The sequence below is a fragment of the Delftia sp. UME58 genome (genome assembly GCF_014170385.1).
Taxonomy (GTDB): Bacteria; Pseudomonadota; Gammaproteobacteria; order Burkholderiales; family Burkholderiaceae_C; genus Comamonas; species Comamonas acidovorans.
Genome location: NZ_LZZV01000020.1, coordinates 2,501 through 58,292, shown reverse-complemented (window position 1 = coordinate 58,292; position 55,792 = coordinate 2,501). Strand labels below are relative to the sequence as shown.

The following is a 55,792-nucleotide window of genomic DNA, read 5'->3' as shown; positions in this document are numbered from 1 at the left end:
GGATCGCCCAGCGTCGATCCCGCCCGGGCCGGCCTCACAGATCAATGCGAAGCACGGCATCCAGGGAGCGCGAGCAGCAGGGCGTGAAGCATCGCTCGCGCATGGCCTCATCCAGGCATTGGTCCCTGTGATCAGGCCGCCCTTCGAGCACATCGGTGATGCAGGTCCCGCACACCCCCTGCTCGCAGGACGCAGGCAAGTCCACGCCGGCCTCATGGACCACGCTCATCACGCTGCGGTCGGCGGGGACATCCAGCGTCAGCCCGCTGCGCACCAGAACCAGCTTGAAGGCCCGGGCGCCGGCCACCTCCAAGGGCTGCGCCGAGAACCGCTCGCTGTGCAGGCGCTCCTCACCCCAGCCCATGGCCCGGGCCGTCGACAGCGCCGTGTCGATAAGGCCCGCAGGTCCGCACACATAAAGATGCGCGCCCGCGCGCGGTGCACCCAGCAGACGGTCCAGGTCGAGTTGCCGCGCCGGTTCCGCATCGTCGAAGTACAGCCGGCTGCATGCGGCGAGCGGACCCACCGTCAGTTCCTCGCGAAAGGCGCAGCGGGCAGGCTTGCGATTGGCATAGTGAAGTTCCCAGGACCGGCCCAGGTGCTGCAGGCGGCGCGCCATGGCCAGCATGGGCGTGATTCCGATGCCGCCGGCAACCAGCACGGAGTGCGGCGCTGCCTCATCGAGCGCAAATAGATTGGTCGGCCCACGGGCCTGCAACAGATCCCCCTGGTGAATGTTTTCATGGACCGCACGCGAGCCGCCGCGGGACATCGGATCCAGATGGACGGCCAGTTGGTACCGGTGGCGCTCCTCGGGGTCGTTGCACAGCGAATAGGCCCGCGACAGGCCTCCCGGCAGATCCAGTTGGAGGTGCGCGCCCGCCGTGAAGGCAGGCAGCAGGCCTGCGCCCGCAGCCTGCAATTCCAGCAAGACGATGGATTCGGCGATCAGCCGCTTGTCGACGACACAAAGTTTCAGATCGGGTTCCATGGAGTGAGGTAAATTTGTCTACAACAGAATACAGTATACTATTAATGCACAAACAACGCCGCCTCCAACCATGAACACTTCCTCCGAGTCCCTTCTCTCCCATATCGTGCAGGCGGACCGCGTGCACCGCGACGCCTACACCAGTGAAGCTTTGTTCGAACAGGAGCAGCGCCGCTTCTTCGCAGCGACCTGGAACTTCGTCGCGCATGCAAGCCAGCTCCCCGAAAGCGGCGACTACGTCACCCTGGATCTCGCGGGAAGGCCGCTGCTCGTGGTGCGCCAGGCAGATGCAGGCATCGGCGTCTTCTACAACCGCTGCGCGCACAAGGGCACCAAGCTCTACACCAATGAGCGCGGCCATGCAGGCAGGGTACTGCAATGCGGCTACCACGCCTGGAGCTATCGCCTGGACGGCAGCACCATGGGCATACCGCTTCGGCAGGAGTACGCGCAATCGTCCCTGTCTCAGTGCCAGGCAGGCCGCGGCCTGTCGCGCGTGGGAGCGGTCGCCGTCCATCGGGATTTCATCTTCGTGCGCCTCGATGAACAGGGCATGGGCTTCGAGGAATACTTCGGCGCGTCGCTGCAATGGCTGGACAACATGGCCGACCGCTCCCCCACCGGGAAGCTGACCGTGGCGGGTGGCATCGTCCGCAGCACCATCCGGTGCAACTGGAAGATGTACCTGGAGAACATCAACGACACCATCCACCCGGTATCCACCCACGAATCCGCGGGCAAGGCCGCCAAGATCATCTGGAGCCATCAGCCCGAAGGCCAGGAGATGCCCCTCTCCATGGAGCAGATGCTGCCCTTCGCCTCGGGCTACGACTTCTTCAGCCGCATGGACGCCGAGCTCTATCCCCACGGCCACAGCGCCCTGGCAGTGAACTTCAGCACCCACACCGGCTATGCCTATCCCCAGCCCTACCTGGATGCGCTGGCCCAGGCCCATGGCTTTGGGCATGCCGAGCAGGTGCTGGCCAGGGCTCCGCAAAACTCCGTCCTCTATCCCAGCATCGCGGTCAAGGGGGCCCCGCTGGTGATGCGCGTCATCCGGCCCCTCGCGGTGGACCGCACGCTGGTCGAAGCCTGGAGCTTGCGCGCCGAGGGCGCGCCGGATCTGTTGCACGAGCGTGCCATGACCTACAACCGACTGGTCTTCTCACCCATGTCCATCGTCGCCCACGACGATATCCACCTGTTCGAGAGCGTTCAGCAAGGCCTGAAGGCCCAGGGCAACGAATGGGTGAGCCTGCACCGGGGCTCAGCTCCCGGCCACGAGGAAGTGACGGAGCCGACACCCTGCAAGGGCACCAGCGAGCAGCTGATGCGCAACCAGTTCCAGGCCTGGGCCCGCTTCATGGGCTCGGCGCAGGAGATCTGAAATGACGACGCCTCACACCGACATCGACCCCGTCCGATTCGTGCTGGACGAAGCCCGCCTTCTCAATGACGCGCGCTATGACGACTGGCTGGCCCTGTTCGCACCGGACGGCCACTACTGGGTGCCCCTGGCCGGCGATCGCCAGCCCGATCCTTTTGCCCATGCCTCCATCGCCTATGAAGACCGGCTGCTGCTGGCCACGCGCATCCGGCGCCTGCAGGGCCCGCGCGCGCATTCGCTCGAGCCCGGCGTGCGCGGCCTGCATGTGCTGCAGCAGCCTCGCGTGGAAACCGCCAGCGGCAATACCGATGGGAACGGCGATGGGAATGGTGATGAAGATACCGGATGGCAGGTCTACACGCCCTTTCTCTATATCGAGGTCTGCGGCGCGCATCGGTCCACGCTGGCCGGCACATGGCGCCACCGGCTGCGCAACACATCGTCAGGACTGCAAATCGTGCTCAAGCGCACCGACCTTGTGAACGCCTCTTTCGCCCACGAGGCGATCCAGCTGTTTCCATGAGGGCATCCCGATGACAAGCACTTGCCTGCAACTGCACCAGCGGCTGCTTTTCGATCTGGCAGCCGGGCAGGTGCTGGATGGTCCGCGGCGCTATGTGCTCATGCGGGCAGATGTGCTGATGGGAGCCTTCGACCATTTGCCACAGCCGGCGCGCGAGCAGGCCCTGCAGGCCCTGGGCACCTCCGTCACCCGGTTCGGCGCGGACAGCGTGCGCGCCTACCTCGCGCAGGTCGGGCCGGATGCGCTGCTGCAGGCCATGGTGCAAGGGTCCGCATCCCTGGGCTGGGGCATCTGGACATTCAGGCGCGACGGCACCGGACTTTGGCTGGAGGTGCGCAACAGCCCCTTCGCTGCGGGCAGCCGGCACCGCGATGGCGACCCCGTCTGCCATGCCATTGCAGGCATGCTGGAGGCGGTCGCGCAGACGCTGGAACAGGCCCCGATGCGGGTGCGCGAGGTCCGCTGCGCGGCTTGCGAAGAGCCTGGCGGGCCTGCGATCTGCCTGTTCCATGCCAGGCCCGCCTCGCCGGAGCCTGCACGCTAGCCTTGGCGCGAGCGCCTGCGCGGCGCCGCCGGCTCCTGCGCGGGCGCCGTGCCCTTTTGATCCAGCTCGGACTGCAGCTTGGCATAGTAGGAGGCGGCCGATGCCCGCAGATTGTGGGCCACCTTGTCTTTCACGTCCTCCGGATCCTGTTTCAGGAATGCCTCCAGGATTTCCTTGGTGCGTGCCAGGGAGAGGGCCCGGTATTCCTTGTCCTTGAGCGTGGCCAATCGAACCACCTGCGCATGGTCGCGCAGGCGGTTGATCACCTGCACCAGGCGATCGTTGGGCACCATCTCCACCCAGGCCGTCCAGAACGCCCAATTGGCACTGATGTATCCCAGTACATCGGCCTTCTGGTGGGCGCGGTCCGCCTGGTCGACGGCCGCCTTCATCCGACCCAGGCCCTCCACCGTGGCATGGCTGCACGAGGCTGCGGCCGCCGTGGGCTCCAGCAACAGCCTGATCTCGAACATGTTGGCAATATCTTCCGGGGTGAACTGCGGCAGCACGAAGCCGCGCGAGGTCCCCTCCAGATATCCCTCGTTCTTGAGCTGCAGCAGCGCCTCACGCACCGGCATGCGTGAGACCTTGAGCTGGGCGGCGAGCTCGTTGTCGATCAACCGATCATTGAAGGTGATCTCGCCGCGGTACATCCTGTCCCTCAGGACTGCGTATACCTGGTCACGAATATTCTGTTTCGGCAACTCGCCCGCATTGAGCACGGGCACCTTGAACGAGGCGGCAAGCATAGATTCCCTGTTTCCTTTGCTAGCGCTTCATTGTGCCAGCAGCGTCAGCATGTGAGAACTCCAAACATAAAGTATACTGAATTCCAATTATTTCAGCCTGCTGACAACAGGCAATACAGGAGCAATCGATATGGCCGACATGGATGGCAACCCCGCAACCGGGGCGCCGAAGGGAACGGAACTCCTGCTGATCGGGGGATCTGGAGGCATAGGCTCGGCCCTGGCGCAGCGGCTCGCCCGCGAGGGGTTTCGCTCCATCGTGCTGGCATCCCGGCAACCCGCCCCCGTGGACGCCGCCATGGCGGCCATCGCGCATGAAACCGTCGACGTGAGCGACCTTGCCAGCGTGCAAAGCCTGGCCGCGCGCCTGCAAGGCAGGGACCTGCGGGCCGTCATCAACTGCGCAGGCGTCAATGGGAACCAGTCCCTGTTCACCGACGGCGATACCGGGACCGCACGGCGGGAGATGGAGGTCAATTACTTCGGAATGATGCACGTGGGCCTGGTATTCGGCCCACTGCTCGCGGCACGCGGAGGCGGTACCCTGATGACGGTGCTGAGCCTGCTGAGCCACGCCAGCCTGCCGCAGATGGCCACCTACTGCGCCAGCAAGGCGGCCGCGCACTCGCTGAACCAGTCCTTGCGCGCTCAATTGCGTACGCAGGGCGTGCGCGTCTGCGGCGTCTACCCCAGCGCGATCGACACGCGCATGAGCCGCGACCTGCAGGTCCAGAAGATGTCTCCCGGCGAGCTTGCCGATGCCATGGCCGACTTCCTGCAAGGCGGCGATGAAGACCTTTTCCCGGGCGAAGCCGCCAAGGCCCACGAGGCCTGGCGCCAGGACCCCGTGGGCTTTCAGCAGGCCATGGCCGCGGCACCCTGATCCTCAGCGCGCTCCCCCACGCTTGCTCGCTACCCAAGGCCCGCTGGGCCTTGGTCTGCGTCAATCCTCAGAACCGATGCCGCAGGCCCACGCGCAACGCCGACTGCCGGCTCGTACTGGACCCGGGCAAGGTGAACAGCACCGCCGATGTGCCGTCTCCCGAGGCCTTCTCCCAATGGGCCGACACATAGAGGTCCGTGCGCTTGGAGAGCAGGTAATCGGCGATCAGGCTGGTATTGCGCCAGCGCGATTGCGCCATGCGGCTTTGGGAGAACGCCGCCTGCAGCTGCCACTGGTCGGTCAACCTGTAGGCCAGGGGAATGGCGAAGCTCGACAGTGCCTGCGTGCGTCCCGCTTCGCTTTCATACCTCGTATGCGTGGCCAGCGCGCTGAGAGTCGCCCGGCCCATGGTGTACCCAGCCCCTGCGCCCGCCGTTCGGTAGTTGGACAGTTTGACGGGCGTCGACTTGCCGATCGGCGCCCCCATGAACTGAGACACACCCAAGGCCGCTCCCGGCGTGATCGTGGAGCCCCTGATCTCGGTCATGGCCGCACCCGCGTTGAAGCCATCCCTGGCGTAGGTCACACCGATGCTGTAGGCCCTGCCCGCATTGGTGGTGCTGGTCCCATCCTCCGAAAAGCTGTACTGGCCCGTGAACCGGAAATTGGCGATGACCGGGCTCCTGTAGGTCACCATGTTGTTCAGCCAGTTGCCGCCGACGCGGTCCGCGTCGCCCACCGTGGCTGAATAGATCCCCGCCCCCAAAACCGGGCTGAAGCGGATCAGCGTGGTGTTCATCTGGTCGAATTGGCGACCCATCGAGAACTCTCCCCATGATTTGTGCGACAGGCCGACGAGGGAAGCGCGGCCAAAGCCCAGCCCCCCTTGCCGCAGCGCACCGGTATCTCCGGCAAAACCCATCTCCAGCGTGAAGAAGGCGGACAGACCGCCGCCGAGTTCCTCCAGGCCGCGGAAGCCCAGACGATTGCCTTGAAGAATGCTGTCATCCATGCGCGTGACCGATGAGCCGGCAATGTTGCTCACCTGGGTCAGGCCCAGGTCGTAGATCCCATAGATCGTCACCGACGATGCACTGGCAGCACTGCAGCTGCCCATCGCCACCCATCCCACTGCTGCAGCCATCAACGCACCGGCTGGCAGGCGCGCGCCAGCCGGCAGGCACTTTCGCGCAAAACCGCGTGCCACAGACCAATGCCCCCCCGTAGGGAGCGGTAGCGGCAACGGGGTGCGCGCCGATGCCTGTGTGGCAGAACCAGGAACCAGAAAGGAAGTCGTGGGCATGGAATGTCTCCTTCAAAATAATTCTGTATATTGTATATTTTTACAAAGACATTTCGATGCCCCCTATGGAAAGCCATGAGTGTTCTTGTCGAAAGCGCGGGGGGAGGGGGGGGGGAATGCTGCAAGCGGAACCAGAGGCCTGCGCTCGCGCGGAGCTTGGCCACCACCTCTCCGTTTTCAGCCATCCGTACTGCGACGGCCACAGAGGCATCGCTCGATTCTTGATGACCACGCTGCTGGCATCGGGCGGCTATCCTTGGCCCGTGATCCAGATCAGCCGGCCGGATGCCTACATGCAGGCGCTGGAGAGCGCCAGCGCCAAAGGCCGAACCGCGCCTCCAGCCGAGTTCATTGCACAGGAAGTGCAGGACTGGTCTCCAAAGCGCGAAACGGCGGCAAGGCCTGGTCGTTGCTCCCCAGGTTCACTCCAATAGACATCAAGCCGTGGCCAACCGATCCTTGGCCAGCCTCGTGCCTTCTGCCAGCGCCTTCAGCTTGCGCCACGCCACGTCCCGGCCCATGGGCGCCAGGCCGCAGTTCGTGCAGGGGAACAGCCGCTCCTTCGGCACGAACTCCAGTGCCCGGCCGATGGTGTCCGCCACTTCCTCGGGTGTCTCCACCACGTCGCTGGCCACGTCGATCACGCCGACCATCACGTCCTTGCCAGCCAGCAGCCTCATCAGGTCGGGCGGCACGTGGGAGTGGATGCATTCCAGGCTCACCTGGTCGATGCGGCTCCTGGCCAGCGCGGGAAACACCGTCTCGTACTGGCGCCATTCCTCGCCCAGCGTGCTCTTCCAGTCCGTATTGGCCTTGATCCCGTAGCCGTAGCAGATATGCACGGCCGTCGTGCAGGTCAGGCCCTGCGCTGCGCGCTCCAGCGCCTGCACGCCCCAGTCGGCGGCGTCCTTCATGTAGACATTGAAGGCGGGCTCGTCGAACTGGATGATGTCCACGCCGTCGGCCTGCAGCGCCAGGGCCTCCTGGTTGAGCATCTCGGCAAAGGCGAAGGCCATCTTGACCTTGTCGCCATAGAAGCGGTCCGCCACGGTATCGACGATGGTCATCGGGCCGGGCAGCGTGAACTTCAGCTTCTTCCTGGTGTGCGCACGCGCCAGCTGCGCCTCGAAGGCATGCACGCGGCCCTTCAGGCGCAGGGCGGCAACCACCTGCGGCACCATCGCGTCGTAGCGGTTGTCGCGGATGCCCATCTTCACCTTGTTGTCGAAGTCGATGCCCTCCACCTGCTCCAGAAAGCCATGCACGAAATGCTGGCGCGACTGCTCGCCGTCGCACACGATGTCCAGGCCTGCATCTTCCTGGGCCTTGATCCACAGCAGGGTTGCATCGGCCTTGGCCTGGCGAAGCGCATCGCCCTCGGCCCGCCACTGGGGCCAGAGCTTGTTGGTTTCGGCCAGCCAGGCTGGCTTGGGCAGGCTGCCGGCGATAGAGGTTTCAAACATCGGAGAAGTCCTTCAAGGCAAAGGGGGGTGGGGCCAGCGTACTTCAGGACCGTTGTCCCGAGCCGCTGTGCAATGAATGAAAAATGGTCTGTCTGTCTTTCTGCCTGGCCGGTCAGAGCGCGCAATCGGCAGCCCATTGCTCAAGAACATTCCTGTACGGCTCGATGAAATGCTCCTGCGCAAACCTGCCCTGCTTGACGGCCAGCTGGCTGCGCTCTTCACGGTCATAGACAATCTGCGTCAACGAGTAATCATGGTTCTGCAGGCTCGGCTGATAGATTTTTCCTGCCGCGCAATTGGCGTTGTAGATTTCGGGGCGGTAAATCTTCTGGAAGGTTTCCATGGTGCTGATGGTGCCGATCAACTCGAGATTCGTGTAGTCGGCCAGCAGGTCGCCCTGGAAATAGAAAGCCAGGGGTGCAACGCTATTGGGTGGCATGAAGAATCGAACCTGCATTCCCATCTTCCCGAAATACCGGTCCGTCGATGACAACTCATTTTGCTGATACTCGGCACCCAGTACGGGATGCTGGTTTCCGGTGCGCTGATAGGTCTTGCTGGTAGAGGCGCTGATGCAGATGACGGGAGGCTTGTTGAAGTGCTCCCTGTACGTGCTCGAACGGGCGAATTGCTTGAACAGCTTGCCATGCAGATCGCCAAAATCGTCCGGCGTGCTGAACTCCTGGCGGTTGATGTTGTATTCCGGCAGCAGAACACTGAAGTCATAGTCACGCACGTAGGATGAAAAATTATTCCCTGCGATACCGGCTATGCGCTTGTTCGATTTTCTGTCGAGAATGCTGGTCTTCAATATCTCGATCAACGGAAATACGCCACTTCCCATCTCCGCACCCATGCCCATGTCCACGGAGATGATGTCCAGCTCGACTGAATAACGGTCTCCCGTCGGATTGTCCCAATGCGCCAGGTCATTGAAGCGGTTGTCAATCATCCTCAGCGTGTGGCGCAGGTTCTGTTGCCGGCTCGTTCCCCGGGCCAGATTGGCAAAGTTGGTGGTAATGCGCGTGCTGTCCGATGGGTGATAGTTCTCATCGAAACGGATGCTCTTGAGGCTGAAGTGCAGTTCTGCGTTCATGGTGATCCAATGACCTGATCTGTAAATAAAAAACGTTGGTTGATTCAGGCCGCAGCCATTTCCTCGGCCAGGCAGGGCCTGGCGCGGTGCATCAGCTCGACCAGCGGCAATGCCCGTTGCACCGCCAGTGCGGCCCGCTGTACCAGTGCCTCGTCGTGCAGGCGGTAGTCCACGAAATCCTTGTCGGTCGCGTAGACGCCCAGCGGCAGGGTGCGCGCCTGGAAGAAGCTGAACAGCGGCCGCAGCTGGTGGTCGATCACCAGGGCATGGCGCTCGCTGCCACCGGTGGCCGCCAGCAGCACGGGCTTGTCGATCAAGGCGTCCTGGTGGACGAAGTCGAAGAAGTGCTTGAACAGGCCGGTGTAGGCGCCACGAAAGACCGGTGTGGCCACCACCAGCACATCCGCCTGCTCCACCGCCGCAAGCTCACGCTCCACCGTCCCGGGCAACTGCGAGCGCCACACCGCGCCGGCAAGCTGCGGCGCAAGCTGGCCCAGTTCCACCAGGCGTTGTTCGCACGGAATTTCGTCGGCGATCAGATCAGACAGATGCTCTGCCAGGGCGGCAGATTTGGAGGGGCGTTGCAGTCCACCGGAAACGGCGACCAGACGGAGCGGACGTGACATGGCTGCTTTCACGCGAGATGGCCAAGTTCAGCACAGGAGCCGGCTCTGGCATCCATGCGATCCGCGGGTGTGGTGATGACCATGACTGCTTCCCAAAATGCAAACGAACAATGGGAGCGAATGGTATGGATGCGAATCGATGAAGTAAAATGGTTTTATTTCACAGATGCATGATCTGCATTCATGTGAAAGTGTGATCCCATCCTTCTTCGCACTGCGCTATGCGGCAGCCATGCCAGGGCCTGCGCGCAACGGGTTTGCAACGCAGTGAATCCAAGGCCAGTTCAGCCGCCCGCCCCCTGCACCTGCACCAGGCACTCCCGCAACGCCTGCGCCACGGGCCCGAGCACGCGGTCGCGCCGTTGCAGCAGGCCCAGGGTGCGCCACACATCGGGCGCGGTCAGGGGCACGCCGCAGACCTGGGCGTGGTCCTGGCGCAGGGCCAGCTGGGGCACGGCGGCCAGGCCCAGGCCCGCTTCCACCAGGGCCAGGGCGCCTGTGACGTGGTTGCATTCATGCCAGGCCACGGGCTGCTCCGGCAGGCCGGCCATCACCTGGTCCAGCAGCAGACGGTTGCCGCTCTTGTGGGAGACGGAGACCAGCCGCTTGCCCGCCAGCTCGGCCCACTCCACCTGGCCGCGCCCGGCCCATGCATGGCTGCGCGGCATGGCCAGCACGTAGCGCTCGCGCGTGAGCGCCTCAAAGCGCAGCAAAGGCTCCTGGCTGCCCGTGAAGCTCAGGCCGAAGTCCGCATCCCCGCGCAGCACGGCCTCCACCACCTGCTGCGCGCTCTCGTCGATGACGTGCACCTGCACATCGGGCTGCTCCACGGCAAAGGACTTCAGCACGGGCGGCAGCAGATTGGTGGCCGCCGACGGCACGCAGGCAACCGTCACCCGGCCACGGCGCAGCTTCAACTGGTCATCCACGCGCTGCACGGCCTCGTCCAGGCCGGCCAGTGCCCGGCGCGCCTCCTGCAGGAATTCATGGCCCACCTCGGTCAGCTCCACACGCCGCGTGGTGCGCTCCAGCAGCCGCGCGCCCAGCACGGACTCCAGCCGCTCCACCCGCCGGCTCAAGGCAGGCGGTGAAAGGAAAAGCGCTTCTGCGGCCAGGCGAAAGCTGGCCTTCTCGGCCGTGGTCACGAAGGCGATCAGCTCCCCCATGTCGAATTTGATGCGCTGCATGCAACAGTCCTTCCAAAAGTTGCAATTCACAGAATAACACCCGCTGCATAGGATGGCGCCCTTGACAACGCTGGCCCCCTGCCAGCATGCAACGGAGACAAAAAATGCAGCAACGCAGACTCATCGTGGGCGGCGCCCTGGCCGCCCTCGTTTCCCTGGCCGTGGGCACCGCCCAGGCCCAGGACTTCCCCCCCAGGAAACCCGTGGTCATGGTGGTCGGCTTCGCCGCAGGCGGCTCGGCCGACATTGCCGCGCGCATCATCGCCAAGAAGCTGGGCGAGAACATCGGCCAGAGCGTGGTCGTGGAAAACAAGCCCGGCGCAGGCGGCAACCTGGCCCACACGCAGGTGGCCAATGGCCCGTCCGACGGCTCGGTGCTGCTCTTCGGCTCCATCGGCCCGCTGGCCATCGCGCCGCACTTCATGAAGATCGGCTACGACCCGCTCAAGGACCTGGCCCCCATCACCATGGGCGTGAACTTTCCCAACGTGCTCGTCGTGCCTGCCGCCACCGGCATCAAGACCCTGGGCGAATACGTGGCCAAGGCCAAGCGCGAGCCCGGCAAGCTGGACTTCGCCTCCACCGGCCCTGGCTCCGCATCGCACCTGGCCGGCGAACTGCTCAACGATGTCGCCAAGATCGACACCCTGCACGTGCCCTACAAGGGCGGCGCGCCCGCCCTGCAGGACGTGCTGGGCAACCGCGTGACCTCCTTCTACGCGGCCCCGCCCACGGCCCTGCCCCACATCGAATCGGGCAAGCTGATCCCGCTGGCCACCACGGGCCTCACGCGCCCGGCCTACCTGCCCAACGTGCCCACCGTGGCCGAAAGCTTCCCCGGTTTCAACGCCACCAACTGGTACGCCTTCGTGGCATCCGCCAAGACGCCCAAGCCCTTGCTGGACCGCTGGAACACCGAGCTGATCAAGGTGCTGAACACCCCCGAAGTGCGCGACAACCTGCTCAAGCACGGCCAGACCGCCGCCCCGGGCACCCGCGAGGAACTGGGCCAGTTCATCGCCGCCGAGCACGCCAAGTGGGGCCGCATCATCCGCGAGCGAAAAATCACCGCCGATTGATCCCCCCGGCAGCCTCGGCAGCCTCGGCCGCATCCCCCAACCATAAAAAACCAGGAGACAAACCATGACCGCCATCCATTCCACCCCCCTGCCGCCCTCTGTGCAGTCCTCTCTGCAGTCCTCCGTGCCATCCACCCTGCGCCGCCGCACCCTGGGCGCGCTGCTGGGCGCCGCCCTCAGCCTGGGCCTGGCCCTGGGCGCTGCCACGCCCTCCACGGCCAGCGCAGATGAAATCCGCGTGGTCACCTCGGGCGGCTTCTCTGCCGCCTATGACCAGTTGATACCCCTGTACGAGCAGGCCACGGGCCACAAGGTCGTCACCTCGCGCGGTGCCTCCATGGGCAATGCGCAGGACTCCATTCCCAGCCGCCTGGCACGGGGCGAGCAGTTCGATATCGTCATCCTTGCGGATGGAGCCTTGGACAATCTGGCCGCCCAAGGCAAGGTGGAAGCGGGCAGCCGCGTGGACCTGGCGCGCTCCATGATCGGCATGAGCGTGCGCAAGGGCACGCCCAAGCCCGACATCAGCACCGTGGACGCGCTCAAGCAAACCCTGCTGGATGCCAAGACCATTGCCTACTCGGCCAGCGCCAGCGGCACCTATCTGGCCAACGAACTGTTCCCGCGCCTGGGCGTGGCCGAGCAGATGAAGGGCAAGGCCACCCGCATCCTCAGCGAGCGCGTGGGCGCCGTGGTGCTGCGTGGCGATGCGGACATCGGCTTCCAGCAGGTGAGCGAACTGCTGCCGTTCAAGGAACTGGAATTCGTCGGCCCCCTGCCCGATGAAGTGCAGCAGCGCGTCTTCTTCTCCGCAGGCGTGGCCACCGGCGCCAAGAGCCCTGAGACCGCGCGCCACCTCATCCGCTTCCTGGCAGCCCCCGCCGCCGCGCCCATCGTGCGCAGCACCGGCATGGAGCCGGCGGCCAAGCCCTGACGGCAGGGCCCCGAGCCCTCAAGGCCCTCGACACAGAGGGGGCCTTCACCCCTCCCCCGGTTCGACCTCCATTCAGCGGCGCTGCAACGGCACTGCTGCGGCATGCCGCTGCCCAGCCCTATCACCCTCGCCACATCCATGAACACCAAAACCCTGGTGCTGATCACCCTCGCCGCCGCACCGCTGTCGGCCCTTGCGCAATCCAGCATCACGCTCTACGGCATTGCCGATACCGGCGTGCGCTACACCAGCGGCCTCACCGCTGCCAACGCGGCCAGCAACACCTCGGGCGCCGCCCTGTCCAGCGGCGTCAACACCACCAGCCGCTTCGGGTTTCGCGGGCGCGAAGACCTGGGCGGCGGCATGTACGCCCTGTTCAACCTGGAGACCGGCCTGAACCTGGACACCGGCACCACCGCCAACTCCAGCAAATTCTTCGACCGCGCGGCCATCGTGGGCCTGGGCGGCAGCTGGGGCCAGGTCACGGCCGGCCGCCAGACCAACCTGCTGGCAGATGCCATCAGCCCCGTGGACCCCGTGGGCATGCGCTTTGCGTCCTTCAACCCCAACATCGCCACAGCGGCCCTGAGCAGCCACGGCCTGGGCGTGGAATACGGCAGCGCAGGCGCCACCACGGGCTCCTACCGGCTGGACAACTCGGTCAAGTACACCGGCCGCTTCGGCGGCCTCACCGCCCGCGCCATGTACAGCTTTGGCGAGACGGCGCAAGGCGGCTCCGCCCGCTCGTCGGCCGGCGCGGGCCTGGCCTATGGCACGCAGACATGGACGGTCTCCGGCGCCTACCAGCGCTTCAAGACCGCAGACCAATGGGAGCTGAAAGCCGCCACCCTGGGCGCCTCCTACAAATGGGACAAGCTGCGCCTTGCGCTGAACACCGCGCGCAGCGACGGCCAGACCAACGCCACCACCGCCCGCACCGTGCAGCGCGTGCACTCGCTGGGCGCCACCTGGTCGGCCCGCAGCACGCTGGATCTGACCGCCGCCCTGTACCGCGTGGAACGCGAACGCAGCGGCCGCGCCGCAGACGGCTACACCCGCGCCCTGCTGTTTGCGGAATACAAGCTCTCGCGCCGCAGCAAGCTGTATGCGGAGCTGGACCGTACGCATTGGAGTGGAGGGTTTCAGGGCGGGCAGAACAAGGATGTGGCTACGGGGGTGACTGCGGGGTTGATGCATAGCTTCTGAGGGGCGTTGCGAGCACTTGCCCCATTGCCAACTCAGCCGTTCAGCTTTTTGAACGGCGTGTCGGAAGTGATCCAGCCCTTGCCTTGGGGGCAGATCACTTCCCTGTAACGCAGCTCTTTTTCAAAGCTCCACTGCTGGCCGAGTGCGCAAATGTCCCCTGCGTTGAGGACAAATGCCACCGTCTGTGGATCGCCTTTTTTCAGCAGAACATCGACGCTTTGCGTCGCTTCCCACCGCCCACTCGGCGACTGGCTGCATCCCGAAGTTGCCAGCAACGCCATGATCGCGCCCATCCGCAGTACGTTTTGCATCAACTGCCTTTCTTGTAGTTGTCGCGCAAAGCCTTACGAGCGACGGCTCTAGGCTGAACTGCGACATTCACGGCGCAGGGCCTGAGTGGCCGTAAAGGGTCGCAAGCTCTCGTTCGCACGACGGGACAGCGGACATCTGGCAGCCTATCCGCCTGTACTCGACGGTCGCAGAACGGCCAAATCCGGCCAGTCGATACCGACAGACTGGATGCAGACGGGATCAAGACGCGCTGCTCAAACATCTAGTCGAGCGGGTTTGCCGGGTGCATGCAGGCGATAGCGCAAAAAACGAGTCCCCTCAATATCCAATGCGCCATCTGGCCGAAATCCCAGCTTGAGAATCCCTTTTATTCTGGTTCTTGAAGGTGGCAGCAAAATTGTGATGGAGTTCAGCCCCAAGCCAGTGAATGCACGTTTCACTATCTCTTGATAGATGGCTTTGCCACTTCCCCAGAATTTGGGGTGAAGCACCAAAGCGAGGTCGGCATCACCTGCCTCGTACTGCAAACCACCCCAGCCAGCAAATTGCTGATCAATTTCAAACGCCCATGGCCCATAGCCATATTGCTGCCACTGGGCATCTTTTTGCCGAGCCCATTCATTTGCTTTCGCCAGGTCGAAATTCGCGCTTCCAAGCGGCATTTGTCGTAGCACATCTGGATTGTTGTTCAGCGAAACAATATGATCCGGCTCAACTTCAGTGAGCCGCTTAAATTCCAAAATCATGCCTGTATCTGGTTGCCTATCCATCAAACTCAGAGCGTACCAAAACGGTAGTTGCTGACGGTGTATCTGAGCGGTCAACCAAGGGTCGGCAGCAGTCCACCGTGCGGGGTTGCTGCTGATGCAAAGCAGGCCCCATACGAGCAGCACCCTTGCCTCGCCAAGCCGCAGCGGCCTGCTTCCAGCTAGCCCAGGTATCGCAGGTATCGCAGGTGAATAAGAGGATAAGGGCGTCCCTGCGAATCCACCTCCGAACGTCCAGTTTCAACGAACCCCATCCGTTGATAGAAGCCAACCGCTTGGGAGTTGTGCATGTTGACGTCTGTGCTCAATGCCCCGTGCAGCGCCAATCCATGCTGCAACAACTTGCGGCCGATGCCGGTGCCACGGACATCCGGATCGATGAACAGCGCCTCCATGTGCGTGCCATCGATCAGCATGAAGCCATGGGGCTGGTCATGTTCATCGACAGCAACAGTCACCGGCGCATGCGGTAGAAACTCGACCACTTCGGCATCGATTGCCTTTCGATCATCGGGACTGAGAAAGTGATGGGTGGCGTCTACGGAACGCCGCCAAAGGTCAACCAGAGCAGCACCATCTTCAGGACGTGATGTGCGGAGTGTGTACATGGCAACTTTGCAAATGATTCAGCGTTGCGTGAAGTATGACGGTACACACCTGCGAAGTCGCCTCGGCCCCAGTTGTACACACTGAACGGCGGCGTTGTTTCGGCAGCGCCTATGCGTGGGCCGCAATAGGAAACCTTGCGGAGCCCCTGTGTCCCGCCGGCAACTCATCTGAAACCCGTCGCTGGGACGGCTTTGCCTTGGTGACAGCTTGGCTTCACTTTCTGACCAGCGGTGCGCAACCACCGCTCAACGCTCGGCGACGCACCGCCACCAGACCCGCCGCCAGCAGCGAAAGCAACGCCAGCGCCCAGGGGCCGAGTGCGGGGATGGCCTGCGGGGCCAGCAGCACGGGCATGCCGGGGTCGGTGATCTGGTTGGGCACGGAATCGCTGTCACCCACGCCGCCATCGGCCAGGGTGAAGGTCACGCTCAGGCCGTCGGGCGCAAACTGCGCGCCGGGCAGCGCATACCAGTGCGGCTGCGCGCAGGCAGCGCCGGTGCAGCCCAGCCCGTCGGGGCTGGGGCCGTATTTGTAATAAACGGCCCTCTGCGGCACTGGTGTGGTGAAGTGCACGGTCACCTGCGCATCTGCATTGCCGGCGACACGCCCTAGCACCAGCCCCAGCGGCGCGTGCACCGCACGCACATGAGACGGCAAGGGCGCGGGCAAGGTGGAGGCAAAGGCGGCGCTGCTGATCTCCCAGCCGTTCGCGCTGTCCACCTCCACCGCCCCCAGATTGCCGTTGCCGCCCGCACCCTGCCACGGTGCGCTGCACAGCTGCGCTGCGCCGCCATATTCACCGCTGCACTGCCATTTGTATTGGCCGCTAGCGGATAGCACGGCCCCTGGCGTGCCCGTGGCGCACAGATTCGCGCTGGGCTTGAAGGCCACAGCACCGATGGTCGCTGAGCCGCAGGTGGCATCGACCGGGTCGTGGGTGAAAGTGGCCGAAACGCTGCGCGGGCTGATCACGTTGGTGAGCTGGCATGCACCCGTGCCCGCGCAGTCGCCTGACCAACTGGTGAAGTGATAGCCCGTGTCGGGCATGGCGGTGCAGCTTGCGGCCTGCCCATGGCTAACGGGGTTGGGTGCGCAGGTGACCGTGCCGTTGGTTGTGGCGGGGGTGATGCTGATGGGGTAGGTGTTCAGCGCGAAGGTGGCGCTCACGCTGCGCGGGCTGGTCACGTTGGTTAGCTGGCATGCACCCGTGCCCGCGCAGTCGCCTGACCAACTGGTGAAGTGATAGCCCGTATCGGGCATGGCGGTGCAGCTTGCGCCCTGCCCATGGTTAACGGGGTTCGGTGCGCAGGTGACCGTGCCGTTGGTTGTGGTGGGGGTGGCGATGGAGTGGGTGTTGGGCGTGAAGGTGGCCGAGACGGTGCGCGACGCGGTCACGCTGGTGAACTGGCATGCACCCGTGCCCGTGCAATCGCCCGACCAACTGGTGAAGTGGTAACCCGCATCGGGCGTGGCGGTGCAGCTTGCATCCTGGCCGTGGGTGACGGGGTTGGGCGTGCAGGTGACTGTGCCGTTGACCGGGGCGGGGACGATGCCGATGGAATAGGTGTTGAGCACAAATGTGGCACTCACGCTGCGCGGGCTGGTCACGTTGTAGAGAATGCACGCGCTGGCAGTGCCCGAGCAATCGCCCGACCAATGGGTGAAGTGGTAGCCCATAGCGGGCGAGGCGACGCAGATAGTGTCTTGCCCATGGGGCACGGGGTTGGACGTGCAGTTCACGCTGCCGCCGGTGACGGCGGGGGTGGCGATGGCGTAGGTAATGGGCGCGAAGGTGGCTCCCACGCTGTGCGCGCTGGTCACGTTGGTGAACTGGCATGCACCCGAGCCCGCGCAATCGCCCGTCCAGCCGGTGAACTGAAAGCCCGTTTGCGGCGTGGCAGTGCAGCTAGCGCTCTGGCCGTGGGGCACGGGGTTGGGCGTGCACGACATGCTCCCGCCCGTGGTGGCAGTGGTGGTGATGGCGTAGGTGATGAGCGTCGTGTTGGCAGAGACGGTGGTAGTCCCGAGAACCAGGGGCTGGCAAGCCCCCGTGCCGCTGCATGCGCCGCCCCAGCCGCTGAAGGGGCGGGCGACAGGGTCGTGCACCGTGGCCGTGCAGGTGGCACTGGAGCCATGGGTCACGGGGTTCGGGGTGCACTGTGCGCTGGCGATGCCCGCATCCGTGTTGACGGTCACCATGTATTGGCGCGGTGCCAGGCAAGTGGCCGTGGTGCCGCCGCTGATGCCCGCGCAATCCCAGCGGAAGGCATCGGCCGCGGCAGACTGGTTGGTGGCCGAACCGGCGCTGCACAAGAGGGTTGGCAAGGTGAGCGAAGGCGCAGTGCTGCCACACGCGCCGTTGGTGGGCGGCGGGGCGAAGGTGGCGCTGATGGTGCAATTGCCGGTAATGGTCGCAGTGGTGTAGGTGTTGCCTGCAAGCGATCCGCCGCAGCCGCTGACCTGCACCGTGTAGCCCGGCGGCGTGGTGAGCGTGAAGCTGGCCTGCTGCCCCGCCGCTACATCGCGCCCCGCCTCGATGCTGCCTCCGCCCGTGGCCTGGGAGGCAACGAGGTAGGTGCGAGGCACGGAGCATTGCGGCGAAGGGTTGCCGCCGTAGCTGCTCTGGCACACCCAGGTGAAGGAGTAGGTATCACCCATCACGCCGCTGGTCGTGCCCACGCTGCACAGCAAGGAGTCTGGCGGATAGCGGCGAGGCGTGTTGCTGCTGGCGCTGCCGCACACGCCATCGAGCTGCACGGAACCGGCCTCGACCGTCATGCCGATGGAAGTCTGCGGCTCGGCCACCCAGGCTGGGTTGTGGCTCGCGCCCGAGTACCAGGTCAGCCCGTCATTGGTGGCCGTGGTGATCTGGCGGCGGATCATGGTCTGGCCGATGCTGCGCACCACCACCCAGGCAAAGTCGCCCGCCGCCACGATGCGGTCGCCTGTGAACACGCGCATGCCTGGCACGGCCGCGTCGGCGGTGAAGGGAGCGCAGGCCGTCATGTCCACGAACGGCGTGGTGGCGCTGGCATCGGTTGCGCACACTTGCAGCTCGAACTGGTCGATCTGGGTGAGATTCATCTTCACCTGCGTGATGCGCAGCGACTGGCTGCCAATCGGGATGCGGTTGGCCACCCACAGGTTGGTGTGGTAGCTGGAGTTGTGCTGGATGAGCCACGGGTCATTGGCGGCTGCCAGGTTGTCGAATACCGTGACTGCACCAGCAGACACTGAAGCTGCTGTCGTCAGCAGCAGCGCGGCAATTCGAAGGGCAAGGGTTTTCATGCGATGTGGTGGGTGGGTGGAGCTGTGTTCCACCCAGCCGCGATCGGCCATGAAAAATGCTTTCAGCGCTTGTGCATCAAGCGCTGAAAGCCGTATTCATGGAAGCATGTGGCACGGGTGGATGCGCACTGCCGGCCATCTTGCGGGCGCGCAGCCCTGGCGGCTTGACTGTGCGTTCGTGCCGCGCTTGACTGGATGTTCAGACGTGCAGGCTGGGCAGCCAGTCGGCGTACTCGGCCGACGCGGGTGTGGAGGGCGTGGGCGGAGCCATGCCGGTGGCACGCGCTTCAGCTCTCGCCATGGTCACAAATGGTGTTGGCGTCGGTGGGAATATATCTGTCAGGATCGAGCGACTATGCCGCTGCTGAGTCGGCGGTACGAGAGTCCTGTGGGAGGCTGGTTGCGGTCAATCAGCCCAGCAGGCGCGACGTCTGCTTTCGCTGCAAAGCCGACACCCTCAAGCAACAGATGAGCGCCACCAAATGGGTCGATATCAGACCAGAAGCTGGACTACTGGCCAAGCCGGTGTTCACGGAACTGCGCACACTGGCAGATCCTCGGTTCACGGTCGCGGAAACTTCCGGCGCAACTCCAGCATGGTTCCGATCACGGAAAGCTCGTAGTTGTCACTGCGCATAACGGGATGGTCCTGGTTGAGCGGCATCAGCTCAAAGACCTCCTCGCCGCTGTCATCGTGGCCGAGCAGCCGGTACTTGCGAAACAGGGTTTCATTCTTTCCGGACTCGGCGGCCACATAGTCGCCGGGCTGCGGCGTGACGGCAGGATCGATCAGCACACGGTCACCTTCGCGGAACTCGGGGAACATGGAGTCGCCATCGAGTTGAAGGAAGAAAGCACCCTGCGAGGGACTGTCGTCTCCGAACTCCACGAGGCGAATCCTGCGGCGGCGGGACGGACCCGTAAAGCTCGGGGGAAAGGCGCGCCCCACCGCCGAGGCTGCACCATCTGCGGACACATCAACGTCCAAAAGCAGGTCTACGCTCAGGATCTTTCCGGCCACGGGAAGCCACATCTTGTCCATGCGGCCTGTCTTGAACCAATCATTGTCGGCCCGAGCCGGGAGACTCGCTCATGCCATTCACCAACCACCGCCATGGGATGCACCAGGGGCGTTGCACCCAGCCGCTCAACGCAAACGGCAAAGACCGGTGCGGCCGCGGGTAGTCCCGATCTTTTACCGGGCCTGGAGCCGCCTGCGGTGCTCGACGCCGGTGCCGCGCAGTTGGAGCACCTGCTCGTCGCTGCGCAGTGTGGGATGGTCTTCGTTGAGTGGCACCAGTTCAAAGATTTCCGCGCCGGCCTTGTCTATTCCACGCACCCGGTACTTGCGCAAGATGGCCCGCTGCCGGGAGTCGGTGGCCAGTACGCAGTCCCCCGGCCGGGGCGGCAGGGAGGGGTCGATGAGCACGCGGTCCCCTTCGCGGATTTCCGGGGCCATGGAGTTGTCGTCCAATTGCACGAAAAACCCATGAGGCGATGCGCTGTCGCTGGCGACTTCGATGAACAGGACCTCGCCATCATCGGAGTCGCCCATCGCGTCCTGTGTGCTGCCAGCGCCGACCTGCTGCATGCCGAGCAACGGATAGCGGCGCATGCCCTTGGGCAGCTGGAGCTGCAGCGCTGCGGCGTCGGCCGACATGGGGCCCTTGCCGCACTCAAGCCACAGCGCCGAGACACCACACAGCGAAGCGAGCGTGGCTGTCTTGGACGTGCCGCTTCCGCTTCTCTCAAGGTCGGCAATGGTCGATTGCCCCATGCCCGCCAGACGGCCCAGCTGCATTTGGGTGAGGCCCGCGAGATTGCGAGCGCTTTTGAGACGTTGGCCGAAATCGGTTGACATGCTCCGTAGCTTACGGAAAACCGATACTTCAAATTCGATTGAATAAAAATCGACTTTTCGATAGCATGACGCTATGGAATGGAAAGACTACCTCGCCAAAATTGCAGCGCAGGGTGTCAGTCAAAGCCAGATCGCCCGCGAAGTGGGCTGCGGTCAAGCAACGATTTCTGACCTCGCATTAGGCAAAACCAAGGAGCCGCGCACCTCGCTGGGCCTCGCGCTCATGCGCATCGGCAAACGCTGCGGCATCAAGACTCCGTGCGGCATAAGGCCCACAGCCCAGCCCGACAAGGCTGCACATGGCTGAGACCGCTCACCTCACCCACCGCTTCGCCCCGGGGCTTCGCTTTGACGGACTGTGGAACTACGCGGCGCGCACGCCGTCTGGCCGAACCTATTGGGCAAGGCTGCCGGCAACCCGGGCAGGCGGCGTGGCTGCAGCAGATCCACAGCGGGCCTGGTGGTGCGTGCGCCAGTGCGTTGCAGTGCTCAATCGCAGGCCCTGGCATTCCGCGCATCTGCCCTCGGGCTTGCCTGCGCAGCCGGAATGTGGCGATGTGGCACTGGCCCTGGGCGCAATGCTTGAGGACTGGAACGTGAAGGTGCTCCATGAGCCCTCGACACAGGCGCCCCTGCTGCGCAGCACCGACGCGCTGCTTGCCGGTGGCTGCTCTTTGCTGCAACTTCAGGCCGAAGATTCGAGCGATGGCGCGCAAGCGGTTTTCTGGGCCTGGGTGATCGGCGTGGAAATGCACGAGAGACTCCAGCGTGCAAAGCGCATTTCAGCCTTTGAAATGCCCGGGCGCCCTCGCGCCCTGCTGGTCTGGCCGTTCGGCTCGCCCCTGGCATGGAACCACGCCTTGAGGGTGACGGTGGATGACAAAGGGCTGTGCGATGCGCAAGGCATTGATGCGCGCGGGAGCCGATACCGGTGCACTGCGACCATCACGCTGGAGCCACTGAGCAACGACCTTGCCAACAACGACCGCTTTTCCTGACCGGCTTTTCCTGACCCGAAAAAATGCAGAAGTCCAATCTCGCGCCAGAGCAGTACGAGCGGGAAATTCCGCTGGAGCCAGCAAGTCCCGGTCAACGCCTCATGGGCGGCCTGCGCTTTGACGGTCACTGGCAATACAGGAGGTGTACGCAAGCCGGCAAGACCAGTTGGACACAACTGCCGATGGCCTTCGACCTTGTTGGCCCGGCCGACCCATATGGCGCCTGGTGGTGCGTTCGCCGGTGTGCCGTGGTTCTGGAGCAGCACCACTGGTTGTTCCTGCAACTGCCCGCTCAGCTGCCCCCTCTTCCCGGCGTACAGGAGCTGGCGCAGATCCTTGATGTGCTGCTGCCCGATTGGGACGTGCAGGCACATTTTCAATGCGCCCAGACGCCCTTGCTATGCGCCCAGGCGGTCGAGCAGGAAGGAAGTGCCTTGCTGATGCTGGAGTCACCGGAATGCGACGGCCCCAAGCCCGGCATTTTCTGGGCCTGGGTGGTGGGGTACGAGCCGGAGTCGCCGTTGTCGTGCACCGACGATTGCGTTGCATCCGAGGCCTTGCCATCAGCGGGAGTACAGGCCATGGCCGCTCCCAAGGCTTTGCTTGCACTGCCCTTCGGCTCGACCCTCCCCTGGTCCAGCGGATACGCCACCCGGATCCAGGTGCATGCCGACGGGTCCTGCCACCTGCATGGTGCGGACGGCCCCTGGCTCCCCTGCCAGTGGCTTGGCACGGTCACGCTCGCTGCCAGGCCTCCACCGGCCTGACGCTGGTGGATCTGCAGCCGCAATGCGCATGCCCAGGTCTCCCATTCATACCTTCATGCCCGGCCTGCGCTTTGATACGCAATGGCGCTACGAGGTGGATACACCGACGCGCAAGACGCGCTGGGCCACACTGCCCACGGTTCCCGATGCCCAGTGCCTGCCCGATCCGCAGGGCGCCTGGTGGTGCGCAAGACGATGCGCTGCCGTGCTGCGGCAACGGGCTTGGCTGCAGGTGCAATTGCCGCTGCAGTTGACGCCACAGCCCGGCCCGCAAGAGCTGGCGCAGGTTCTGGCGTTGCTGCTGCCCGGCTGGAGAGCGCAGCTTGAGAATTTCCCCGCCCTCGCTCCGCTGCGTTGTGCGCAAGCCATGCAGCGGGGCGGCAGCGCCATGCTGCTGTTGGAAATGCCAGGTCACAGATTTCGCTGCCCGGCGCTCTTCTGGACCTGGGTGATCGGCATGGAGCGATCTCCGCTGCGCCTGCGCTCTGCAAAAAATCTCACGCGCCTTGAACCCTATCCACCAGCGCAGCCGCTGCCCGAAGCCTTGCTGGCCATGCCCGCCCGCCGGTCAAGGCCCGGGGCCGACCGCCACGTCACCCGCATCCAGATGGATGCCACCGGACGCTGCATCTCGGATGACGCCGCCTGGCCATCGGATGGATGCAGGTGGCTGGCCTGCATCACGCTGGAGCAGTTGGGCGTGGGTTCAGCCTGAGTGGGGCCTGAGTGGGGCCTGAGTTGGGCCGTGGTGGCAATGCGCGCACGGCCCGTGCCCTCAGTCCGCCGCGCACGCCTGCCTCTCAGATGCGCGGCGTGTAATGAGCGTGAACATGACGTTGCGCGAGTCACCGAAGTCGTTGCTGCCGTTTTGTTCGACAAAGCCGGGGATCCAGTAGCGCTTGTCGAAGACGTTGTTGAGGTTCATGGCTAGAGCTGACTGCATGTGGTGACGGCGGCGCAGCGGGATGTGTTGTGGCCGGTAGTCCGTATCTACGGGCAACGATGACCTATTTTGCCATTTGCTCAAGAGTTAATCTTGGGCAATCTTGGCACTCCCTTGGAATATTTTCAAATATCACATCATTTCCCACCATGATGTTATTCATTGGCGGTTCAAGATACCAATATATTGAGCCATTCAGCCAAAGATCCACCACAGCGCTTTCAGAAATAAGTCTGCCTGTTTTTACTTCATACAGACGCACAGTCATGGGCATTTTCATCTGGTGATAAATCAGTTTCTGGGCCAATGGCACGTAATAGTACTCAACCCTGTAAACGCCGCGCGGGCTGATGCTCTCACCTTGTTTCCTTGGTGTCATGAAAAGCAAAAGCAATACCGCAACCGCCACTCCCAGGATGATAAATATCCATTTTTTACTATATTTGACTTTCACAAAATCATCTCCTGAGCATCCCTTATATAAAACCCCGGTTAGATCACCCAATTTCCAGGATTTATCGGACTTTGCGAGAGTTGCTGGACCGCTCTCCCGGCGAGCGCTGTCTGGGCCTGATCGCCGCCGCCGATGCGCTCAAGCTGGGCCATGTCAGCGGTGTGCCGCCCCATGTGCAAGAGGGTGGGATGCGAGCTTTGCGCATGTGACTGATGCAATCCCGCAGGCCGCGCCCGTTCCGGCAGATCGAAAGCTTTCTCCCAAGGAATTGCAGGCCACGTGCAGGTATGCATTCGACCGGATTTTCAGATAGGGCAAGCAGTGCAATAGTGCTCGCCCCGATCCGCATGGGTTCTTGATGCGCCCTGTGCAGCACGCCTCAGGTCGGCGTATCCACGTCATCCCAGTCATTGCCCTCGAATCGCACCAGCCAGTTCAGCGCATGGTGGCGCTCCATGAGCACGTCGGCGCTCAGCCCGGCTGGCGCGGGCTGCTGTTGCACCTGGGCCTGCCGCACGATCCAGTGCAGGCGGTAGTGCTGGTCCAGGGCGTCGAGGATTTCGCTGTCGGGCCGCATGCGTGCGGCATGCAGGGCGCCCGCCTGCAGCAGGGTGCGCGAGGTGAGCGGCACGTCGCAGATGGCGTCGGGGAACGGCAGCGTATCGACCAGGCCCAGCGCCCATTCCAGCAAATACGCGGCTTCGTAGCGCCAGCCGAACTTGGCGATGGCCTCTTCGGAGGGCCGGGCAGTGGCCATGAACTCGCGCTCGTTGGGGGTGAGCGCGGCCTGGGCGGCCGGCAGGCGCTGGAACAGCTGCTCGGGCGTGAGTGGTTCACCACCGTTCAGTGATTCGGCGCGCACGGCCACGGTGAGCAGGGCGAAGGCGCGGGCAGCGATCTCGTCGGGTGCGCGCATGCGCAGTTCGGGCTCGGAGATCAGCGGCGGCAGGCTGGCCGCTGGCGTGAAGCCGCGCTGCGCCAGCGCCTGCTCGCTGCGCTGCTTGCGCTGCCAGGCCTGCTGCGGATAGGGCAGCGCAGCCTGGTCATCAGGCTCGGCGCCGTTGGCATCCAGCAGGATGCGGCCTTGCGGGTCGCGGATGCTGCCGTCATTCAGAAAGGCGATGGCGTTGGCGCGCTGTGCCCAGCCGGCAAAGGCATCGAGCTGGGCCGGCGCAATGCCCAGGCTCAGGTGCTGCTGCACGCGCTGGATGTGGCGCATGGCGTGGTAGCGGTTGCGCGTCATCTGCCCATCGCCGCGCCCCAGCACATAGCCGACAAAGCCGGAAAGATGGGGCGCCAGCTCAGGGTCCGAAAGATCACGGCGCCCGGCCAGCGTGTGCGGAAAGTCAAGCGCGGGAAAGTCCCAGACGGTGCAGTAGGCGTTGATGAGTACTTCGTCTTCTGCGGCATCCGACTGGGGTTCGTGCTGCTGGTGCTGGGTTTGCTGGTGTTCCTGTTGGCGAGCGGGCTCGGGGGCGGGCTTGCTGAATGCGGTCCTGAGGCGGGCGAGGAGGTGTTTCATGTTCACGGGCTTGGTTCCGGGATTGCTTGCGGGATTGAGAACAGCAGGAATCGCCCTGCCTCTTGGCCACGGTACGGCCTGCAGATGGCGGGTGACTCAGCCTCCCAGCTCCAGCACCGCCATCCGGTCATACAGCGTGGCCCGCGAGATGCCCAGCTGGCGCGCCGTGGCCAGTTTGTTGCCGCTGTTGGCGGCCAGGGTGGCGGTGATGGCCTTGCGTTCCAGCTCGGCCACCTGCTGGGCCAGGGGGCGCAGCAGGTCGGTGTCGGCGGGGCTGTTGTGGGCAGGGGACGGGGCGAGCGCAGTCTCGGGGCCGGGCGCGGGGGCGGCGGGCTCCACGCCGGATGAGCGCAGCACTTCGCGCAGTTGTTCTGCGTTGATGGCGGTGTCTTCGCTGCGCATGGCGGCCTGCTCCAGCACGTTGCGCAGCTCGCGGATGTTGCCGCGCCAGGTCTGGCCAGCCAGCAGGGCCAGGGCGTCGGGCAGCAGTTCTGGCGGGGGCATGTCGTTGCGCAGGGCCAGTTCTTCGGAGAGGACTTCGACCAGGGCCGGGATGTCGCGCCTGCGTTCGCGCAGCGGCGGCACGCGGATGGGCAGCACGTGCAGGCGGTAGAAGAGGTCTTCCCTGAAGCGGCCGTCACGCACCATCTGCGGCAGGTCGCGCGAGGTGGCGGCCACCACGCGCACGTCAAAGCGCACGAGCTGGTTGGAGCCCAGCGGCTCGATCTCGCCCTCCTGCAGCGCGCGCAGCAGCTTGGCCTGCAGGTTCAGGGGCATGTCGCCGATTTCGTCGAGGAACAGCGTGCCGCCGTCGGCCAGCCTGAATTTGCCGTCGCGCGGCTTGCGGTCTGCGCCGGTGTAGGCGCCGGGGGCAACGCCGAAGAATTCGGCCTCCAGCAAGGCATCCGGCACGGCGGCGATGTTGACGGTGACGAAGGGGCCGCCGGTGCGGGCCGATGCCGCGTGGATGGCATGGGCCAGCAGTTCCTTGCCGGTGCCGGTTTCGCCCAGCAGCAGCACGGGGCTGAGCGACTGGGCCGCGCGGCGTGCCTGGCGCTTGACCTCCACGGCCGCCGGGCTGCTGCCGACAAAGCTGGCAAAGCTGTATTTGGCGCGGCGCTCGCCCTGCACGGCCACGCGCAGGCTGCGGTTGCGCTGGGCGGCCAGCTCGCGCCGGGCCTCGTCCAGGTCGCGCTGCAGAACGGCGAATTTGCTGATGAGGGGCTGCAGCGTGGTCTCCGGCTGGTCGAAGAGCACGATGCCGATGGCGCCGATGACCGCGCCCGCATCGTCCTTGAGCGGGATGCGGCTGACCACGAAGGTGCCGGCGCGGTTGGTGAGCAGGTCGATGAGCACGGGCTCGCCGGTTTCCAGCACGCTGCGCATGCGGGTGTTGGGGATGACGTCCTCGACCATGTGGCCCAGGAAGTCGTCCACCGAGGCCACGCCCAGGTCGGGCAGGAAGCGCTGGTAGCCCTCGTTGACCCAGACGATGCGCCCTGCCCTGTCGGCCAGGAACATGCCCTGGCTCATGGTGGAGAACAGCTGGAACATGGAGCGCGCTGCCAGCGCGAGGATGCCGTCGGCATCGAGCGGCAGGGGCTGGACCAGGGTGGGTGTGGGCGGCATGGATGGCATCCTAGCCGAGTCGCCTTGAGTCCCCTTGAGATCCCTTTTTGCCGCCTGCGGGTCTGCCGCGCTCAGCCCTGCGCGATGGCGACCTGGGCGCAGATGGCGCGGCACATCTGCGCCGCCTGCGCGTTGGCGATGAAGTAGTAGATGCTGACGCCTTCGCGTCGCCGGCCCAGCACGCCGGCCTGGTACAGCGTGTTCAGGTGCTGGGACATGTTGGGCTGCGTGGTGGTGATGTCGGCGAGCAGTTCGGTCACGTTTTTCTCGCCATTGCACAGCACGCTGATGATCTTCAGGCGCACGGGCGCCGCCATGGCACGGAACAGCTCCGCAGCGCTCTCGAACACGCTGTCGTCGCTCAGGTCCATGCTGTCATTGCGGCTGTCCATAGGCGTCTGTCATCCTGGTAATGGCGGGTGGGCAGGAGGGCCGGCATGCTCGCCGCCCCATCGGGCTAGTTTATAGCCCGCAGGGCGGCAGCGCAGGCTCGGCCCGGCTCGGGCTCGGCTTGATCTACGGCAAGGCGCCGTGCCATCGCTCAGAAATCAACCGTGGCCGACAGCATGAAAGTGCGCGGTGCGCCCAGACCCAGGCTGGTCCACAGCGGCGTGGCCCAGTAGGCCTTGTTGGCCACGTTGGTGATGCTGCCGCGCAGCGTGAGCGGATGGCCGGCCGCCGTGGTCACATAGCGCGCGCCAACGTCGAACACGGTGCGGCCCGGGACGGACAGCGAGTTGTCGGCATTGATGTACTGCCTGGAGGCCGTGGTGGCATTGGCCGTCAGCGTCAGGCCCTGCAGGGCAGGCACGTCCCACTCCACGCCCAGCTTGCCCTGCAGCCGGGGCACGCCCGCCGCCAGCTTGCCCTGGTTCACGCCGCCTGCCGTGCGGGTGAGCTTGGGCTGTACGTAGGCAATGCCGCCCATCAGGCGCACGCCCGTGGCCACGTTGCCGAAGAAGCCCCATTCCACGCCCCGGTTGCGTTGCTCGCCGGCGAAGGAGAAGACGTTGGAGACAGGATCGGTGTAGCCGTTGGGGCGCTGGATCTCGTAGAGGCTGAAGGTGTGGGCGAAGTCGCCCAGGTCCAGCTTCAGGCCCAGCTCCTTTTGCCGGGATTTGTAGGGAGCGAACACTTCGCCCGCGTTGGCCGCCGTCATGGGTGCGGTGGCGCCCTGGCTCAGGCCTTCGATGTAGTTGGCGTAGACCGAGACACGCTCGCTGGCCTTCACCAGCAGCGCGGCGGCGGGCGTGGTGGCGCCTTCGTCATAGCGCGCGGTGCGCGCGCCCGTGGCCACGTTGAAGGTGTCGCTGAGCACCTGCTGTCGGCGCAGGCCCAGGGTGAGCTGCACGCGGTCCTGCGCAAAAGACAGGGTGTCGGCCACGCCGATGCTGGTCAGCCGCAGTTCGGTGCGCGAGATCGGGGGCGCGTTGAAGCTGGTGGCCGGGCCCCAGACGGGGTTGTAGATGTTGGTGATCCAGTCCTGGGCCAGCACGTTGCGGCGGCCGAACTGCTTGTCGGTATGCGTGTAGTAGGTGGCGTTGAGCGCCCACTGGTGGCCCACGCCGGCCGTGTTGAACTTTCCCTTGAGGCCGGCCTCGGCCGACTTCTTGTCCATCTCGAAGCCCAGGTCGGCCAGGTTGGTGCGGTAGTCGCCGGCCGTGTTGAAGACCTGGATCAGGTAGGCGCCCGTGGAGCGGTACCGGGTCTTGCTGGTGCCCACGGCGGCATAGGCCGTGACGCTGTCGCCCAGGTCGAGTTCGCCGCGCACCATGGCGCCCTTGTCCTTGGTGTCGTAGAAGGCCCAGCTGGGGTTGAGCAGGGTGTCGGCCTTGGGCGGCCTGGGCACGGGCAGGCCTGCGGCCAGGTTGATGCCGCGGTTCAGGCCGTCGGTGCGGTCATCGCTGCTGTACAGGTCGGCCGACAGGCGGGCACGGTCGCCACGCCAGTCCAGGCCCAGCGAGGCCAGCCGGGTTTCCTTTTCCTGGTGGTTCACGGCGCCGTCGCCGTCGCGCAGCACGCCGTTGAAGCGGATGCCGAACTGCTTGCGCTCGCCAAAGCGACGGCCCAGGTCGAGGTGTGCGCCCAGTTGCGCATCGGACATGAAGGAGGTGGTCAGCCGCGTGAGCGGCTCGTCGCCCGCGCGCTTGGGCACGAGGTTGACCGTGCCGCCCACCGAGCCGCCGGGCGGCATGCCGTTGAGCAGGGCCGAGGGGCCCTTGAGCACGTCCACCCGCTCGAACATTTCTGGCGATGCGCGGTAGAACGGCGCCACGCCGAACAACCCGCCAAAGGTCACATCGCCAATGCTGGAGCTGAAGCCGCGAATGGAGTAGTTCTCGCTGATGATGCCGGTCATGCCAGTGCTGAACACGGTGGGGTCGGCGGCCGAGATCACGTCGGTGATGTCGCGGGCCTGGCGGTCGGCCATGAACTTCTCGGTGTAGCTGATGGTGTTGAAAGGCGTCTCCATGAAGTCCTTGTCGCCCAGCAGGCCCATGCGGCCGCCGGTGGAGACCTGGCCCCCGGCATAGGCTTCCGGCGCCTGCTGAGCCTGTGCGCGCACGGTGACGGCGGGCAGGAGCACGCCGCCCTCCACGGGCGCTGCGGCGTTGCGGTCGCGGCCCAGGGTATAGCTGCCGTTGGCCTCGCGCAGCGCGCGCAGGCCCTGGCCGCGCAGCAGCTCGGCAAAGCCTTCGGACACGCTGTAGCTGCCCGACAGGCCGGCACTGCTGCGGCCTTGCAGCAGGCTGGAATCCACCGTCAGCTCCACGCCGGCCGCTGCGGCAAAGGCGTTGAGCGCCTGGCCCAGCGGACCGGCGGGGATGTTGAAGGCGCGGCGGGCCTCGCCGGGTGCCGCCCCGGAGGCAGCTCCAGATGCGGCCCCCTGGGCAGCCGCCTGCGCCAGCGCGGACGGCATGGCCACGGCCAGGCCGCCCAGTGCCAGGCCCGCCATGCAGAGCATTTGCACGGCGATGGCCGTGTGCCTGGAGGCAAAGGCCGGGTGCGGCAGGGCGCGCGATGCGCCGTTCTGCGCGGGGCGGGATGGATGGCGTAGTGCCATGCGGGACTCCTTTCGATTCGGGTAGGCGTTGGGTGTTTCACCTTGTCTTCCGAACGAGAAAGCCAAACCCTCAATCGAGAATGCGATCAATTTGCAACCGCAGTTGCCACCGGGCCCGCGCCCGCTGCTGGCGCATCGCCGTAGCCCTTGAGCACGTCATCGACCATGAGCTTCACCGAGGTCACGCTGGCCGCCGTGACGTACCAGGCCTCTGAATCGACGAAGACCACGCGGTTGTTCTTCCAGGCACGGGTCTGGCGCAGCAGCGGGTTGTCCATGCCTGTGGCGTCCATGCCGGGGCGGCGCTGCATGATGGCCGTGCGGTCGATCACGTAGAGGATGTCCGGGTTGGCCTGCTGTATGAATTCGCTGGAGACGGGCTGGCCATGCAGGTCGGCCTCGGCCGCCGTGCTGGCGGGCTTGACGCCCAGTGCGTTGAAGACAAAGCCGTAGCGCGACTGCGGCCCGAACGAGCTGAAGGCGCCGTTGTTGTGCATGACGATGAGGGCCGTCTCCGCACGGCCGTCGGTGGCGCGCTTTGCCTGGGCAACCTTGTCGTCCATCTCGGCGGCCTTGGCGCGCGCCAGGTCCTCCTTGCCGAAGATGCGGCCCAGGGTCAGCAGATGATCGCGCACGGTGTCCAGGTGCCGTGCGCCGCTGTTCCTGAAGTCCACATCGAAATGCAGCGTGGGCGCAAAGCCGGACAGCTCCTGGTAGGCGCTGGCCTGGATAGGCGAGATCAGCACCAGGTCAGGCTTGAGCGCATGCACGCGCTCCAGGTTGGGCTGGACGATGGAGCCCAGGTCCTGCACGCCGGCATCGTCCTTGTACCGTGCCAGGAAGTGGGGCACGAAGTCCTTGGGCATGCCGGCAATGGGCACGCCCAGCTGGTCGAGGAAGTCGGCCTCGTTCATGTCCAGCGCGGCCACGCGCTGCGGAAGGTGCTCCACCACCGTGGTGCCCAGCTGGTGCTGCACGGTGACGGGCTTGAACCCGCCGGCCGCCGCCTGCGGCGCTGCGGGCTGTGCCGACGGGGTGGCGGGCCGGTCGCAGGCCGACAAGGCCAGGGCAGCAGCCAGGGCCAGGGCCAGGGCCAGGGCCAGCATGGAAGCGTGATGGGGAATGCGGAACAGACGGGTCACGGGCTTTCTCTCCTGAAAAATGGAATGCATTGCGTTGACGGTTTTTGGAGGCTTGTGGGCACGCTCAGACCCGGTCGCGCCCGCGCACCATGAGCGCGAGAAAGTAGCTGCCGCACACCAGGTTGACGAGGATGCCCACCGACGTGCGGTAGTTGAAGACATGCTCCACCGCGAGTTGCGCCGCGATGAAGATGGACACGGCCACGGCGCAGCCCAGCGGCAGCGTGACCCGGTGGCGTGCCGTGCCCGCCAGCGCATAGCTGATGTGGGCCACGAAGATGCCCATGAAGGCCGTGGGCCCCAGCAGGCTGGTGGACACCGCCACCAGTGCTGCAATCAGCGCCAGTTGCAGGCGCAGCTGGCGCTGGTAGTGCACGCCCAGCGAGATGGCCTGCTCGCGCCCCAGGGCCAGCACATCCAGCACGGGCAGGCTGCGCCGCACGATCACGCAGGCCACGGCCACGATCAGCGCCGACCACAGCAGCTGCGCAGGCCGCGCGCGGTTGAACGAGGTATAGCTGTAGCCCTGCAGCACCGAGAATTCGCCGGGGCTGATGCGCAGTTGCACGAACTGCGTGAAGGTGCCGATCACCATGCCCAGCACCAGGCCCAGCAGCAGCAGGAAGTACACGTTGTCGCGGCCCCCGCCCAGCAGCCAGCGGTGCAGGGCCCAGGAGTAGCCCAGCATGCAGGCCACCGACAGCCAGAAGTTGCCGCCGGGCCCCAGCACCACCAGGCTTTGCACGCCCATGGCCAGCACCAGCAGCGCCTGCAGCAGCAGGTAGACCGCCTCGTAGCCCATGATGGCGGGCGTGAGGATGCGGTTGCCCGCAAGCGTCTGGAAGACGATGGACGACAGCGCAATGCAGATGCCGCCGATGACGATGGCCGACAGCCGCGTCAGCCGCCGTGCAATGACGTAGCCGAAGTCCAGCCCCGAGCCCAGGAGCACGAAGCAGGCCGCCAGCGCGGCCACCACCACGGCAGCCGCAATCCATGCGGTTATGTGAGGCAAGGCCTTGCGCATCACGGCCTCCTGCGCAGGATGAGCGCCAGGAAAAGCACGCCGCCCACGCCGCCCACCGTCAGGCCGATCGGCACCTCGAAGGGGTGCATGATCAGCCGGCCCACGATGTCGCAGGCCAGCAGCAGCGAGGCGCCGCTGAGCGCGACGATGGGCAGGGTGCGGCCCAGGTTCTCGCCGCAGCGCAGGGCCACCAGGTTGGGAATGACCAGGCCCACGAAGGGAATGGCGCCCACGGTGATGACCGTGGCCGAGACGGTGACGGCCACCAGCACCAGGCCCAGCGTGGCCAGCGCCGGATAGCTCAGGCCCAGGCTGGTGGCCATGCCCTCGCCCATGCCCAGCACGGTGAAGCGGTGCGCAAACGCATAGGTGAGTGCCACGATGGGCACGATGAGGTAGATGATTTCGTAGTGCCCCTGCACGATGCGCGAGAAGTCGCCCAGCAGCCAGCCCTGCATGCTTTGCAGCAGGTTGTGGCGAAAGGCGTAGAACTCGGCGATGGCGCTGAGCACGCTGCCGTACATCAGGCCCACCACGGGCACCAGCACCAGGTTGCGCAGGCGCATGCGGCGGATGATGGCCACGTACAGCAGGCTGGCGCCCAGGCAGAACACCAGCGCGAACACCATGCGCCAGGCCACGCCCCACGCGCCCGAGGTGAAGGCCGAGGCGGGCGCCACCGTCAGCGACACCAGAATGCCCAGCTTGGCCGCATCCAGCCCGCCGCAGGTAGCAGGCTCCACAAAGCGGTTCTGCACGATCTGCTGCAGCACCACGCCGCACACCGACAGACCTATGCCCGTGAGTACCAGCGCTGCCAGGCGGGGCAGCCGGCTGGCCGTGAGGGTGAGCCAGGCATCGCCCGACAGCGACAGCAGCTGCCCCCAGTCCACCTGCCGCGCGCCGGTGAGCACGGATGCGCAGCACAGCGCGGCAAACGGCAGCAGCCATGGCACCAGGCGCGGGGCCTGCGTCTTCGTCCCTGGCTTCGCAAGCGGGTTCAACGAAGGTCCTCGCCCGTGTCCGTTCCCGTGCGCGTTCCCGCAATGCGCCAGCCCTTGGCGGCGCGCCGCCGCGCCAGAAAGCGCGCGTACAGGCCCTGGGCATGCGCCAGCTGCTGCGGCGGGCCCTGCTCGCTGACGCAGCCCTGGTCCAGCACGATGATCTGGTCGGCCATGGCCACGGTGGACAGTTGGTGGGCAATCACGATCAGCGTGCACCGGCCGCGCAGCCGTGCCAGCGCCTGGGTGATGGCGGCCTGGTTCTCGGCATCCAGCGCGGCCGTGGCCTCATCGACCAGGAGGATGGGCGCATCCTTGATGAGCGCGCGGGCAATGGCGATGCGCTGGCGCTCGCCGCCCGACAGGCGCGCCCCGCCCTCGCCCACCGGCGTGTCCAGGCCCTGCGGCAGGCGCTCGATGATTTCGGCCACGCCGGCCTGGCGCGCGGCTTCCATCACCTCGGCATCGCTGGCCTGCGGGCGACCCATGCGGATGTTGTCGGCAATGGAGCCCTGAAAAAGGTAGCTGTCCTGGAAGATCTGGCTGATCTGCCCGGCCAGCCGCTCGCCCGCGATCTGGCGCACATCCATGCCGCCCACCAGCACGCGGCCCTGCTGCACATCGAAGAAGCGCGCGATCAGCCGCAGCACGGACGATTTGCCAGAGCCCGAGGCGCCCACCAGGGCCGTCATCGAGCCCGGCTCCACGCGCAGGCTCAGGCCGCGCAGCACCTCGGGCTGGCCCGGCGCGTAGCGGAACACCACGTCGCGCAGCTCCACCGAGGCATCGCGCGGCGCCTGGGGCACGGCAGGCTCGGGCAGCGGCTGGACCGCGAGGATGTCGCGCACGGCATCGAGCTGCACGCGCGCGGCGCGCAGCGAGTCGGCGTAGCCGGCCACCTCCAGCAGCGGATCGACATGGCGGCAGGCCAGCAGCAGGGCCACGATCACGGGAATGGCGGCGGCCATGCCCATGCCCTGTGCGGAGGCGGCACCCAGGCTCTCGTCCAGCCACAGTGCGCCGGCCACCAGCAAGGCCGCAAAAACGGCCTGCACGGCCCAGCCGTTGAGCACACCAGACAGCGCAGACAGGCGTATGGACTGCGCGCCCGATGCGCGCTGCCGGCCCAGGGCCTGCTCCAGCCAGCGTGTGCCACCGCCTTCGCCGTTGAAGGCGCGCAATACCGACTGCGCCTGCGCAAACTCCACCATGCGCTGGCTGGCGCCGGCCATGCTGCGCTGCAGGCGCTCGTCGGCGCGGCGGGCCATGCGCGCCGTGGCCCACAGCACGGCGGCCAGCAGCGGCAACGCCAGCAGCGCGATCAGGCCCATGCGCCAGTCCAGGGCAAACAGCGCGGCCACTACGGCAACGGGCGCCACGGCGCCGCTGAACACGGGCGTGAACACATGGGCGGGCAGCTGGGCCACTTCCATCATTCCCTGCGAAACGACGTGATTGAGCCGGGCCGTGTTCTCAGGGGTGAACCACCCCACGGGCAGCCTGGCCACATGGTCACCCAGGCGGTGGCGTGCCACGCGCAGCACGGCGGCGCCCAGGCCCAGGCCGGCTTTTTCCACCTGGCGCTGCCAGGCCCAGCACAGCACCACGCCGGCCAGCAGCACGGCCAGCCAGGCCGCGGCACCACGCACATCGCCCGCCAGCAGGCGCGACAGCACAGGCACAAGAGCGGTGACGACCAGGCCGCCGAGCAGGCCATGCAGCACGGCCATCCAGGCATAGCGGCGGAAAAGCCGGGCATCGTCGCCCAGCAGTTGCATCAGGGTCTTCAGCATGGCGGCAGCTCCGGGGCCAGGGCGGGGGTGAAAGGCTGGGCTTGCGTGGGCGGGGGTGCATACCCGCCCAGCGCCCACAGCCGTGCGTAGCGTCCGCCCAGCGCCAGCAGCTCGGCATGGCGGCCGCGCTCGCGGATGGCTCCGCCCTCCACCACCAGGATCTGGTCCGCATGCATGACGGTGTCCAGCCGGTGGGCGATGACCAGCAGGGTGCGTCCGGCGGCCAGGCGCGACAGGGCTTCCTGGATGGTGGCCTCGCTCTCGGCATCGGCGGCGGCCGTGGGCTCGTCCAGCACGAGCACGGGCGCATCCAGCAGCACGGCGCGCGCAATGCTCACACGCTGCTGCTCGCCGCCGGACAACTGGGCGTCTTCGCCGATCACGGAGTCATAGCCGCGCGGCAGCGCCAGGATGCGTTCATGGATGTGGGCGGCGCGCGCCGCTTCTTCCACCTCTTGCGCGCTGGCCGAGGGCCGGCCCAGCGCAATGTTCTCGCGCACGCTGGCGTGCACCAGGCGCACGTCCTGCAGCACAAAGGCCAGGTGGCGGTACAGCTGCCGGGTCTCGATCTGCCGCAGGTCCACCCCGCCCAGCGTGATGCGCCCTTCGTTCGGGTCGAAGAAACGCAGCAACAGCCGGGCGAGCGTGGACTTGCCCGCGCCCGAGGCACCGACCACGGCGGTCACCGTGCCGGGCCTGAGCGTGAAATCCATGCCCTTGAGCACGTCATGCCCCGCCTCGTAGGCATGGCCAACGCCTTCGAAGCGGACTTCGCAGCCTTGGGGCAGCCTGCATTGATCGGCGGCCGGTTGCTCCAGCACGGGCGTGCGCAGCAGCGCCTGCACGCGCTGGGCGGCGCCCGTGGCGTGGTTGAGCGCATGCAGGTTGAAGCTGAGCAGCTGCAGCGGCGCGCTGATGCCCGGCGCCACCAGGGCAAAGGGCAGCACGTCCACGGGCGCCATCCAGCCCAGGGCCGTGAACAGCGTGCCGAAGGCCAGCACCACGCCCAGCACGGCCACGGGCGCGATCAGCGCATTGGCATTGGCGCGCGCCGACACCAGCGGGCGCGCAAAGCCGAGGAAGGCGTCGGTAAAACCATCGACGGCCTCGCGGTAGCTGCCATGGGCGCGCCCGCTGGCACCAAAGGCCTTGACCACGGGAATGCCGTGCACAAACTCCACCACGGCGTTGTTGATGCGCGCCAGCCCCGCGCCAAAGGCCGGCATGTGGGCGCCGCTGGCCTGCATGGCATGGCGCATCACCAGAAAGAAGATGCCGAACGGCAGGGCGGAGACCAGGGCCATGCGCCAGTCCATGGCCACCAGGTAGACCGCAGAAGCGGCCACCGTGCCCGCACCGCGCCCCACCGTGGTGTAGAAGTGCGCGGTCAGCTCGTGCAGGGTGGCCACGTCGTCCTGCATGGCCTGCTTGACCTGGCCCGAGGCCCGCTCGGTAAACCAGCCCAGCGGCACGCGCGCCAGCCGCTGCATGGCCGACAGGCGCAACTGGTGGGTGAGGCGGTTGTCGGCCAGATGGGCGACCAGCTCGCTCGACGACACCAGGGCCATGCCCGCGAGCAGGCAGGCAAGGCACAGCGCGATGACGCGCCAGGCCTCGGCCGCCACCATGCCGCCATCGGCCAGCGCCAGCCGCGCGATGTGGGCAATGCCGGCCAGCGGTGCCAGCGCCAGCACGGCGCCCGCAAACGACAGCAGTGCGGCAAGAACAAGCTGCGCGCGGATGGGCTGCAGCGTTTGCGCAATGGGGCCGGGGCCGGCCTGGGCGTCATCGGCCTCGGTGGAGTGCATGGGATTTCCTGGAAGGCATGGCGGGACAGAAAACAAGGGCTCTTGCCTGTCTTCCGAACGAGAACGCCAAACCCTCAATCCGCAGGGCAAGGAAGTTGAATCAGCCGGTAACGGGTTCCGAGAGACGGGAAGGCGCCGCGATGAAAGGAGCCTCAGCCCGCCGCCTGCACCGTGACCCAGTAGCGCGTGCGCGCGACCACCTGCACGGGCAGGCCCAGCGCCAGGTTGTGCAGGGCGCGGTCGGTGTCGCGCAGCGAGAACACGCCCGTCACGCGCAGGCCGGCCACCTGCGGGTCGCAGCGCAGCAGGCCCGTGCGGTAGCGCGCCAGCTCGGCCACCAGCTCGCCCAGCGGCATGTTGTCGGCCACCAGCACGCCGCGCGCCCAGGCGGCGGCACTTTCCTGCGTGGCCACCGGGGACTGGGCCAGATCACCGGAGAAGACGGCGCCCTGCCCTGCATCCACGCGCACCACCTGGCCCGGCGCCCGGGCGGGACGCACTTCCACCGCGCCCTCGAACACGGCCACGCGGGACTGCTCATCTTCCTGGCGCAGCGTGAAGCGCGTGCCCAGGGCCTGCACCGTGCCGTGGCGCGAGCGCACGCGCAGCGGGCGCGGCGCGCGTTGCGGATCAGGCGCAGTGGTCACGAGGATCTCGCCAGCGCGCAGCAGGATCAGGCGCTCAGCCCCGTCAAAGCGCAGGTCGATGGCCGAGGCCGAGGCCAGCACCACCTGCGTGCCATCCGGCAGCGTGATCTCGCGGACCTCGCCACGCGCCGTGCCATGGCTGGCAGCGGCGATCTGCCAGGCATCGGTGCCGCGCACCACATGGGCAATGCCACCGGCCATGGCCATGAAGCCCAACACCTGCATGGCGCGGCGGCGGCCACGGCGTGGCGCCGGCGACGCAGCGGAGGTGTCCGCCAGCGTATGCCGCGCAATGCCGCCGGGCACGCTGCGCAGCTTGTCGTCAAAGGCCTGCAGCCGACTCCAGGCCAGCTCGTGCCGCGGATGCTCGGCACGCCAGCGGACACAGGCGGCGCGGTCTTCGTCGCTGGCGTCATCGGCCCACAGCCGGGCCATCCATTCGGCGGCGCGCTGGACAATGGCCGGATCCAGCAGCTCGCCGGAGGCGTCGGAAGATGCGGGCGATGAGGACATGCGCGCGGAACCGTTCAGCACACAGGGCCGTGCAGCGCCTGGTAGCAGGCCAGCAGGCCGGCGGCGATGTATTTCTCCACCGAAGACACGGACACGCCCAGCTCGGCCGCAATGTCGCGGTAGGCCATGCCGTCGAGCTTGCACAGCAGCAAGGCTTTGCGCGCCTTGGGCGGCAGGCCGTTCAGCGCGGCATCGATCTCCACCAGCGCCTCCAGCGCCAGGGCACGTGTTTCTTCGGAGGGCGCCATCTGCTCGGGCAGCAGGGCCAGCGCTTCAAGATAGGCCGCCTCCACGCGGCGGCGCCGGTACAGGTCGATCACCAGGCCGTTGGCGATCTGGGTGAGATGGCGGCGGTGCTCGTCGGCCGGCGGAACACGGCCGGTGCGCAGCAGTTGCAGGTAAACGTCGTGCGCCAGATCGGCCGCATCAAAGGCATTGCCCAGCTTGCGGCGCAGCAGGCCGCGCAACCAGCCGTGGTGATCGGTGTAGAGAATTTCGACTTGTTGCTGAAGCGCAAACTCGGCGGCGGCCACGATACCCCTCCCTGTATCCCAGGGCGCAGGCAGGCCAGGGACGAATGACAAATGAGAACCATTTGCATTTTATAGGGAGACAGCCCCGCCGCCGCCAACGCCACCATCAACGCCACCTCCACCGCGTGCAGGCGCGGCTAGCGCGGCAGCAGGCCCGGCAGTATGGCGTTCAGGTCCACCGCATCGGCCATGGCGCGATTGCCTTCGTCGCCAGGATGCAGCCGGTCGCCCGAGTCGAAGCGCGCCGCCATGCGGGAAGGATGGGCGCCATCGCGCAGCACGGCATCGAAGTCGATCACCGCATCGAAGGCACCGCCCTGGCGTATCCAGGCGTTCACCTGCCGGCGCAGATCGTCCTTGTCGTCCTGGTAGTAGTCGTCCAGCGGCGTGCCTGGCAAGGCGCCCTCGAAGGGTGGCAAGGTGGCGCCGATCACGCGCAGGCCGTGGCTGCGCGCCCTGGCAACCAATTGGCGATAGCCCTCTGCCATGTCCTGCAGCGTGGGACGCGGCGCCTGCCGCGCAAAGGCCGTGCCGGGCCAGGAAATATCGTTGATGCCCAGCAGCACGATGAGGCTGCGCACACCGGGCTGGGCCAGCACATCACGCTCCAGCCGAGCCAGCGCATGCTCGCCCATGCCATCGGACAGCAGGCGCGCGCCAGAGATGCCAGCGTTGACCACGGCCGCGCCGTGCGGCGCCAGGCGCGCGGCCAGGAAGTCCGGCCAGCGGCTGTCCCGGTCCAGGCTGGCCGTGGCACCGTCGGTGATGGAGTCGCCCATCACCGCTACCACGGGCACCGCGGGCGCCGCGGTGTCGGCCTCGACCTGAATACCCGCCAACAACGGGCGGGCCGTGCTGCTGATTGCGCCAGGGTCCGAAGTCCGCAGCGCCGCAGCAGCGGACTGGTCGCCCGCCACGATCCAGCCGGTCTGGCGCCCATCCCAGTGAAAGCTCTGCACAGGCGTGGCGCCGGGCAGGTACAGGCTCACGGCCACCTGCGACAGCGCCGCCAGAGGCAAGGCCACAGGGTCGCTGACCAGGTATGCGCCTGCGGCAATGCTGGCTTGCGCGCTGCCGCCAAAGGTCACGGCCTGCAGGCTGCCAGCATCAATGGCGCCCGCCGGCAACGACTTTGCCACGGTGGCCCTGCCCACCGTCACAGGCTGGCCGCCATAGGCGTTGGACAGCACGATGCGCAGGCGCGGCCCGCCCAGGCTGATGCGCGCCACCTGGCGCACGGTCTGGTCCTGCAGCACAGCGGGCAGGTTGGTGGGAAAGAGGAAGTCCGCCCCCCAGACCGGCTGCGGGCTGGCCTGCCAGGTGGCGGCCCAGTTGGAGGCTTCAGCCGAATCCGCCGGCACCGTCGAATCCGCCATGGTGGGCGTGGAAATCACAAGCGCCAGAAGGACCGCGCCCGAGGCCGTGGAAAGCGATGGAAAGGGTTGCCGCATGCAAGGAATCCGATGTCTGTCGATGACGGGATCATGGATTCAAGGGCTGCGCGGGACTAGACGGTCTGCGGGAACACCATCTGTGAATTTAATTCACGATAACAGCTATGCCGTGCCCGGGTGGCAATAAACAGGGCGGGTTTCAGGAGATTGCTGCAGGAGCGATGTCAGGCTGAGGCGATCTTCTGCCGGCAAATGCACATATCCTGGATTCCACTGTGGAAATTACCTGATATTCAGTTTTCGCATTTCAGGCTTTAATTCTTCAAGCCTACAGTATTTCTTTGCCATTTCATCAGCATATACAACTGAGCTAGATCTTATGCCAGTTGTTGCCTTCGTTAAATAATATATTTCTTGATTAGAATTCATTTCCCCTATCAGATATAAATTCTCCCCAAAACCATCCGATGAATCCTGAAAAACACACCACCCCGATTTTATTTCCCTAACTCCTTTCTGAAGAATCGATAGTCCTTCCCTTGAAGCCTCAATATTCATTTTTTCTCGAAAATCAACATATTTACTCTTTTCAAGCTGGAAAAACATATAAAAATAGTTTGTTTCAACGTGAGTATATATTCTTATATTAAAAGCCTCTTTTGGCAGGAACCCGGGGATCCATGACGTATATCCTTTGCCATATTTCTTCAAGTCCTCATAGGAAGAGAACGTACTCTCCTCCTGATTTTCAGCCGTTGAAATCAATAGAACAAATATCAGGAATATAACTCCAGAGATCAACGCAAAGAATATCTTCATCTTTTTCTTCATTTTTTATATATTCAGTATCCATCACGTCCAAGATCAGCTTTTCGCCACTGATCTCCAGTTTTTCCGACACGCCAGATGGGGTAAGCAGTCCGTCTGTTTCCATGAATTTTGTGCAAGCAGTCAATTAATAGAACATGCCAAAAATTCGACACAATGCATTTATTTATTTTTATTGAAATCTTTCTGGCTTTTCTTCTTTTTATTGCCTGTCAAAATGGCAAAAACAATAAATGCCACGCCCAAAAATACACCACCCCATTCCCCAAAAAAATCCAGAATCGGCAACATCAACCAACAAATAAAATAGAATGGAGATGATTTCAATCCTGACTGAACATTGACTCCATCGGGCAACCCAAGTGTGACAACAATGAAGAAACAACCAATTAAGAAAAGTAATTTTTTCATTATCTTCCCAGGAGAATAATTCTTAATCCTCTCTTCCAATCATCTTCAACATCATGAGCATTGGAGAATGGATTCAATTTTGGATCGAATGGCATTTTATACGCAGGATCTCCACCTGCAGATATGCAACGGCATCCCTGTGCAGGATCTGCTGTTGAATTTTCAGGGGGGATGAAGTCCGTGGATTTTTTCGAATCACCAGATTTTAAAATAAGTGAATTTTTATCGGAACAATCCCATTCTACACATGGAAGATCAAGTGGATCTTCTGGATACCCCGGATTTGGCGCTTGCGTCATGTTCGCAGCAGCCTCATATGCTGCACGACGAGGCAGATCGCTAAGCAAAATAGGTCTTGGCATTTTTCTTCGTGGATAGCATGTTCCCGCCGCAGGGGGACCAATTGAGTGTAGACCCACCGGGCCTATCCAATTCAATGGATTTTTAGGGTAATTCAAATGATTAGTCCCGCCCAGTCAACCAATCGGATCCTGATTGATATAACGCCCCACCACCGGATCGCAATACCGATGCCGGTTTTAATACAGCCCCGTCTCCCTGTCATGGTGCTGCCCTGGCAGCCAGAAGGCCTGGTGCATCTGCTTCGGATTGTGTTTCTGAATTGTTATTTTTTATTTGATGGATTTTTTTCAAGAAATAATTTATTTATCTCAACATTGTCTTTCCATTTTTTTGCTAGCGAATTTGCTTTCTTTTTGTTTCCGTTGTCATAAAAATGCTTCACATAGTTGAATTGCGCTAGTTCATGACCTAACAAGGCAGCTTTTTCCAGCCAAGTCAGGGATTCTTTCTCATTGTATTCAGAGAGTGTATAGTATTCGTAAAGCCCATAAGAAGCCTTGGGATCAGTTTCGGCCTTATTTTTAAGATCAAGGATTTCATTTGAATTTAAATGATATATCGATCCGGATGATTGATCTGAATTGGCCATGTGGGTCATTGTTATGAGCATGAATAATATGAAAATGTACCGCATCATTTCCCCTTTGACGAAGGGTTGAAATCTATCATCTTTCTCCGGAAAGAGATTTAAATAGACCAGCCCCATGGATCTATGCCAATATTTGGGTTTTGGGGTAATTGTAATAATTAACACCTCCATTCAAGCCGATAGGATCCTGATTGATACAACTCCCCACCACCGGATCGTAATACCGATGCCGGTTGTAATACAGCCCCGTCTCCCTGTCATGGTGCTGCCCCGGCAGCCGGATCGCCTGGTGGATGCCTTGCGGGTTGTACTCCTGCAGCACATTGCCCCAGGGGTCCAGCTTGGCAGCCCAGGCCACCTGGCATGAGGGCCAGGGCTGGCGTGTGGTTGGGGTCTTCCTGGTCGGGCAGGCCTGCAGTGATGGCTTGTACCAGCAGGTGGGCCCCGCCTTGGGGATCGCCGTTGGCCGTGGTGCCCAGGCGTACCAGGGGCGTGAAGCTGCCCGGTTCGTAGATGGTGTGTTCTATGTGGCGCGTGTCACTGCCGTGCTGCAGACGTTCCGTGCGGATGAGGCGGTCGCCGTCCCAGCCGTAGTAATGGGTGCGGCCTGATGACCCGCATCAAGGCGCGCCAACAAAAAAAGCCCCTGCCTCGAAAGGCAGGAGCTGTCAGGGGCCCGGGGCGCCATGCGTGGCATCGCCGGGCCGGCTAGCAACGGGTTGGCATCAGCCGGCAGCCGCCTCCGGCGACGGCTTGGGCTGCAGGCGCTTGAGCACGCGCGGCACGATGAGCACGCAGGCCACGATGATGATCAGCGTCAGCGACATGGGGCGCTGCAGGAAGATCCACCAGCTGCCTTCGCCGATGGACACGGCATTGCGCATCTGTGCCTCGGCCAGGGGGCCCAGGATCATGCCGACCACGACGGGCGCGGTGGGGAAGTCGAAGCGGCGCATGATCACGCCCAGCACGCCGATGCCGTACAGCAGGAACAGGTCGAAGGCGCTCTGGCGCATGCCGTAGGCACCCACGGTGGCGAAGATCAGGATGCCGGCGTACAGCTGGGGACGCGGGATCTTGAGCAGCTTGACCCACAGGCCCACCATGGGCAGGTTGAGCACCAGCAGCATCAGGTTGCCGATGTACAGCGAGGCGATCAGCGCCCAGACCAGGGCGGCCGAAGAGCTGAACAGCTGCGGGCCGGGGTTGATGCCGTAGTTCTGGAACGCACCCAGCAGCACGGCCGTGGTGTTGCTGGTGGGAATGCCCAGGGTCAGCAGCGGGATCAGCGCGGCGGTCACGGTGGCGTTGTTGGCGGCCTCGGGGCCGGCCACGCCTTCGATGGCGCCCTTGCTGCCGAACTCGGCACGGTTCTCACCCTTGGCCAGCTTCTTTTCGGTGGCGTAGCTCAGGAAGGTGGGGATCTCGGTGCCGCCGGCAGGGATGCAGCCGAAGGGTGTGCCGATGACGGTACCGCGCAGCCAGGCGGGCCACGACCGCTTCCAGTCGCGGCCGGTCATGTGAACGCGGCCCATCCTGTTTTGCGTATCGACGACCTTGCCTTCGTACATGGCGGCATACAGCACCTCGGCCACGGCGAACAGGCCCACGGCCACGAGCACGATGTCCACGCCGTCCAGCAGCTCCATCTTGCCCATGGTGTAGCGCGCAGCGCCGGAGATCTGGTCCATGCCGATGCAGCCCAGCGCCAGCCCCAGGAACAGGGCCGTCATGCCGCGCAGCGCGCTCTGGCCGAGCACGGCACTGACGGTGGTGAAGGCCAGCACCATCAGCATGAAGTACTCGGGCGGGCCCAGCTTGACGGCAAAGTCGGCCACCGAGGGGGCGAACAGCGTCACGACCACGGTGGCCACGGTGCCGGCCACGAAGGAGCCGATGGCGGAGGTGGCCAGCGCGGCGCCCGCGCGGCCGCTCTTGGCCATCTTGTTGCCCTCCATGGCCGTGACCATGCTCGCGGTCTCCCCGGGCGTGTTCAGCAAGATGGAGGTGGTGGAGCCGCCATACATGGCGCCGTAGTAGATGCCCGCGAAGAAGATCATCGAGGCGGTGACCTCGACCTTGGCGGTAATGGGCAGCAGCATGGCCACGGCCACGGCCGGGCCGATGCCGGGCAGCACGCCCACGGCCGTGCCCAGGGCACAGCCGACCAGGGCCCACAGCAGATTGGCCGGTGTGATGGCGGTGGCGAAGCCCGCCATCAGTGCGTCAAAGATTTCCATTACAGCCACCCCGTCTCAGTCAGGCCTGGCAGGTTGATTGCCAGGAATTGCGTGAAGGCCCAGAACACGGGCGCCGAGATCAGCAGTCCGGTGATCACATCCTTGGCCCAGGTGATGGGCTTGCCCGCCTGGGTCTGGCCACCGGCGCGGCGCAGGCCCTGTACGGCCAGCACGTAGCAGATGGTGCAGCTGACGATGAAGCCTGCCGTGCCGATCAGCGCGGCATTGACCATCAGGCCGGCCGACACCCAGACGAAGGCACCGATGTCGGCGCGAGGATGGCCACCCGGGGCGGAGGCTTCGCGAAAGCCGCCCGTGCGAGCCTCCCAGACCAGCCAGGCGCCGCAGACCGCGAGCACCACGGCACACAGCCAGGGCAGGAAATTGGGACCGACGCCGCCGTAGCCGGCATCGCCGGGAATTTGCAGCGCGCCGAAGGCCAGGCCTGCAGCGACGAGCAGCACGCCGGAGCCGACGATGGTCTGCGCGCGAACCGAGGGAAAGCCGCTGGGCTCATCGGCCTGGGCGGCATCGGTGGCAAGTGGATTGGGTTGTGAGGACTCGGACATGGTCAGTTCCTGGCCGCAGCGGGACCGGCGACCGGGCCGGCCACCGCTGCAGACGTGGGGAAAAAATTAAGCCGCCGGGGCCTGCGAGCCGCTGGCGCGGCGCGCGGGCATCTTCCGCTTCTTGGAGCAGGCGCTGCGACTGGTGCCTGCCGTGGCCCGCAGCAGTGCGGGCCTGTTGCCGCACCGGCCCCGCAAGAGGCCTATGCGGCAGTTCGATCACACCATGCCGGACTTGACCATGGTGGCGCGCAGGCTCGCGAACTCCTGGTCCACGAACTCGCCGAAGGCATCGCCGGCCAGCCATGCAGGCGTCCAGTCGTTCTTCTGCAGAGCCTCGGCCCAGGCCTTGCTCTTGGTGGCCTTCTCCAGCATGGCGACCAGCGCATCGCGCTGCGGCTTGGTGATGCCTGGCGCGCCGTACACGCCGCGCCAGTTGCCGATCTCCACGTTGATGCCCTGCTCCTTGAGCGTGGGCACATCCACGCCCTTCAGGCGCTGGCCCGAGGTCACGCCGATGGGCTTCATCTTGCCGGTGCTGATGTACTCGGCGAACTCGCTGAAGCCGCTGCCGCCCACGGTGACGTTGCCGCCCAGGATGGCGGAGATGGCCTCGCCGCCTCCACGGAAGGCCACGTAGTTGATCTTGGAGGGATCGACGCCGACTTCACGCGCGATCATGGCTGCCGCAATGTGCTCGGTGGAGCCGCGCGAGCCGCCGCCCCACTTGACGGAGCCCGGGTCCTTCTTGAGCTGGGCGATCACCTCGGCCATGTTCTTGAAGGGCGAGTTGGCGGGCAGCACGAACACGTTGTATTCGCTGGTCAGGCGCGCCAGCGGCGTGGCCTGCGTCAGGTTCACGGGCGGCTTGCCCGTGATGATGCCGCCCAGCATGACGGCGCCCATGACCATCATGGCGTTGGGATCGCCCTTGCTGCCGTTGACGAACTGCGCAAGACCGATGGCGCCGGCGGCGCCGCCCTTGTTGTCATAGGTGACAGAAGCAGCCTGACCAGCGTCCTGCAAAGCCTTGCCCAGGGCACGGCCCGTGGTGTCCCAGCCGCCGCCGGGGTTGGCCGGCAGCATCATCTTGACGGCGACCGCAGCCTGCGCAGACAGCGGCAGGCTGCCTGCGGCGGCCAGTGCGGCCAGCGACTTCAGAAAAGTATCACGACGCATGGTTTGACTCCTTATGTTGTAAGGCTGTCGATGATCGGTTCGCTACCTGTCAAATGGCTGTCCAAACCCCTAGGGGAATCCCTAGATCGCTCTTGGCGCGATGGCCTGCATCGCGCCCGGTGCTAACGTGCGGGCCATGCAATTGCTGCTCGTAGAAGATGACAACGCCATGCGCACCACGCTGCAGCGCACGCTGATCCGGCGCGGCATCCAGGTGGAGACGGCGGCCGACGGCCCCTCGGCCCTGGCGCAGTGGCTGATGCGCGAGCCCGACGCCGTGGTGCTGGATTTGAGCCTGCCCGGCCTGGATGGCCTGCAGGTGCTGGAGCGTGCGCGCGGCCAGGGCCTGCGCACGCCCGTGCTCATTCTGACCGCGCGCGGCACCGTGGGCGACCGCGTGCTGGGCCTGAACGCCGGCGCGGACGACTACCTGGCCAAGCCCTTCGACCTCGACGAGCTGGAGGCCCGGCTGCGCGCCCTGCTGCGCCGCAGCAGCGACAGCTTCGCGCCCAAGCCACCGCCCGAGACCATTGCCATGGGCGCGCTGCGCTACGACAAGGCCAGCGGCGCCATCCACCGCGATGGCGAGATCATGGAGCTGACGCCCCGCGAGCTGGCCCTGATGCACGCCCTGCTGGCGCGCCCCGGCCATGCCGTGGCCAAGGAGCGGCTGTTCGCGCTGGTGTTTCCCGGCGAGTCCGACGTGCAGTACGAGGCCGTGGAAGTCGTCGCCTACCGGCTGCGCAAGAAGCTGTCGGGCACGGGCGTGCAACTGGTCACGCTGCGCGGCCTGGGCTATCTGCTCAAGGCCGAGTCGGCCTGACGCATTGCCGCATTTCTGCACCGCAAGCCCATGCGCGACCCCGGTCTTCCCCTTCCCGCCCCCGCCCGCGCGCGCCAGCCCTGGTCGCTGCGCCGCCAACTGCTGACGGGCATTCTCGTCCCCGTCATTCTGTTCATTGGCTTCAATACCTGGAGCCTCTACCACCAGACGCTGGCTGCGCTGAACACGGCCTATGACCGCACGCTGCTGGCATCGGCCAAGAGCATCAGCGAGCAGCTGGATGTGACGGGCTATGACGAGTCCGCCCAGTTGCATGCCATCGTTCCCTACTCGGCGCTGGAGATCTTCGAGGCCGACAACCAGAGCCGCATGTTCTACCGCGTCTCCACGCTGGACGGGGAAATGGTGTCGGGCTTTGGCGAGCTGCCCATGTGGCACGGCGTCATCCCCCAGCGCCCGCCCTACGCGGCCCTGGTCGATTTCTACGACGCCCAGTTCCGCGGCCGGCCCGTGCGCATGGCCGTGCTGCTGCAGCCCGTGGCCAGCGCCAAGGGGCGCGGCATGGCCGTGATCCAGGTGGCCGAGACGCTGGAGCTGCGCGAGACCCTGGCCCTGCAGATCCTGCGCACCACGCTGGCGCGCCAGGCCCTGCTGGTGGCCGCCGTGGCGCTGATCGTGATCCTCGTCGTCCAGCGCGCCACCCAACCCGTGCGCCGGCTCAGCAGCGACCTGCGCTCTCGCCCGCGCGGCGACCTGAGCCCGCTGTCGGCCCCCGCTGCGCCGCGCGAGTTGCAGCCGCTGCTGGAGGCCATCAACCAGCTCATGCTGCGGCTGCGCCAGCTGCTGTCGGACCAGAAGCGTTTCGTGCGCGATGCATCGCACCAGTTGCGCACGCCGCTGGCCGTGCTCAAGGCGCAGCTGCAGTCGGCCCAGCGCGGCGATGTGCCGGCCGAGCAGGCCTTCGAGGAAATCGGCGCCACCGTGGACCGCGCCACGCGGCTGGCCAACCAGATGCTGGCGCTGGCCAAGGTCGAGCAGCTACGCCAGGAAGACAGCGCCGAGCCGGCGTCGCCCGCACCCAGCCTGCTGGACGAAGTGGTGCGCGACGTGGCCATCGAACTTTCCCCGCTGATTGCCGAGCAGGACATCGACTTCTCCATAGACACCGAACCCTGCCCCGTGCCGGCCCACGAATGGATGCTGCGCGAACTCACGCGCAACCTGCTGCACAACGCCATACGCCACATGCCCGCGGCCGGCAGCCTGCACATCAGCGTGCACCAGGCCGGCAGCCAGGCCGTGCTCAGCCTGCGCGACAGCGGGCCGGGCATAGACAGCGACCTGGCCCAGCGGCTGTTCCAGCCGTTCTCGGCCGGCAATGCGCGCAGCGGCTCGGGCCTGGGGCTGGCCATCTGCCACGAGATCGTGCAAACGCTGGGCGGCGCCATCGAACTGCGCAACATCTACCGGCAAGGCCTGGTCTGCGGATTGCACGCGCACGTGGCGATTCCGCTGCAACCGGCCACTGGCAAGCACCCCGCGCCGCGCGCACAATAACGCCATGACCGATATCGAATCCATGCGTCTGGACAAATGGCTGTGGTGCGCGCGTTTCTACAAGACGCGCAGCCTGGCGGTAGAAGAGATCGGCAAGGGCCGCATCACCGTCAACGGAGCCCCGGTCAAGCCCGCGCGCGAGGTGCGCTGCGGCGACACCGTGGCGCTGCGCCAGGGCCAGATTCCGCGCACCGTGGTCATCCGTGGCCTGTCCGGCATGCGTGGCCCGGCGCCAGTGGCCCAGGCCCTGTACGAAGAAACCGCCGCAAGCCAGGCCGAGCGGGAGCGCCTGGCCGAGCAGCGCAGGCTGGCGCCCGAGCCCGCCAGCAGCATTGCCGACCAGCATGACGGCCGCCCCACCAAGCGCGACCGCCGCCAGATCGACCAGGTGCGCGAGCGCGGCAACTGGGACAGCCGCTGGAGCGCATCCATCGACGACCTGGACCGGCGCTGAATCCTGCGGCCCTGCCCGCCTCACGCCTTTTCTCATGGGTTTGCGGGCGCAGACCCCTGCGGCGTTCAGACCACCTGGTCCTTGGCCGGTGCGTCGTCGCCCTGCGCACGCGGCAGGATGAGGTTCATGACCATGGCGGCCATGGCCCCCACGGTCACGGCCGAGCCCAGCAGGTACTGCAGCATGTCCGGCAGGGTCTGCACCCAGTCCTTGGGGGCCAGCGTGGCGAAGAAGGAGCAGATGATGGGCACGCCCACCACCAGCATGGCACGCTCGTCCAGGCGCACATGGCGCAGGATGCGGATGCCCGCCATGGCAATGGTCACGCAGACCACGGCAAACATGCCGCCGATCACGGGCGAGGGAATGGCCGCAATCAGCGCCGAGAACTTGCCCAGGAAGCCCAGGCAGGCCAGCACCAGACCGGCTGCAATGAAAACCATGCGGCTGGCCACGCCGGTGATGGAGATCACGCCGGCATTGGTGGAGTAGCCGGTGACCGGCGTGGCGCCGATCAGCGCGGCCACGCTGCAGCTCAGGCCCTCGCCCACGGCGCCACGGTCGAGCTGGCGGCTGGTGATGGGCTGGTTGATCACGGCCGATACCGCGAACCAGGTGCCCGTGGTTTCCGCCATGACCACCAGATAGATCACGACAAAGGTCAGCACGGCGGGCAGGCTGAACTGCAGCGGGTAGTCGATGCCGGCCAGCTTGGGCAGCGTCAGCCAGGGCGCATCCGCAACCGGCTGCCAGGCGAACAGGCCCATGGCCCAGGCCACGGCCGTGCCACCGGCCAGCGCAATGATCACCGACGACAGCCGCATCCAGCGGCCCAGCCGGTTGTCGAAGCGCAGGCCCAGCATCATGGCCGCGATCAGCAGGGCCGCCGACACCGAAGCCAGGGCAATGGACTGGTTGACCGTCATGCCTCCGTGGACCGAGAACACGTTGGCACTCAGCGCGATAGGCAGCAGCGACAGCCCCACCACGAGGATGATGGTGCCGCCGACGATGGGCGGCACCAGCCAGCGGATCACCCGGTGGAACCAGCCCAGCGCCCCCAGCGCAATGACGATCAGCGCCCCCGGAATCAGCGCGCCATAGACCGCTCCCATGCCGCCGAAGCCGCCGCCCGCGCCAAAGGCCACGGCCAGGATGGCACCCAGAGGAATATAGGACGGCCCTTGTGCCACGGGCATGCGCATGCACCAGGCCGTCTGGATCAACGTGCCCAGTCCCGCCGCGAGGAAAGTGGACTGGATCATGGACGCTGCGTCGGCCTGCGACAGCGCCAGGGCCGAGGCAATGATGAAGGGCACGACATAGACGTCCATGGCCATCACATGCTGCAGGCCCAGCAACAAGGCCTGTGAGATCGTGACGCGGTCGTCGGGGCGGGCGATCAGGCGCCCTTCGTAGGAGGAGGTCGGTTCGGTCATGGGACGGAAAAATGCGGAAAACGGCCGCAGCGCAAAGACTGCGGCGCTCAGACAGCAGTGACAGCGCCGACCGCGCCGGCGGCCTGGCGCCGGTGCACGCACTCGCCCTGCACCCAGGTGCTGGCCACATTGGCGCGCGTGGCGTGGTGGATGATCTTTTGCAGAATGTCGGCCGGGCCATCCGCGCCGGGCCAGATCTGGACATTGGAGTCAGGCCCCTGGCAGTCGATGGCCAGGGCGTCCATGGCATGGCCGGGCTCGATGCGGCCAATGGGCAGGTCCAGCGCATCACCCCCCGCCGCCGTGGCCAGCCAAAGGGCAAAGACGTGGTCGATGCGGGCCTGCACGCCCTGTCCCGCCCTGCCGCGCTGCGAAGCGCCCAGGGCCGGGTCCACCCCCTCATGCAAGGCCAGGGAGGCCGTCATGGCATGGCGGCAGGCATCGAACATGCTGGGGCTGTAGCCGCCCGAGATGTCCGTGGCCAGCCCCATGCCCAACCCCTGCGAGCGGCCGCTGCGGGCAGGGAACACGCTGTTGGCGAAATAGAAGTTGGACAGAGGGCAATGCGCGACCGAGGCGCCCGTGCGCGCCATCAGCGCCACGTCATCGGCCGTGAGGAAGTTGGCATGGGCCACGACCGTGCGGCGCGTGAGCAGGCCGAAATCATGCAGCGCATGCGCATCGGTGCGGCCCTGGCGTTCCAGCACATGGGCATGCGCCCAGTCGCTCTCGGAGCAATGGGTTTGCACATGGGCACCGGTGCGTCCAGCCAGGTCGCCCAGGCCGTGCAGCAGCTCGTCGGTGCACGAAGGAATGAAGCGCGGCGTGATCACCGGCAGCACGCGCTGCTGCGCGTTGTCCGGATGCTGGCGCAGCCAGTCGACAAAGCGCGCTGTCTCGGCAATGCTTTCGGCGGCGCTGGCGTCCTTGTAGTACGGGGGGCATTGCGACGGCTCGTCCATCGCCACCTTGCCCACCAGGGCGCGCTGCCCCAGGGCCAGGCAGCGTTCGGCCAGCACCTGGTTGCCCACGGCGTGGATGGTGCCGAAGTACATGGCCGTCGTCGTGCCATTGGCCAACAGCGTGCGCACCACGCTGTCGTAGACCGAAGCGGCAAAGCCGGCATCGCCGTAGCGCGCTTCCAGGGGAAAGGTGTACTCCTGCAGCCAGGTTTCCAGCGGCACATCCAGCGCCTTGCCGCTTTGCGGCCATTGCGGTGCATGCACATGCAGGTCCACCATGCCGGGCAAAAGGTACTGGCCTTCGGGCAGGCGCTGCAGCGTGCCTGCGGCCGCATGCGCGGCCTCCAGAGCGGCGCGGCGGGGATCACCGCGCTCCAGCACTGCATCGATCATGCCGCCGCCATCCACCACGATCAGCACGTCCTGCTGGATGCGCAGCGCATCCGGCACGGGCGCATCGAAAGCAGTACACAACAGGGCCCAGCCCCGGCCTGCGTCAGCGGAATTCATCATGGAAACGCGCCCCCTTGGCTCACTTGGCCTTGAGCTTGGCCAGGTCCTCGGCCGTCAACCATCGCCACTGACCCGGCTGCAGGTCGTCGGTGAGTTCCAGCTCGCCGATCTTCCAGCGATGCAGGCCTTCGACGCGGTTGCCCACGGCCGCGATCATGCGCTTGACCTGGTGGTACTTGCCTTCGGTCAGCGTGAGGTCCAGCACATGCTCGCTCACCTGCTCGCAGGCAGCGGCCTTGACGGGCTTGGGGTCATCGTCGAGCACCACGCCGTCGAGCAGGCGCTGCACCTGGCCGGCATCGACCGGATGCTTGGTGGTCACGCGATAGATCTTGGGCACATGCTTCTTGGGCGAACTCATACGGTGGATGAACTGGCCGTCATCGCTGAGCAGCAGCAGGCCCGTCGTGTCCTGGTCCAGCCGCCCCACGGCCTGCACGCCCTGCACGGCACCCTTGTTCGGGCGCAGCCGCAGCGGCAGGGGCAAAAGCGAGTAAATGCTCGGATAGGTCGAAGGTTTTTGCGAGCACTCCGTGCCCGCCGGCTTGTGCAGCAGCACATAGCCCAGCGCGTGATAGGCCCACTCCACACCCTGCACGCGATAGCGCAGGCCTTCAGGATCGATGTCCTGCGTGGAGTCAAGGCAACGCACCCAGTCATTGGCCTCGGTGTCCCACAGTTCCACCCAGCCCTGCTGGACCAGGCCAGAGCACACGCGGCGGATGCCGAACCCTTGGGAATACAGAATGTCTTGCAGTTGCATGTTCATCTTTCAAGCCGTCTGCGCCCACCATGGCGCACGCACATCGCGCAGGCGACGATACAAGTACTTCTGCGCAAACAAGCAAAAAACCCCGTAGCTTTGGGCTACGGGGTTTCTTGGGCTGTAAGAGCCTGACGATGACCTACTTTCACACGGGAACCCGCACTATCATCGGCGCAAAGTCGTTTCACTGTCCTGTTCGGGATGGGAAGGAGTGGTACCAACTTGCTATGGTCATCAGGCATAACTTTTTGTCATGCTGCTCACCGAGCAACACAACGAATTCATAGAGTCTGTAATCAGCTTTGTATTTTGACTGCGCCTTACTTGGCATAACCACCTTGATGATCAACGTCATCAAAGTTATAGGGTCAAGCCTCACGAGCAATTAGTACTGGTTAGCTTAACGCATTACTGCGCTTCCACACCCAGCCTATCAACGTCCTGGTCTTGAACGACTCTTCAGGGGGCTCAAGGCCCCGGCAGATCTCATCTTGAAACGAGTTTCCCGCTTAGATGCTTTCAGCGGTTATCTCTTCCACACTTAGCTACTCGGCAATGCCACTGGCGTGACAACCGATACACCAGAGGTGTGTCCACTCCGGTCCTCTCGTACTAGGAGCAGGCTTCCTCAAATCTGCAGCGCCCACGGAAGATAGGGACCAAACTGTCTCACGACGTTTTAAACCCAGCTCACGTACCTCTTTAAATGGCGAACAGCCATACCCTTGGGACCGACTACAGCCCCAGGATGAGATGAGCCGACATCGAGGTGCCAAACACCGCCGTCGATATGAACTCTTGGGCGGTATCAGCCTGTTATCCCCAGAGTACCTTTTATCCGTTGAGCGATGGCCCTTCCATACAGAACCACCGGATCACTATGTCCTGCTTTCGCATCTGCTCGACTTGTCAGTCTCGCAGTTAAGCACGCTTATGCCATTGCACTATCGTCACGATGTCCGACCGTAACTAGCGTACCTTCGAACTCCTCCGTTACGCTTTGGGAGGAGACCGCCCCAGTCAAACTGCCTACCATGCACTGTCCCCGATCCCGATAAGGGACCTGGGTTAGAACCTCAAACGCACCAGGGTGGTATTTCAACGTCGGCTCCATGAGAACTAGCGTCCTCACTTCAAAGCCTCCCACCTATCCTACACAGATCCGTTCAAAATCCAATACAAAGCTACAGTAAAGGTTCATGGGGTCTTTCCGTCTTTCCGCGGGGAGATTGCATCATCACAAACATTTCAACTTCGCTGAGTCTCTGGAGGAGACAGTGTGGCCATCGTTACGCCATTCGTGCAGGTCGGAACTTACCCGACAAGGAATTTCGCTACCTTAGGACCGTTATAGTTACGGCCGCCGTTTACTGGGACTTCAATCAAGAGCTTGCACCCCATCATTTAATCTTCCAGCACCGGGCAGGCGTCACACCCTATACGTCCACTTTCGTGTTTGCAGAGTGCTGTGTTTTTATTAAACAGTCGCAGCCACCGATTTTTTGCAACCGCTTTGGGCTCCCTTTGTTCAAGTTCACCTACTTGCGGCATACCTTCTCCCGAAGTTACGGTATCAATTTGCCGAGTTCCTTCTCCAGAGTTCTCTCAAGCGCCTTAGAATACTCATCTCGCGCACCAGTGTCGGTTTGCGGTACGGTCGTGTGTAGCTGAAGCTTAGTGGCTTTTCCTGGAAGCAGGGTATCACTCACTTCGTCTGCAAGCAGACTCGTTATCACCCCTCATCTAAGCCCGGCGGATTTGCCTACCAGGCATGACTACAGGCTTGAACCAACATATCCAACAGTTGGCTGAGCTAACCTTCTCCGTCCCCACATCGCACTACACATCGGTACAGGAATATTGACCTGTTTCCCATCAGCTACGCATCTCTGCCTCGCCTTAGGGGCCGACTCACCCTACGCCGATGAACGTTGCGTAGGAAACCTTGCGCTTACGGCGAGGGGGCTTTTCACCCCCTTTAACGCTACTCATGTCAGCATTCGCACTTCTGATACCTCCAGCACCCGTTACCAGGCACCTTCACAGGCTTACAGAACGCTCTCCTACCACTTGCAATAAATTGCAAATCCGCAGCTTCGGTAACTGGCTTAGCCCCGTTACATCTTCCGCGCAGGACGACTCGATCAGTGAGCTATTACGCTTTCTTTAAATGATGGCTGCTTCTAAGCCAACATCCTGACTGTTTTAGCCTTCCCACTTCGTTTCCCACTTAGCCAATTTTAGGGACCTTAGCTGGCGGTCTGGGTTGTTTCCCTCTTGAGTCCGGACGTTAGCACCCGGTGCTCTGTCTCCCAAGCTGTACTCTGCGGTATTCGGAGTTTGCATAGGTTTGGTAAGTCGCCATGACCCCCTAGCCTAAACAGTGCTCTACCCCCGCAGGTAATACTTGAGGCACTACCTAAATAGTTTTCGGAGAGAACCAGCTATTTCCAAGTTTGTTTAGCCTTTCACCCCTATCCACAGCTCATCCGCTAGTTTTGCAACACTAGTCGGTTCGGACCTCCAGTACCTGTTACGGCACCTTCATCCTGGCCATGGATAGATCACTTGGTTTCGGGTCTACACCCAGCGACTGGACGCCCTATTCGGACTCGATTTCTCTACGGCTCCCCTATTCGGTTAACCTTGCCACTGAATGTAAGTCGCTGACCCATTATACAAAAGGTACGCAGTCACCCTTGCGGGCTCCTACTTTTTGTAAGCATGCGGTTTCAGGATCTATTTCACTCCCCTCCCGGGGTTCTTTTCGCCTTTCCCTCACGGTACTGGTTCACTATCGGTCGATGATGAGTATTTAGCCTTGGAGGATGGTCCCCCCATATTCAGACAGGGTTTCTCGTGCCCCGCCCTACTTTTCTCTAGCTCAGTACCACCAGTCGGTTTTCACATACAGGGCTATCACCTACTATGGCCGGACTTTCCATTCCGTTTTGTTAACCGTCTGACTATCACTAGAAGGCTCTTCCGATTTCGCTCGCCACTACTTTCGGAATCTCGGTTGATGTCTTTTCCTCTGGGTACTTAGATGTTTCAGTTCTCCAGGTTCGCCTCGCATACCTATGTATTCAGTATGCGATACCCTTGCGGGTGGGTTTCCC

Annotated in this window: 54 protein-coding genes and 2 rRNA genes (1 of these 56 only partly in view); 15 read left to right on the top strand and 41 right to left on the bottom strand. The window is 64.6% G+C overall.

Annotated features, from left to right (window positions below; genetic code table 11):
• Positions 1–34: 34 nt before the first annotated feature.
• Positions 35–991 (bottom strand): PDR/VanB family oxidoreductase, encoded by a 957-nt coding sequence (locus tag A9976_RS07495; protein WP_183018482.1) that lies wholly within the window; start codon positions 989–991, stop codon positions 35–37.
• A 70-nt stretch (positions 992–1,061) separates the two neighbouring features.
• On the opposite strand from A9976_RS07495, the gene A9976_RS07490 reads away from it, so the two are divergent.
• The 3 genes from A9976_RS07490 to A9976_RS07480 are packed head-to-tail and all read left to right on the top strand — an operon-like array spanning position 1,062 to position 3,445.
• Positions 1,062–2,378, top strand: a complete 1,317-nt coding sequence (locus A9976_RS07490) for a Rieske 2Fe-2S domain-containing protein (RefSeq protein WP_183018481.1) — start codon at positions 1,062–1,064, stop codon at positions 2,376–2,378.
• Between the two features lies 1 nt (position 2,379).
• Positions 2,380–2,901: an aromatic-ring-hydroxylating dioxygenase subunit beta gene (locus A9976_RS07485; protein ID WP_183018480.1), complete on the top strand. Its 522-nt coding sequence runs from the start codon at positions 2,380–2,382 to the stop codon at positions 2,899–2,901.
• A 10-nt stretch (positions 2,902–2,911) separates the two neighbouring features.
• Positions 2,912–3,445 carry a V4R domain-containing protein gene (locus tag A9976_RS07480; RefSeq protein WP_183018479.1) on the top strand — a complete coding sequence of 178 codons (534 nt, stop codon included), beginning with the start codon at positions 2,912–2,914 and terminating at the stop codon, positions 3,443–3,445.
• On the opposite strand, the gene A9976_RS07475 is transcribed toward A9976_RS07480, so the two are convergent.
• Complete coding sequence (locus A9976_RS07475) at positions 3,442–4,173, bottom strand: GntR family transcriptional regulator (RefSeq protein WP_310889378.1); 732 nt, start codon at positions 4,171–4,173, stop codon at positions 3,442–3,444. The genes A9976_RS07480 and A9976_RS07475 overlap by 4 nt on opposite strands.
• Before the next feature lie 151 nt (positions 4,174–4,324).
• Here A9976_RS07475 and A9976_RS07470 point away from each other — a divergent pair, with 151 nt between their 5' ends.
• The gene (locus tag A9976_RS07470; protein ID WP_183018477.1) at positions 4,325–5,077 is read left to right on the top strand and encodes an SDR family NAD(P)-dependent oxidoreductase; all 753 of its coding nucleotides are present in this window, start codon (positions 4,325–4,327) and stop codon (positions 5,075–5,077) included.
• Positions 5,078–5,144: 67 nt separating this feature from the next.
• Here the strand turns inward: A9976_RS07470 and A9976_RS07465 are convergent, their stop codons facing one another.
• From A9976_RS07465 to A9976_RS07445, 5 genes are all read right to left on the bottom strand, one after another.
• Positions 5,145–6,380, bottom strand: a complete 1,236-nt coding sequence (locus A9976_RS07465; protein ID WP_183018476.1) for a porin — start codon at positions 6,378–6,380, stop codon at positions 5,145–5,147.
• 437 nt (positions 6,381–6,817) lie between these two features.
• The gene (locus A9976_RS07460; RefSeq protein WP_183018475.1) at positions 6,818–7,843 is read right to left on the bottom strand and encodes a methionine synthase; all 1,026 of its coding nucleotides are present in this window, start codon (positions 7,841–7,843) and stop codon (positions 6,818–6,820) included.
• 112 nt (positions 7,844–7,955) lie between these two features.
• On the bottom strand, positions 7,956–8,939 hold the full coding sequence (locus A9976_RS07455; RefSeq protein ID WP_183018474.1) for a DUF1852 domain-containing protein: 984 nt from the start codon (positions 8,937–8,939) through the stop codon (positions 7,956–7,958).
• 44 nt (positions 8,940–8,983) lie between these two features.
• Entirely contained in the window at positions 8,984–9,565 is a 582-nt protein-coding gene (gene msuE, locus A9976_RS07450) for an FMN reductase (RefSeq protein WP_183018473.1), read from the bottom strand.
• Positions 9,566–9,849: 284 nt separating this feature from the next.
• Positions 9,850–10,752 carry a LysR family transcriptional regulator gene (locus A9976_RS07445; RefSeq protein WP_183018472.1) on the bottom strand — a complete coding sequence of 301 codons (903 nt, stop codon included), beginning with the start codon at positions 10,750–10,752 and terminating at the stop codon, positions 9,850–9,852.
• 104 nt (positions 10,753–10,856) lie between these two features.
• Here A9976_RS07445 and A9976_RS07440 point away from each other — a divergent pair, with 104 nt between their 5' ends.
• The 3 genes from A9976_RS07440 (at position 10,857) to A9976_RS07430 (ending at position 13,971) form a co-directional block, all read left to right on the top strand.
• Complete coding sequence (locus A9976_RS07440; RefSeq protein WP_183018471.1) at positions 10,857–11,831, top strand: tripartite tricarboxylate transporter substrate binding protein; 975 nt, start codon at positions 10,857–10,859, stop codon at positions 11,829–11,831.
• 64 nt (positions 11,832–11,895) lie between these two features.
• Positions 11,896–12,765, top strand: coding sequence for a substrate-binding domain-containing protein (locus A9976_RS07435; protein ID WP_183018470.1), 870 nt, complete (start codon positions 11,896–11,898; stop codon positions 12,763–12,765).
• Positions 12,766–12,867: 102 nt separating this feature from the next.
• Positions 12,868–13,971 (top strand): porin, encoded by a 1,104-nt coding sequence (locus tag A9976_RS07430; RefSeq protein WP_183018469.1) that lies wholly within the window; start codon positions 12,868–12,870, stop codon positions 13,969–13,971.
• Positions 13,972–14,003: 32 nt separating this feature from the next.
• Here the strand turns inward: A9976_RS07430 and A9976_RS07425 are convergent, their stop codons facing one another.
• The 6 genes from A9976_RS07425 to A9976_RS07400 all read right to left on the bottom strand — a co-directional run bounded on the left by A9976_RS07425 (position 14,004) and on the right by A9976_RS07400 (position 20,787).
• The gene (locus tag A9976_RS07425; protein ID WP_183018468.1) at positions 14,004–14,282 is read right to left on the bottom strand and encodes a hypothetical protein; all 279 of its coding nucleotides are present in this window, start codon (positions 14,280–14,282) and stop codon (positions 14,004–14,006) included.
• A gap of 234 nt (positions 14,283–14,516) precedes the next feature.
• On the bottom strand, positions 14,517–15,008 hold the full coding sequence (locus A9976_RS07420; protein WP_183018467.1) for a GNAT family N-acetyltransferase: 492 nt from the start codon (positions 15,006–15,008) through the stop codon (positions 14,517–14,519).
• A 182-nt stretch (positions 15,009–15,190) separates the two neighbouring features.
• On the bottom strand, positions 15,191–15,637 hold the full coding sequence (locus A9976_RS07415) for an acetyltransferase (protein WP_183018466.1): 447 nt from the start codon (positions 15,635–15,637) through the stop codon (positions 15,191–15,193).
• A gap of 214 nt (positions 15,638–15,851) precedes the next feature.
• The gene (locus A9976_RS07410; protein WP_183018465.1) at positions 15,852–18,926 is read right to left on the bottom strand and encodes an IPTL-CTERM sorting domain-containing protein; all 3,075 of its coding nucleotides are present in this window, start codon (positions 18,924–18,926) and stop codon (positions 15,852–15,854) included.
• Positions 18,927–19,488: 562 nt separating this feature from the next.
• Positions 19,489–19,968: a S24 family peptidase gene (locus A9976_RS07405; protein WP_183018464.1), complete on the bottom strand. Its 480-nt coding sequence runs from the start codon at positions 19,966–19,968 to the stop codon at positions 19,489–19,491.
• A gap of 153 nt (positions 19,969–20,121) precedes the next feature.
• A complete protein-coding gene (locus tag A9976_RS07400) occupies positions 20,122–20,787 on the bottom strand; it encodes a S24 family peptidase (protein ID WP_183018463.1) in 666 nt (221 codons plus the stop codon).
• Positions 20,788–20,860: 73 nt separating this feature from the next.
• Between A9976_RS07400 and A9976_RS07395 the strand changes: the two genes are divergently transcribed.
• The 4 genes from A9976_RS07395 (at position 20,861) to A9976_RS07380 (ending at position 23,267) form a co-directional block, all read left to right on the top strand.
• On the top strand, positions 20,861–21,094 hold the full coding sequence (locus A9976_RS07395; RefSeq protein ID WP_183018462.1) for a hypothetical protein: 234 nt from the start codon (positions 20,861–20,863) through the stop codon (positions 21,092–21,094).
• Between the two features lie 250 nt (positions 21,095–21,344).
• Entirely contained in the window at positions 21,345–21,785 is a 441-nt protein-coding gene (locus A9976_RS31330; RefSeq protein ID WP_259649136.1) for a hypothetical protein, read from the top strand.
• 23 nt (positions 21,786–21,808) lie between these two features.
• Positions 21,809–22,552 carry a hypothetical protein gene (locus tag A9976_RS07385; protein WP_183018460.1) on the top strand — a complete coding sequence of 248 codons (744 nt, stop codon included), beginning with the start codon at positions 21,809–21,811 and terminating at the stop codon, positions 22,550–22,552.
• A gap of 28 nt (positions 22,553–22,580) precedes the next feature.
• Positions 22,581–23,267 (top strand): hypothetical protein, encoded by a 687-nt coding sequence (locus A9976_RS07380; RefSeq protein ID WP_232245884.1) that lies wholly within the window; start codon positions 22,581–22,583, stop codon positions 23,265–23,267.
• A 60-nt stretch (positions 23,268–23,327) separates the two neighbouring features.
• Here A9976_RS07380 and A9976_RS07375 read toward each other — a convergent pair whose 3' ends face one another.
• Together A9976_RS07375 and A9976_RS07370 are read right to left on the bottom strand one after the other, a co-directional pair.
• The gene (locus A9976_RS07375; protein WP_232245885.1) at positions 23,328–23,477 is read right to left on the bottom strand and encodes a TonB-dependent receptor; all 150 of its coding nucleotides are present in this window, start codon (positions 23,475–23,477) and stop codon (positions 23,328–23,330) included.
• Between the two features lie 82 nt (positions 23,478–23,559).
• Entirely contained in the window at positions 23,560–23,949 is a 390-nt protein-coding gene (locus A9976_RS07370; protein WP_310889377.1) for a hypothetical protein, read from the bottom strand.
• Positions 23,950–24,020: 71 nt separating this feature from the next.
• On the opposite strand from A9976_RS07370, the gene A9976_RS07365 reads away from it, so the two are divergent.
• On the top strand, positions 24,021–24,158 hold the full coding sequence (locus A9976_RS07365) for a hypothetical protein (protein WP_183018458.1): 138 nt from the start codon (positions 24,021–24,023) through the stop codon (positions 24,156–24,158).
• A gap of 170 nt (positions 24,159–24,328) precedes the next feature.
• Here A9976_RS07365 and A9976_RS07360 read toward each other — a convergent pair whose 3' ends face one another.
• From A9976_RS07360 to A9976_RS07260, 21 genes are all read right to left on the bottom strand, one after another.
• A complete protein-coding gene (locus tag A9976_RS07360; RefSeq protein WP_183018457.1) occupies positions 24,329–25,471 on the bottom strand; it encodes a DUF4272 domain-containing protein in 1,143 nt (380 codons plus the stop codon).
• A 96-nt stretch (positions 25,472–25,567) separates the two neighbouring features.
• Positions 25,568–27,100, bottom strand: a complete 1,533-nt coding sequence (locus A9976_RS07355) for a sigma-54-dependent Fis family transcriptional regulator (RefSeq protein ID WP_183018456.1) — start codon at positions 27,098–27,100, stop codon at positions 25,568–25,570.
• A gap of 71 nt (positions 27,101–27,171) precedes the next feature.
• Entirely contained in the window at positions 27,172–27,492 is a 321-nt protein-coding gene (locus A9976_RS07350) for a helix-turn-helix transcriptional regulator (RefSeq protein WP_183018455.1), read from the bottom strand.
• A 149-nt stretch (positions 27,493–27,641) separates the two neighbouring features.
• Positions 27,642–30,164, bottom strand: a complete 2,523-nt coding sequence (locus A9976_RS07345) for a TonB-dependent receptor (RefSeq protein WP_183018454.1) — start codon at positions 30,162–30,164, stop codon at positions 27,642–27,644.
• 86 nt (positions 30,165–30,250) lie between these two features.
• Positions 30,251–31,306 carry a siderophore ABC transporter substrate-binding protein gene (locus A9976_RS07340; protein ID WP_310889376.1) on the bottom strand — a complete coding sequence of 352 codons (1,056 nt, stop codon included), beginning with the start codon at positions 31,304–31,306 and terminating at the stop codon, positions 30,251–30,253.
• A gap of 64 nt (positions 31,307–31,370) precedes the next feature.
• Entirely contained in the window at positions 31,371–32,333 is a 963-nt protein-coding gene (locus A9976_RS07335; RefSeq protein WP_183018453.1) for an iron chelate uptake ABC transporter family permease subunit, read from the bottom strand.
• The gene (locus A9976_RS07330; RefSeq protein WP_310889375.1) at positions 32,333–33,337 is read right to left on the bottom strand and encodes an iron chelate uptake ABC transporter family permease subunit; all 1,005 of its coding nucleotides are present in this window, start codon (positions 33,335–33,337) and stop codon (positions 32,333–32,335) included. Before A9976_RS07330 ends, A9976_RS07335 begins: the two co-directional genes overlap by 1 nt.
• The gene (locus A9976_RS07325; RefSeq protein WP_183018452.1) at positions 33,334–35,127 is read right to left on the bottom strand and encodes an ABC transporter ATP-binding protein; all 1,794 of its coding nucleotides are present in this window, start codon (positions 35,125–35,127) and stop codon (positions 33,334–33,336) included. Before A9976_RS07325 ends, A9976_RS07330 begins: the two co-directional genes overlap by 4 nt.
• Entirely contained in the window at positions 35,121–36,935 is a 1,815-nt protein-coding gene (locus A9976_RS07320) for an ABC transporter ATP-binding protein (protein ID WP_183018451.1), read from the bottom strand. The genes A9976_RS07325 and A9976_RS07320 overlap by 7 nt, the downstream gene beginning before the upstream one ends.
• Positions 36,936–37,087: 152 nt before the next feature.
• Complete coding sequence (locus tag A9976_RS07315; RefSeq protein WP_183018450.1) at positions 37,088–38,095, bottom strand: FecR domain-containing protein; 1,008 nt, start codon at positions 38,093–38,095, stop codon at positions 37,088–37,090.
• A 14-nt stretch (positions 38,096–38,109) separates the two neighbouring features.
• Positions 38,110–38,628, bottom strand: a complete 519-nt coding sequence (locus A9976_RS07310) for a sigma-70 family RNA polymerase sigma factor (protein ID WP_013803359.1) — start codon at positions 38,626–38,628, stop codon at positions 38,110–38,112.
• 137 nt (positions 38,629–38,765) lie between these two features.
• Positions 38,766–40,079: an SGNH/GDSL hydrolase family protein gene (locus A9976_RS07305; RefSeq protein WP_183018449.1), complete on the bottom strand. Its 1,314-nt coding sequence runs from the start codon at positions 40,077–40,079 to the stop codon at positions 38,766–38,768.
• 225 nt (positions 40,080–40,304) lie between these two features.
• On the bottom strand, positions 40,305–40,841 hold the full coding sequence (locus A9976_RS07300) for a hypothetical protein (protein ID WP_183018448.1): 537 nt from the start codon (positions 40,839–40,841) through the stop codon (positions 40,305–40,307).
• Positions 40,771–40,956 carry a hypothetical protein gene (locus A9976_RS07295; RefSeq protein WP_183018447.1) on the bottom strand — a complete coding sequence of 62 codons (186 nt, stop codon included), beginning with the start codon at positions 40,954–40,956 and terminating at the stop codon, positions 40,771–40,773. The genes A9976_RS07300 and A9976_RS07295 overlap by 71 nt, the downstream gene beginning before the upstream one ends.
• Before the next feature lie 56 nt (positions 40,957–41,012).
• The gene (locus tag A9976_RS07290) at positions 41,013–41,261 is read right to left on the bottom strand and encodes a hypothetical protein (RefSeq protein WP_183018446.1); all 249 of its coding nucleotides are present in this window, start codon (positions 41,259–41,261) and stop codon (positions 41,013–41,015) included.
• Positions 41,261–41,560 (bottom strand): hypothetical protein, encoded by a 300-nt coding sequence (locus A9976_RS31325; protein ID WP_259649135.1) that lies wholly within the window; start codon positions 41,558–41,560, stop codon positions 41,261–41,263. Before A9976_RS31325 ends, A9976_RS07290 begins: the two co-directional genes overlap by 1 nt.
• 326 nt (positions 41,561–41,886) lie before the next feature.
• The gene (locus tag A9976_RS07280) at positions 41,887–42,213 is read right to left on the bottom strand and encodes a hypothetical protein (RefSeq protein ID WP_183018445.1); all 327 of its coding nucleotides are present in this window, start codon (positions 42,211–42,213) and stop codon (positions 41,887–41,889) included.
• Positions 42,214–42,334: 121 nt separating this feature from the next.
• Positions 42,335–42,535 carry an RHS repeat-associated core domain-containing protein gene (locus A9976_RS31865; RefSeq protein ID WP_386849621.1) on the bottom strand — a complete coding sequence of 67 codons (201 nt, stop codon included), beginning with the start codon at positions 42,533–42,535 and terminating at the stop codon, positions 42,335–42,337.
• 403 nt (positions 42,536–42,938) lie between these two features.
• Positions 42,939–44,453 (bottom strand): tripartite tricarboxylate transporter permease, encoded by a 1,515-nt coding sequence (locus A9976_RS07270; RefSeq protein WP_183018444.1) that lies wholly within the window; start codon positions 44,451–44,453, stop codon positions 42,939–42,941.
• Positions 44,453–45,022, bottom strand: a complete 570-nt coding sequence (locus A9976_RS07265; protein ID WP_183018443.1) for a tripartite tricarboxylate transporter TctB family protein — start codon at positions 45,020–45,022, stop codon at positions 44,453–44,455. The genes A9976_RS07270 and A9976_RS07265 overlap by 1 nt, the downstream gene beginning before the upstream one ends.
• A gap of 216 nt (positions 45,023–45,238) precedes the next feature.
• Entirely contained in the window at positions 45,239–46,198 is a 960-nt protein-coding gene (locus A9976_RS07260; RefSeq protein ID WP_013803365.1) for a tripartite tricarboxylate transporter substrate binding protein, read from the bottom strand.
• Between the two features lie 100 nt (positions 46,199–46,298).
• Here A9976_RS07260 and A9976_RS07255 point away from each other — a divergent pair, with 100 nt between their 5' ends.
• From A9976_RS07255 to A9976_RS07245, 3 genes are read left to right on the top strand one after another with little or no spacing between them, the layout of a single operon-like run.
• On the top strand, positions 46,299–47,021 hold the full coding sequence (locus A9976_RS07255; RefSeq protein WP_183018442.1) for a response regulator transcription factor: 723 nt from the start codon (positions 46,299–46,301) through the stop codon (positions 47,019–47,021).
• Between the two features lie 30 nt (positions 47,022–47,051).
• Positions 47,052–48,539, top strand: coding sequence for a sensor histidine kinase (locus A9976_RS07250; protein WP_183018441.1), 1,488 nt, complete (start codon positions 47,052–47,054; stop codon positions 48,537–48,539).
• A 4-nt stretch (positions 48,540–48,543) separates the two neighbouring features.
• Positions 48,544–48,993 (top strand): RNA-binding S4 domain-containing protein, encoded by a 450-nt coding sequence (locus tag A9976_RS07245; protein ID WP_183018440.1) that lies wholly within the window; start codon positions 48,544–48,546, stop codon positions 48,991–48,993.
• A gap of 65 nt (positions 48,994–49,058) precedes the next feature.
• On the opposite strand, the gene A9976_RS07240 is transcribed toward A9976_RS07245, so the two are convergent.
• The 5 genes from A9976_RS07240 to A9976_RS07220 all read right to left on the bottom strand — a co-directional run.
• On the bottom strand, positions 49,059–50,432 hold the full coding sequence (locus tag A9976_RS07240; RefSeq protein WP_183018439.1) for a uracil-xanthine permease family protein: 1,374 nt from the start codon (positions 50,430–50,432) through the stop codon (positions 49,059–49,061).
• A 47-nt stretch (positions 50,433–50,479) separates the two neighbouring features.
• Positions 50,480–51,907: a guanine deaminase gene (gene guaD, locus A9976_RS07235; RefSeq protein WP_183018438.1), complete on the bottom strand. Its 1,428-nt coding sequence runs from the start codon at positions 51,905–51,907 to the stop codon at positions 50,480–50,482.
• 19 nt (positions 51,908–51,926) lie between these two features.
• Positions 51,927–52,670, bottom strand: a complete 744-nt coding sequence (locus A9976_RS07230) for a 16S rRNA pseudouridine(516) synthase (RefSeq protein ID WP_183018437.1) — start codon at positions 52,668–52,670, stop codon at positions 51,927–51,929.
• A gap of 129 nt (positions 52,671–52,799) precedes the next feature.
• Positions 52,800–52,912 (bottom strand): 5S ribosomal RNA (rrf, locus tag A9976_RS07225).
• A 125-nt stretch (positions 52,913–53,037) separates the two neighbouring features.
• Positions 53,038–55,792, bottom strand: a 23S ribosomal RNA gene (locus A9976_RS07220); it runs 121 nt beyond the window's last position.

Excerpts from the sequence above, each read along its gene's own strand:
- A9976_RS07270 (WP_183018444.1), bottom strand. The coding sequence starts at position 44,453 with ATGGAAATCTTTGACGCACTGATGGCGGGCTTCGCCACCGCCATCACA.
- A9976_RS07430 (WP_183018469.1), top strand. The coding sequence starts at position 12,868 with ATGCCGCTGCCCAGCCCTATCACCCTCGCCACATCCATGAACACCAAA.
- A9976_RS07335 (WP_183018453.1), bottom strand. The coding sequence starts at position 32,333 with ATGCGCAAGGCCTTGCCTCACATAACCGCATGGATTGCGGCTGCCGTG.
- A9976_RS07435 (WP_183018470.1), top strand. The coding sequence starts at position 11,896 with ATGACCGCCATCCATTCCACCCCCCTGCCGCCCTCTGTGCAGTCCTCT.
- A9976_RS07460 (WP_183018475.1), bottom strand. The coding sequence starts at position 7,843 with ATGTTTGAAACCTCTATCGCCGGCAGCCTGCCCAAGCCAGCCTGGCTG.
- A9976_RS07355 (WP_183018456.1), bottom strand. The coding sequence starts at position 27,100 with ATGCCGCCCACACCCACCCTGGTCCAGCCCCTGCCGCTCGATGCCGAC.
- A9976_RS07410 (WP_183018465.1), bottom strand. The coding sequence starts at position 18,926 with ATGAAAACCCTTGCCCTTCGAATTGCCGCGCTGCTGCTGACGACAGCA.
- A9976_RS07255 (WP_183018442.1), top strand. The coding sequence starts at position 46,299 with ATGGCCTGCATCGCGCCCGGTGCTAACGTGCGGGCCATGCAATTGCTG.
- A9976_RS07375 (WP_232245885.1), bottom strand. The coding sequence starts at position 23,477 with ATGAACCTCAACAACGTCTTCGACAAGCGCTACTGGATCCCCGGCTTT.
- A9976_RS07290 (WP_183018446.1), bottom strand. The coding sequence starts at position 41,261 with ATGAAAAAATTACTTTTCTTAATTGGTTGTTTCTTCATTGTTGTCACA.
- A9976_RS07415 (WP_183018466.1), bottom strand. The coding sequence starts at position 15,637 with ATGTACACACTCCGCACATCACGTCCTGAAGATGGTGCTGCTCTGGTT.
- A9976_RS07320 (WP_183018451.1), bottom strand. The coding sequence starts at position 36,935 with ATGCACTCCACCGAGGCCGATGACGCCCAGGCCGGCCCCGGCCCCATT.
- A9976_RS07345 (WP_183018454.1), bottom strand. The coding sequence starts at position 30,164 with ATGGCACTACGCCATCCATCCCGCCCCGCGCAGAACGGCGCATCGCGC.
- A9976_RS07260 (WP_013803365.1), bottom strand. The coding sequence starts at position 46,198 with ATGCGTCGTGATACTTTTCTGAAGTCGCTGGCCGCACTGGCCGCCGCA.
- A9976_RS07280 (WP_183018445.1), bottom strand. The coding sequence starts at position 42,213 with ATGGCCAATTCAGATCAATCATCCGGATCGATATATCATTTAAATTCA.
- A9976_RS07360 (WP_183018457.1), bottom strand. The coding sequence starts at position 25,471 with ATGAAACACCTCCTCGCCCGCCTCAGGACCGCATTCAGCAAGCCCGCC.
- msuE (WP_183018473.1), bottom strand. The coding sequence starts at position 9,565 with ATGTCACGTCCGCTCCGTCTGGTCGCCGTTTCCGGTGGACTGCAACGC.
- A9976_RS07495 (WP_183018482.1), bottom strand. The coding sequence starts at position 991 with ATGGAACCCGATCTGAAACTTTGTGTCGTCGACAAGCGGCTGATCGCC.
- A9976_RS07315 (WP_183018450.1), bottom strand. The coding sequence starts at position 38,095 with ATGTCCTCATCGCCCGCATCTTCCGACGCCTCCGGCGAGCTGCTGGAT.
- A9976_RS07240 (WP_183018439.1), bottom strand. The coding sequence starts at position 50,432 with ATGACCGAACCGACCTCCTCCTACGAAGGGCGCCTGATCGCCCGCCCC.
- A9976_RS07440 (WP_183018471.1), top strand. The coding sequence starts at position 10,857 with ATGCAGCAACGCAGACTCATCGTGGGCGGCGCCCTGGCCGCCCTCGTT.
- A9976_RS07300 (WP_183018448.1), bottom strand. The coding sequence starts at position 40,841 with ATGAAGATATTCTTTGCGTTGATCTCTGGAGTTATATTCCTGATATTT.
- A9976_RS07420 (WP_183018467.1), bottom strand. The coding sequence starts at position 15,008 with ATGATTTTGGAATTTAAGCGGCTCACTGAAGTTGAGCCGGATCATATT.
- A9976_RS31325 (WP_259649135.1), bottom strand. The coding sequence starts at position 41,560 with ATGACGCAAGCGCCAAATCCGGGGTATCCAGAAGATCCACTTGATCTT.
- A9976_RS07385 (WP_183018460.1), top strand. The coding sequence starts at position 21,809 with ATGCAGAAGTCCAATCTCGCGCCAGAGCAGTACGAGCGGGAAATTCCG.
- A9976_RS07230 (WP_183018437.1), bottom strand. The coding sequence starts at position 52,670 with ATGCAACTGCAAGACATTCTGTATTCCCAAGGGTTCGGCATCCGCCGC.
- A9976_RS07325 (WP_183018452.1), bottom strand. The coding sequence starts at position 35,127 with ATGCTGAAGACCCTGATGCAACTGCTGGGCGACGATGCCCGGCTTTTC.
- A9976_RS07455 (WP_183018474.1), bottom strand. The coding sequence starts at position 8,939 with ATGAACGCAGAACTGCACTTCAGCCTCAAGAGCATCCGTTTCGATGAG.
- A9976_RS07295 (WP_183018447.1), bottom strand. The coding sequence starts at position 40,956 with ATGGAAACAGACGGACTGCTTACCCCATCTGGCGTGTCGGAAAAACTG.
- A9976_RS07305 (WP_183018449.1), bottom strand. The coding sequence starts at position 40,079 with ATGCGGCAACCCTTTCCATCGCTTTCCACGGCCTCGGGCGCGGTCCTT.
- A9976_RS07265 (WP_183018443.1), bottom strand. The coding sequence starts at position 45,022 with ATGTCCGAGTCCTCACAACCCAATCCACTTGCCACCGATGCCGCCCAG.
- A9976_RS07470 (WP_183018477.1), top strand. The coding sequence starts at position 4,325 with ATGGCCGACATGGATGGCAACCCCGCAACCGGGGCGCCGAAGGGAACG.
- A9976_RS07465 (WP_183018476.1), bottom strand. The coding sequence starts at position 6,380 with ATGCCCACGACTTCCTTTCTGGTTCCTGGTTCTGCCACACAGGCATCG.
- A9976_RS07485 (WP_183018480.1), top strand. The coding sequence starts at position 2,380 with ATGACGACGCCTCACACCGACATCGACCCCGTCCGATTCGTGCTGGAC.
- A9976_RS07490 (WP_183018481.1), top strand. The coding sequence starts at position 1,062 with ATGAACACTTCCTCCGAGTCCCTTCTCTCCCATATCGTGCAGGCGGAC.
- A9976_RS07350 (WP_183018455.1), bottom strand. The coding sequence starts at position 27,492 with ATGGACAGCCGCAATGACAGCATGGACCTGAGCGACGACAGCGTGTTC.
- A9976_RS07245 (WP_183018440.1), top strand. The coding sequence starts at position 48,544 with ATGACCGATATCGAATCCATGCGTCTGGACAAATGGCTGTGGTGCGCG.
- A9976_RS07250 (WP_183018441.1), top strand. The coding sequence starts at position 47,052 with ATGCGCGACCCCGGTCTTCCCCTTCCCGCCCCCGCCCGCGCGCGCCAG.
- A9976_RS07445 (WP_183018472.1), bottom strand. The coding sequence starts at position 10,752 with ATGCAGCGCATCAAATTCGACATGGGGGAGCTGATCGCCTTCGTGACC.
- A9976_RS07380 (WP_232245884.1), top strand. The coding sequence starts at position 22,581 with ATGCCCAGGTCTCCCATTCATACCTTCATGCCCGGCCTGCGCTTTGAT.
- A9976_RS07400 (WP_183018463.1), bottom strand. The coding sequence starts at position 20,787 with ATGTCAACCGATTTCGGCCAACGTCTCAAAAGCGCTCGCAATCTCGCG.
- A9976_RS07425 (WP_183018468.1), bottom strand. The coding sequence starts at position 14,282 with ATGCAAAACGTACTGCGGATGGGCGCGATCATGGCGTTGCTGGCAACT.
- A9976_RS07480 (WP_183018479.1), top strand. The coding sequence starts at position 2,912 with ATGACAAGCACTTGCCTGCAACTGCACCAGCGGCTGCTTTTCGATCTG.
- guaD (WP_183018438.1), bottom strand. The coding sequence starts at position 51,907 with ATGATGAATTCCGCTGACGCAGGCCGGGGCTGGGCCCTGTTGTGTACT.
- A9976_RS07395 (WP_183018462.1), top strand. The coding sequence starts at position 20,861 with ATGGAATGGAAAGACTACCTCGCCAAAATTGCAGCGCAGGGTGTCAGT.
- A9976_RS07405 (WP_183018464.1), bottom strand. The coding sequence starts at position 19,968 with ATGGACAAGATGTGGCTTCCCGTGGCCGGAAAGATCCTGAGCGTAGAC.